Annotated in this window: 53 protein-coding genes and 1 pseudogene (2 of these 54 only partly in view); 22 read left to right on the plus strand and 32 right to left on the minus strand. The window is 69.3% G+C overall.

The genetic code is table 11. The features are described from left to right. The 13 genes from AC1HFH_RS14870 to AC1HFH_RS14930 form a co-directional block, all read right to left on the minus strand. Window positions 1–56, minus strand: the 5' end (the start) of a protein-coding gene (locus AC1HFH_RS14870) for an NADH-quinone oxidoreductase subunit M (protein ID WP_480247854.1). 1,552 nt of this gene lie to the left of the window's left edge; 56 of the gene's 1,608 nt are visible here — the first part of the coding sequence; the start codon lies at window positions 54–56; the stop codon falls past the left edge of the window. A 5-nt stretch (window positions 57–61) separates the two neighbouring features. Next, the gene (gene nuoL / locus AC1HFH_RS14875; protein WP_480243371.1) at window positions 62–1,948 is read right to left on the minus strand and encodes an NADH-quinone oxidoreductase subunit L; all 1,887 of its coding nucleotides are present in this window, start codon (window positions 1,946–1,948) and stop codon (window positions 62–64) included. Window position 1,949: 1 nt separating this feature from the next. Then, window positions 1,950–2,249, minus strand: coding sequence for an NADH-quinone oxidoreductase subunit NuoK (gene nuoK, locus AC1HFH_RS14880; RefSeq protein WP_480243372.1), 300 nt, complete (start codon window positions 2,247–2,249; stop codon window positions 1,950–1,952). Continuing rightward, a complete protein-coding gene (locus AC1HFH_RS14885) occupies window positions 2,246–3,055 on the minus strand; it encodes an NADH-quinone oxidoreductase subunit J (RefSeq protein WP_480243373.1) in 810 nt (269 codons plus the stop codon). Before AC1HFH_RS14885 ends, nuoK begins: the two co-directional genes overlap by 4 nt. Continuing rightward, on the minus strand, window positions 3,052–4,839 hold the full coding sequence (nuoH, locus tag AC1HFH_RS14890) for an NADH-quinone oxidoreductase subunit NuoH (RefSeq protein WP_480243374.1): 1,788 nt from the start codon (window positions 4,837–4,839) through the stop codon (window positions 3,052–3,054). Before nuoH ends, AC1HFH_RS14885 begins: the two co-directional genes overlap by 4 nt. Further along, window positions 4,832–7,333 (minus strand): NADH-quinone oxidoreductase subunit G, encoded by a 2,502-nt coding sequence (locus AC1HFH_RS14895; protein ID WP_480243375.1) that lies wholly within the window; start codon window positions 7,331–7,333, stop codon window positions 4,832–4,834. Before AC1HFH_RS14895 ends, nuoH begins: the two co-directional genes overlap by 8 nt. Beyond that, the gene (gene nuoF, locus AC1HFH_RS14900) at window positions 7,330–8,646 is read right to left on the minus strand and encodes an NADH-quinone oxidoreductase subunit NuoF (RefSeq protein WP_480243376.1); all 1,317 of its coding nucleotides are present in this window, start codon (window positions 8,644–8,646) and stop codon (window positions 7,330–7,332) included. Before nuoF ends, AC1HFH_RS14895 begins: the two co-directional genes overlap by 4 nt. 1 nt (window position 8,647) lies before the next feature. Next, complete coding sequence (gene nuoE / locus AC1HFH_RS14905; protein ID WP_480243377.1) at window positions 8,648–9,343, minus strand: NADH-quinone oxidoreductase subunit NuoE; 696 nt, start codon at window positions 9,341–9,343, stop codon at window positions 8,648–8,650. After that, window positions 9,340–10,650: an NADH-quinone oxidoreductase subunit D gene (locus tag AC1HFH_RS14910; RefSeq protein WP_480243378.1), complete on the minus strand. Its 1,311-nt coding sequence runs from the start codon at window positions 10,648–10,650 to the stop codon at window positions 9,340–9,342. Before AC1HFH_RS14910 ends, nuoE begins: the two co-directional genes overlap by 4 nt. Next, complete coding sequence (locus tag AC1HFH_RS14915; RefSeq protein WP_480243379.1) at window positions 10,650–11,408, minus strand: NADH-quinone oxidoreductase subunit C; 759 nt, start codon at window positions 11,406–11,408, stop codon at window positions 10,650–10,652. The genes AC1HFH_RS14910 and AC1HFH_RS14915 overlap by 1 nt, the downstream gene beginning before the upstream one ends. Beyond that, a complete protein-coding gene (locus AC1HFH_RS14920) occupies window positions 11,405–11,959 on the minus strand; it encodes a NuoB/complex I 20 kDa subunit family protein (protein WP_480247855.1) in 555 nt (184 codons plus the stop codon). The genes AC1HFH_RS14915 and AC1HFH_RS14920 overlap by 4 nt, the downstream gene beginning before the upstream one ends. A gap of 50 nt (window positions 11,960–12,009) precedes the next feature. Beyond that, on the minus strand, window positions 12,010–12,390 hold the full coding sequence (locus AC1HFH_RS14925) for an NADH-quinone oxidoreductase subunit A (protein ID WP_480243380.1): 381 nt from the start codon (window positions 12,388–12,390) through the stop codon (window positions 12,010–12,012). Window positions 12,391–12,799: 409 nt separating this feature from the next. Continuing rightward, window positions 12,800–13,246, minus strand: coding sequence for an Rv3143 family two-component system response regulator (locus AC1HFH_RS14930; protein ID WP_480247856.1), 447 nt, complete (start codon window positions 13,244–13,246; stop codon window positions 12,800–12,802). 672 nt (window positions 13,247–13,918) lie between these two features. Here AC1HFH_RS14930 and AC1HFH_RS14935 point away from each other — a divergent pair. The 3 genes from AC1HFH_RS14935 to AC1HFH_RS14945 all read left to right on the plus strand — a co-directional run bounded on the left by AC1HFH_RS14935 (window position 13,919) and on the right by AC1HFH_RS14945 (window position 17,096). Continuing rightward, window positions 13,919–14,908, plus strand: coding sequence for a fused (3R)-hydroxyacyl-ACP dehydratase subunits HadA/HadB (locus AC1HFH_RS14935; protein WP_480243381.1), 990 nt, complete (start codon window positions 13,919–13,921; stop codon window positions 14,906–14,908). A 114-nt stretch (window positions 14,909–15,022) separates the two neighbouring features. Beyond that, a complete protein-coding gene (locus tag AC1HFH_RS14940) occupies window positions 15,023–15,379 on the plus strand; it encodes a hypothetical protein (RefSeq protein ID WP_480243382.1) in 357 nt (118 codons plus the stop codon). Window positions 15,380–15,971: 592 nt separating this feature from the next. Then, entirely contained in the window at window positions 15,972–17,096 is a 1,125-nt protein-coding gene (locus AC1HFH_RS14945; protein ID WP_480243383.1) for an alkaline phosphatase family protein, read from the plus strand. Between the two features lie 5 nt (window positions 17,097–17,101). On the opposite strand, the gene AC1HFH_RS14950 is transcribed toward AC1HFH_RS14945, so the two are convergent. The 4 genes and pseudogenes from AC1HFH_RS14950 to AC1HFH_RS14965 all read right to left on the minus strand — a co-directional run. Next, the gene (locus AC1HFH_RS14950) at window positions 17,102–18,907 is read right to left on the minus strand and encodes an AMP-dependent synthetase/ligase (protein WP_480243384.1); all 1,806 of its coding nucleotides are present in this window, start codon (window positions 18,905–18,907) and stop codon (window positions 17,102–17,104) included. Beyond that, window positions 18,900–19,355, minus strand: coding sequence for a MarR family winged helix-turn-helix transcriptional regulator (locus tag AC1HFH_RS14955; protein WP_480243385.1), 456 nt, complete (start codon window positions 19,353–19,355; stop codon window positions 18,900–18,902). Before AC1HFH_RS14955 ends, AC1HFH_RS14950 begins: the two co-directional genes overlap by 8 nt. A gap of 56 nt (window positions 19,356–19,411) precedes the next feature. Beyond that, window positions 19,412–20,590, minus strand: coding sequence for a hypothetical protein (locus tag AC1HFH_RS14960; protein ID WP_480243386.1), 1,179 nt, complete (start codon window positions 20,588–20,590; stop codon window positions 19,412–19,414). Window positions 20,591–20,728: 138 nt separating this feature from the next. Then, window positions 20,729–21,469 (minus strand): annotated as a pseudogene (locus AC1HFH_RS14965) (3'(2'),5'-bisphosphate nucleotidase CysQ); the annotation flags it as partial. 76 nt (window positions 21,470–21,545) lie between these two features. On the opposite strand from AC1HFH_RS14965, the gene casG reads away from it, so the two are divergent. Continuing rightward, entirely contained in the window at window positions 21,546–23,225 is a 1,680-nt protein-coding gene (casG, locus tag AC1HFH_RS14970) for a steroid-24-oyl-CoA synthetase (protein WP_480243387.1), read from the plus strand. Between the two features lie 140 nt (window positions 23,226–23,365). On the opposite strand, the gene AC1HFH_RS14975 is transcribed toward casG, so the two are convergent. Beyond that, window positions 23,366–24,253: a tyrosine-protein phosphatase gene (locus AC1HFH_RS14975; protein WP_480243388.1), complete on the minus strand. Its 888-nt coding sequence runs from the start codon at window positions 24,251–24,253 to the stop codon at window positions 23,366–23,368. Window positions 24,254–24,461: 208 nt separating this feature from the next. Between AC1HFH_RS14975 and AC1HFH_RS14980 the strand changes: the two genes are divergently transcribed. Genes AC1HFH_RS14980 through AC1HFH_RS14990 form a run of 3 tightly spaced genes read left to right on the plus strand, consistent with a single transcriptional unit; the run spans window position 24,462 to window position 26,967 of the window. Then, on the plus strand, window positions 24,462–25,055 hold the full coding sequence (locus AC1HFH_RS14980; protein ID WP_480243389.1) for a TetR/AcrR family transcriptional regulator: 594 nt from the start codon (window positions 24,462–24,464) through the stop codon (window positions 25,053–25,055). Then, on the plus strand, window positions 25,052–26,224 hold the full coding sequence (locus AC1HFH_RS14985) for an NADH:flavin oxidoreductase (protein ID WP_480243390.1): 1,173 nt from the start codon (window positions 25,052–25,054) through the stop codon (window positions 26,222–26,224). The genes AC1HFH_RS14980 and AC1HFH_RS14985 overlap by 4 nt, the downstream gene beginning before the upstream one ends. After that, window positions 26,221–26,967 (plus strand): SDR family oxidoreductase, encoded by a 747-nt coding sequence (locus tag AC1HFH_RS14990; protein WP_480243391.1) that lies wholly within the window; start codon window positions 26,221–26,223, stop codon window positions 26,965–26,967. The genes AC1HFH_RS14985 and AC1HFH_RS14990 overlap by 4 nt, the downstream gene beginning before the upstream one ends. A gap of 423 nt (window positions 26,968–27,390) precedes the next feature. Here the strand turns inward: AC1HFH_RS14990 and AC1HFH_RS14995 are convergent, their stop codons facing one another. The 3 genes from AC1HFH_RS14995 to AC1HFH_RS15005 form a co-directional block, all read right to left on the minus strand. Next, entirely contained in the window at window positions 27,391–29,001 is a 1,611-nt protein-coding gene (locus tag AC1HFH_RS14995; RefSeq protein ID WP_480243392.1) for an FAD-binding protein, read from the minus strand. Window positions 29,002–29,110: 109 nt separating this feature from the next. Continuing rightward, a complete protein-coding gene (locus AC1HFH_RS15000) occupies window positions 29,111–30,487 on the minus strand; it encodes an ABC1 kinase family protein (protein ID WP_480243393.1) in 1,377 nt (458 codons plus the stop codon). A gap of 39 nt (window positions 30,488–30,526) precedes the next feature. Further along, on the minus strand, window positions 30,527–31,183 hold the full coding sequence (locus AC1HFH_RS15005) for a TetR/AcrR family transcriptional regulator (protein WP_480243394.1): 657 nt from the start codon (window positions 31,181–31,183) through the stop codon (window positions 30,527–30,529). 80 nt (window positions 31,184–31,263) lie between these two features. Here AC1HFH_RS15005 and AC1HFH_RS15010 point away from each other — a divergent pair, with 80 nt between their 5' ends. From AC1HFH_RS15010 to AC1HFH_RS15020, 3 genes are read left to right on the plus strand one after another with little or no spacing between them, the layout of a single operon-like run. Beyond that, entirely contained in the window at window positions 31,264–32,187 is a 924-nt protein-coding gene (locus tag AC1HFH_RS15010; protein ID WP_480243395.1) for a patatin-like phospholipase family protein, read from the plus strand. Continuing rightward, window positions 32,184–33,050, plus strand: a complete 867-nt coding sequence (locus AC1HFH_RS15015) for an SDR family oxidoreductase (RefSeq protein WP_480243396.1) — start codon at window positions 32,184–32,186, stop codon at window positions 33,048–33,050. Before AC1HFH_RS15010 ends, AC1HFH_RS15015 begins: the two co-directional genes overlap by 4 nt. Beyond that, the gene (locus AC1HFH_RS15020; RefSeq protein WP_480243397.1) at window positions 33,047–34,522 is read left to right on the plus strand and encodes a flavin-containing monooxygenase; all 1,476 of its coding nucleotides are present in this window, start codon (window positions 33,047–33,049) and stop codon (window positions 34,520–34,522) included. The genes AC1HFH_RS15015 and AC1HFH_RS15020 overlap by 4 nt, the downstream gene beginning before the upstream one ends. 6 nt (window positions 34,523–34,528) lie before the next feature. Here the strand turns inward: AC1HFH_RS15020 and AC1HFH_RS15025 are convergent, their stop codons facing one another. Beyond that, entirely contained in the window at window positions 34,529–35,290 is a 762-nt protein-coding gene (locus AC1HFH_RS15025; RefSeq protein ID WP_480243398.1) for an ankyrin repeat domain-containing protein, read from the minus strand. A 424-nt stretch (window positions 35,291–35,714) separates the two neighbouring features. Between AC1HFH_RS15025 and AC1HFH_RS15030 the strand changes: the two genes are divergently transcribed. Further along, window positions 35,715–36,764: a glucose 1-dehydrogenase gene (locus tag AC1HFH_RS15030; protein WP_480243399.1), complete on the plus strand. Its 1,050-nt coding sequence runs from the start codon at window positions 35,715–35,717 to the stop codon at window positions 36,762–36,764. A 29-nt stretch (window positions 36,765–36,793) separates the two neighbouring features. On the opposite strand, the gene AC1HFH_RS15035 is transcribed toward AC1HFH_RS15030, so the two are convergent. Next, window positions 36,794–37,537, minus strand: coding sequence for a DsbA family oxidoreductase (locus AC1HFH_RS15035; protein WP_480243400.1), 744 nt, complete (start codon window positions 37,535–37,537; stop codon window positions 36,794–36,796). 103 nt (window positions 37,538–37,640) lie between these two features. Between AC1HFH_RS15035 and AC1HFH_RS15040 the strand changes: the two genes are divergently transcribed. Both AC1HFH_RS15040 and AC1HFH_RS15045 read left to right on the plus strand, forming a co-directional pair. Further along, complete coding sequence (locus AC1HFH_RS15040) at window positions 37,641–38,408, plus strand: histidine phosphatase family protein (protein WP_480243401.1); 768 nt, start codon at window positions 37,641–37,643, stop codon at window positions 38,406–38,408. Between the two features lie 49 nt (window positions 38,409–38,457). After that, complete coding sequence (locus tag AC1HFH_RS15045; RefSeq protein ID WP_480243402.1) at window positions 38,458–39,726, plus strand: threonine/serine exporter family protein; 1,269 nt, start codon at window positions 38,458–38,460, stop codon at window positions 39,724–39,726. On the opposite strand, the gene AC1HFH_RS15050 is transcribed toward AC1HFH_RS15045, so the two are convergent. Then, on the minus strand, window positions 39,692–40,288 hold the full coding sequence (locus AC1HFH_RS15050; protein WP_480243403.1) for a TetR/AcrR family transcriptional regulator: 597 nt from the start codon (window positions 40,286–40,288) through the stop codon (window positions 39,692–39,694). The two genes, AC1HFH_RS15045 and AC1HFH_RS15050, sit on opposite strands and share 35 nt — an antisense overlap. A gap of 219 nt (window positions 40,289–40,507) precedes the next feature. On the opposite strand from AC1HFH_RS15050, the gene AC1HFH_RS15055 reads away from it, so the two are divergent. Together AC1HFH_RS15055 and AC1HFH_RS15060 are read left to right on the plus strand one after the other, a co-directional pair. After that, the gene (locus tag AC1HFH_RS15055) at window positions 40,508–41,116 is read left to right on the plus strand and encodes a TetR family transcriptional regulator (RefSeq protein WP_480243404.1); all 609 of its coding nucleotides are present in this window, start codon (window positions 40,508–40,510) and stop codon (window positions 41,114–41,116) included. 14 nt (window positions 41,117–41,130) lie between these two features. Next, window positions 41,131–41,790: an enoyl-CoA hydratase-related protein gene (locus tag AC1HFH_RS15060; protein ID WP_480247857.1), complete on the plus strand. Its 660-nt coding sequence runs from the start codon at window positions 41,131–41,133 to the stop codon at window positions 41,788–41,790. Between the two features lie 73 nt (window positions 41,791–41,863). Here the strand turns inward: AC1HFH_RS15060 and mshC are convergent, their stop codons facing one another. From mshC to AC1HFH_RS15085, 5 genes are read right to left on the minus strand one after another with little or no spacing between them, the layout of a single operon-like run. Next, window positions 41,864–43,111 (minus strand): cysteine--1-D-myo-inosityl 2-amino-2-deoxy-alpha-D-glucopyranoside ligase, encoded by a 1,248-nt coding sequence (mshC, locus tag AC1HFH_RS15065; protein ID WP_480243405.1) that lies wholly within the window; start codon window positions 43,109–43,111, stop codon window positions 41,864–41,866. A gap of 57 nt (window positions 43,112–43,168) precedes the next feature. Then, entirely contained in the window at window positions 43,169–43,978 is an 810-nt protein-coding gene (locus tag AC1HFH_RS15070; RefSeq protein WP_480243406.1) for an SCO1664 family protein, read from the minus strand. Continuing rightward, window positions 43,975–44,559: a DUF3090 domain-containing protein gene (locus AC1HFH_RS15075; protein ID WP_480243407.1), complete on the minus strand. Its 585-nt coding sequence runs from the start codon at window positions 44,557–44,559 to the stop codon at window positions 43,975–43,977. The genes AC1HFH_RS15070 and AC1HFH_RS15075 overlap by 4 nt, the downstream gene beginning before the upstream one ends. Before the next feature lie 15 nt (window positions 44,560–44,574). Further along, window positions 44,575–45,279, minus strand: coding sequence for a histidine phosphatase family protein (locus AC1HFH_RS15080; protein WP_480243408.1), 705 nt, complete (start codon window positions 45,277–45,279; stop codon window positions 44,575–44,577). Between the two features lie 34 nt (window positions 45,280–45,313). Then, entirely contained in the window at window positions 45,314–46,252 is a 939-nt protein-coding gene (locus AC1HFH_RS15085) for an undecaprenyl-diphosphate phosphatase (protein ID WP_480247858.1), read from the minus strand. 439 nt (window positions 46,253–46,691) lie between these two features. Between AC1HFH_RS15085 and AC1HFH_RS15090 the strand changes: the two genes are divergently transcribed. From AC1HFH_RS15090 to AC1HFH_RS15105, 4 genes are read left to right on the plus strand one after another with little or no spacing between them, the layout of a single operon-like run. Continuing rightward, window positions 46,692–47,669 carry an aldo/keto reductase gene (locus tag AC1HFH_RS15090; protein ID WP_480247859.1) on the plus strand — a complete coding sequence of 326 codons (978 nt, stop codon included), beginning with the start codon at window positions 46,692–46,694 and terminating at the stop codon, window positions 47,667–47,669. A 17-nt stretch (window positions 47,670–47,686) separates the two neighbouring features. Continuing rightward, window positions 47,687–48,709: a heme/hemin ABC transporter substrate-binding protein gene (locus AC1HFH_RS15095; protein ID WP_480243409.1), complete on the plus strand. Its 1,023-nt coding sequence runs from the start codon at window positions 47,687–47,689 to the stop codon at window positions 48,707–48,709. Between the two features lie 56 nt (window positions 48,710–48,765). Next, window positions 48,766–49,818 (plus strand): FecCD family ABC transporter permease, encoded by a 1,053-nt coding sequence (locus AC1HFH_RS15100; protein WP_480247860.1) that lies wholly within the window; start codon window positions 48,766–48,768, stop codon window positions 49,816–49,818. Further along, complete coding sequence (locus AC1HFH_RS15105; protein ID WP_480243410.1) at window positions 49,815–50,678, plus strand: heme ABC transporter ATP-binding protein; 864 nt, start codon at window positions 49,815–49,817, stop codon at window positions 50,676–50,678. Before AC1HFH_RS15100 ends, AC1HFH_RS15105 begins: the two co-directional genes overlap by 4 nt. A 4-nt stretch (window positions 50,679–50,682) precedes the next feature. On the opposite strand, the gene AC1HFH_RS15110 is transcribed toward AC1HFH_RS15105, so the two are convergent. The 3 genes from AC1HFH_RS15110 to AC1HFH_RS15120 are packed head-to-tail and all read right to left on the minus strand — an operon-like array spanning window position 50,683 to window position 53,703. Continuing rightward, window positions 50,683–52,779, minus strand: coding sequence for an MMPL family transporter (locus tag AC1HFH_RS15110; RefSeq protein ID WP_480243411.1), 2,097 nt, complete (start codon window positions 52,777–52,779; stop codon window positions 50,683–50,685). 9 nt (window positions 52,780–52,788) lie between these two features. After that, window positions 52,789–53,322 carry a WKL family lipoprotein gene (locus tag AC1HFH_RS15115; RefSeq protein ID WP_480243412.1) on the minus strand — a complete coding sequence of 178 codons (534 nt, stop codon included), beginning with the start codon at window positions 53,320–53,322 and terminating at the stop codon, window positions 52,789–52,791. 3 nt (window positions 53,323–53,325) lie between these two features. Further along, on the minus strand, window positions 53,326–53,703 hold the full coding sequence (locus tag AC1HFH_RS15120; RefSeq protein WP_480247861.1) for a hypothetical protein: 378 nt from the start codon (window positions 53,701–53,703) through the stop codon (window positions 53,326–53,328). A 205-nt stretch (window positions 53,704–53,908) separates the two neighbouring features. Between AC1HFH_RS15120 and AC1HFH_RS15125 the strand changes: the two genes are divergently transcribed. The 3 genes in view from AC1HFH_RS15125 to AC1HFH_RS15135 are tightly spaced (at most 8 nt apart) and all read left to right on the plus strand, a layout consistent with a single transcriptional unit that may run on beyond the window. Further along, window positions 53,909–54,916 carry a hypothetical protein gene (locus tag AC1HFH_RS15125; RefSeq protein ID WP_480243413.1) on the plus strand — a complete coding sequence of 336 codons (1,008 nt, stop codon included), beginning with the start codon at window positions 53,909–53,911 and terminating at the stop codon, window positions 54,914–54,916. 2 nt (window positions 54,917–54,918) lie between these two features. Continuing rightward, on the plus strand, window positions 54,919–55,158 hold the full coding sequence (locus tag AC1HFH_RS15130) for a DUF5703 family protein (RefSeq protein ID WP_480243414.1): 240 nt from the start codon (window positions 54,919–54,921) through the stop codon (window positions 55,156–55,158). 8 nt (window positions 55,159–55,166) lie between these two features. Beyond that, a protein-coding gene (locus AC1HFH_RS15135) for a quinone-dependent dihydroorotate dehydrogenase (protein WP_480243415.1) crosses the window boundary here: on the plus strand, window positions 55,167–55,690 show its 5' end (the start). The gene runs 556 nt beyond the window's last position; 524 of the gene's 1,080 nt are visible here — the first part of the coding sequence; the start codon lies at window positions 55,167–55,169; its stop codon lies off the right edge, out of view.

Consider the following 55,690-nt stretch of genomic DNA (forward strand, 5'->3'; position numbering starts at 1 on the left):
AGTATCAGCAGCGCGCCGATCGCCGGCGTCAGCCAGAGCGCAGTCAGCCAGGGCATTGCGGTCACCAGATCCTCACTGCCAGCAGGGCGGCGGCCACCACGGCCGCGCCGGCGAACATGGACAGGGCATAGGAGCGCACGAAACCGGTCTGCCACCGCCGCGCGCGGGCCGACAGACCACCGATCGCCGCTGCCGTGCCGTTCACCAGGCCGTCGATCCCGCGGTTGTCCAGGAACACCAGGATCCGGGTGAGATGACGGCCGGGCCGCATGAACACGGCCTCGTTGACCGCATCGCCGTACAGGTCACGGCGGGCGGCAGTGGTCAACGCACGCACCTGCTGCGGCGCGGTGTCCGGTACCGGGCGCTCGGCGTACCGGTAGTAGGCGGCGGCGACGCCGAAGGCGACGACCGACAACGCCAGTGCCGTCACCACGCCCGGCGACAGCATCGGCGTGCCGTGATGCGCACCCAGCACCGGTTCGAGCCAGTTCTGCAGCGACGACCCCCACACGAACACCGCGCCCGCACCGACCGAACCGATCGCCAGCAGGATCATCGGACCGGTCATGACCGGTGGCGCCTCGTGCGGATGCGCGTCGTCGCGCCAGCGGCGCGGCCCGAAGAACGTCATCAGCATCACGCGGGTCATATAGAACGCGGTCAGCCCGGCGCCGAGCAGCGTGACGGTACCGAGCAGTACACCGGTCACGCCACCCTGGCCGAACGCGGCCTCGATGATGCGGTCCTTGGAGAAGAATCCGGCGAACGGCGGCACCCCGATGATCGCGAGATACCCCAGCCCGAAGGTGACGTAGGTGATCGGCAGGACGGTGCGCAGGCCACCGTAGCGGCGCATATCCGTTTCGTCGTTCATCGCATGCATCACCGAACCCGCGCCCAGGAACAGGCCGGCCTTGAAGAAGCCGTGGGTCAGCAGATGCATGATCGCGACGGCGTACCCGGCCGGTCCGAGCCCGACGGCGAGCACCATGTAACCGATCTGGCTCATCGTGGACGCGGCGAGCGCCTTCTTGATGTCGTCCTTGGCGCAGCCGATGACGGCACCGAACAGCAGGGTGACCGCGCCGACGACGAGCACACCGGCGCGGGCGGCCGGCGCGAGATCGAAGATCGCGTTCGAGCGGGCGATCAGATACACCCCCGCGGTCACCATGGTGGCGGCGTGGATCAACGCCGACACCGGGGTGGGGCCCTCCATCGCGTCCCCGAGCCAGGACTGCAACGGCACCTGGGCCGATTTGCCGCACGCGGCGAGCAACAGCAGCAACCCGATCACGGTGAGCGTGGTCTCGCTCGCCAGCGGCGCGCCGGCGAACACGGCGCCGAAATCGAGGGTGCCGAAGGTGGCGAACATGACCATCATGGCGATCGCCAAGCCCATGTCACCGACCCGGTTCACCACGAACGCCTTCTTCGCCGCGGTCGCCGCCGACGGTTTCCGGAACCAGAAACCGATCAGCAGATACGACGCCAGGCCCACGCCCTCCCAGCCGAGGTACAGCACCAGATAGTTGCCGGCGAGCACCAGGACCAGCATGGCCGCGAGGAACAGGTTCAGATAGCCGAAGAACCGCCGCCGGCCCGGATCGTCGGCCATGTAGCCGATCGAATACACGTGGATCAACGACCCGACACCGGTGATCAGCAGCGCGAAACACATCGACAGCTGATCGAGTTGCAGATCGAAACCGACCTGCAGCTCGGCAACCGGCACCCAGCGGAACAGTTGCGTGGTCACCGCCCGGTCCGCGTCGGCACGGCCGAGCATCGCCACGAATGCGACCACGGCGACAGCGAACGAGGCGAGCGCAGCCGCACACCCCAGGTAATGACCCCAGCGGTCCGCGCGACGCCCGGACAGCAACAGCACGACGGCCCCGGCCAGCGGCAGGGCGGGCAGCAGCCACAACGATGCGGTGTCCATATCAGAACTTCAGCAGGTTGGCGTCGTCGACCGAGGTCGAACGGCGGGCACGGAAGATGGTCATGATGATCGCCAGGCCGACCACGACTTCCGCGGCGGCGACGACCATGGTGAAGAACGCGATCACCTGCCCGTCCAGGTTCTGGTGCAGCCGGGCGAAGGTGACGAACGCCAGGTTCACCGCATTCAACATCAGCTCGATGCACATGAACACGACGATGGCGTTGCGGCGCAACAACACCCCGGCCGCGCCGATGGTGAACAGCAGCGCGGACAGGAACAGATAGTTCTCGGGGTTCACCGCGTACCTTCCTCGTCGTGGGCGGTCCGGCCGGTGCCGACCGACGCGATGGCGGATTCGGTATGGGCGCGGGTGCGCCGATGCCGCAGGATGGTGCTCACCGACAGCTCCGCGAACGACCCGTCGGGCAGTATGGCGGGCGCATCGACCGCGTTGTGCCGCGCGTACACGCCGGGTGTCGGCAACGGCGTCGCCCGGGTACCGGTGCCCCGGAAACGGTCGCGGGACATCTCCCGCTGGCCACGCCGCGGCGTGAGGTGCTCCCGATGCGCCAGCAGCATGGCGCCGACGGTGGCGGTGATCAGCAACGCCCCGGTCAATTCGAACGCCCACACGTAGCGCAGGAAGATCAGCTCCGCCAGTTCGCCGATGACATCGCGGCCACCGAAGCCACCACCGGGGAAACGGACCCCGGCGTCCCGCAGACCCGCACCGATCCCGCCGATGAGCAGCAGCCCGAAACCGAGACCGGCCACCGCCGCCGCCACCCGCTGACCGCGCAGCGTCTCCCGCAACGATTCGGTGGCATCGACGCCCACCAGCATCAGCACGAACAGGAACAGCATCATCACCGCGCCGGTGTAGACCACGATCTGCACCACACCGAGGAACAGCGCGTCCTGGGCGATGTAGAACACCGCCAGCGCGATCATCGTCGCCGCCAGGCACAGCGCCGAATGCACCGCCTTGGCGGCGGTCACCATGCCCAGCGCACCGAGCACGGCCAGCGGGGCCAGCACCCAGAACAGCACCGCCTCACCGGTACCGGTCGAGGTGGCGGTTTCGGCCAGCAGCACGGAGGTCATCGCGTCGCTCCTTCCGTGCTGGGCTGCACCCGGCCCAGGTAGTAGTCGGCCTCGTCGGTACCGGGGGCCATGGCATGTGGCGGCGCCTGCATCCCGGGCTGCAACGGCGCTAGCAGCCGGTCCTTTTCGTAGATCAGATCGGCCCGGTTGTCGTCGGTCATCTCGTACTCGTTGGTCATCGTCAGCGCCCGGGTCGGGCAGGCCTCGATGCACAAACCGCAGCCGATACAGCGCAGGTAGTTGATCTGATACACCCGCCCGTACCGTTCACCGGGGGAGTAGCGGGCCTCCGCGGTGTTGTCGGCACCCTCGACGAAGATCGCGTCGGCCGGACAGGCCCAGGCACAGAGTTCGCAGCCGATGCACTTCTCCAGGCCGTCGGGATGCCGGTTGAGCTGATGGCGACCGTGGTAGCGCGGCGCCGTCGGCACCTTCTGCTCCGGATAGAACTCGGTGTTCGGCTTCTTGAACATGGTCGCCGCGGTGACCGCGAACCCGGCCAGCGGATCCAGCAGGCCGGGTTCGGCCAGCGGGCGGGGCGGAGCGTCCGGCAGCGGTGGTGTCGGGAACCCCAGATACACCGGTGGCCGCCCCGGGCCGGACGGTTCGGCTTCGGGCTCCGCCGGCGGCGGCGCGCCACCCGCACGCCCGGCCCGCAGGAACATGCCGATCATTGCCGCGGCCACCGCGATCCCGCCGCCCACCAGCAGCGGCGTCTGCCACGGATACCCCTCGATATCGAGGACCCGGGCAGTGGCGACGAACATCACCCACCCCAGCGACGCCGGAATCAACAGTTTCCAGCCCAGGTTCATGAACTGGTCGTAGCGCAACCGCGGCAGCGTGCCACGTAGCCAGATGAACACGAACAGGAACGTCCACACCTTCGCGGTGAACCACAGCAGCGGCCACCAGCCGCTGTTCGCACCTTCCCACAGGTTCACCGGCCACGGCGCCCGCCAGCCCCCCAGGAACAGGGTCGTGGCCAGCGCGGACACCGTCGCCATGTTGACGTACTCGGCCAGCATGAACATGGCGAACTTCAGCGACGAATACTCGGTGTGGAACCCGCCGACGAGTTCCCCCTCGGCTTCCGGCAGATCGAACGGTGCCCGGTTGGTCTCACCGACCATCGCCACGCAGTAGATGAGGAACGACGGCAACAGCAGGAACACATACCAGGTGCCGTCCTGGGCGGCGACGATGCCGGAGGTGGCCATCGACCCGGACAGCAGGAACACCGTGGCGAAGGTCAGCGCCATCGCGATCTCGTAGGAGATCACCTGGGCGGTGGACCGCAACCCACCCAGCAACGGGTAGGTCGACCCGGACGACCAGCCGGCCAGCACGATCCCGTACACACCGATCGACGTGATCGCGAGGATGTAGAGCACCGCCACCGGCATGTCCACCAGCTGCAGGGTGGTGGTCTGCCCGAAGATCGACACCTCGGGCCCGAACGGGATCACGGCGAACGCCAGGAACGCCGGAACAACCGAGATGATCGGTGCCAGAACGAAGATCGGCCGATCGACGATCGCCGGGACGATGTCTTCCTTCAACAGCATCTTGACGCCGTCGGCGATGGACTGCAGCGTACCTTTCGGCCCGACCCGGTTCGGGCCGACCCGCATCTGCATCCAGGCCACGACCTTGCGTTCGATATAGACACCGACCAGCGGTATCAGCATCAGGAAGACGAAGACGCCCAGTGCCTTCAGCACGACCAGCCACAGTGGGTCCTGGCCGAACACGGCGCCGGCGGCGAGCAACTGCTCAGACATGGCGGTGGTCCTCCGGTTCGGGAGTCGGCAGTTCGTCGGCGCGCCGCAACCGGACGACCGCGCCGGGCGACACCCGCAGCGTGTCGCCGACGGTGCTACCAGGCGAGTTCACCGGCAGCCAGACCACCCGATCGGGCAGATCGGTGATCCGCAACGGCAGGACGATCTCGCCGTGCTCGGTGCCGACCGACACCGGATCGCCGTCGCCGGCATCGATCTCGGCGGCGGTCGCCGCGGACAACCGCACCAGCGGCGGCCGGGCCAGCCCGGCCAGGTTCGGTTCCCCGTCCTGGCCCCGCCCCTGATCCAGCAGCATCCGCCAGCCCGCCAGCACCGCCTGCCCCGGCCCGGGCCGCGGCAACGGCTCACCCGCGACATTCGGCACCGGAATGGGGTCGCCGGTCCAGCTGCCGAGCCGATCCAGTTCGGCCCGGGCCGCCGCGGCGTCGGGCAGGCCGAGATCCACCCGCATCTCCGCCGCCAGCGCATGCAGCACCCGCAGGTCGGGTAGCGGCCGCGCCGTGCGACGGGTGCTGTCGGTCGGTGGGGCAGTGAACGGCCGCGGCCGTCCCTCCCAGTTGCGGAACGTCCCGGACTTCTCCATTGCCGAAGCCACCGGGAACACGACATCGGCGCGGTCGGTCACCGCACTGTGCCGCAGTTCCAGGCTCACCACGAACCGGGCGGCGTCCAACGCGGCCCGGGCGGCCACCGGATCCGGCAGGTCGGCCGGATCGACCCCACCGACCACCAGCGCCGCCGCCCCGGCCTGCGGCGACAGCATCGCCGTCAGGTCCCGGCCGACCCCCACCGGCAGCTCGGGGGTGTGCCACAGGTTGGCGACCTGACGGCGGGCCAGCGGGTCGACCACGGGCCGCCCGCCCGGCAGCAACCCGGGCAGCGCACCGGCCTCCAGAGCACCCCGTTCACCCGCCCGGCGCGGCACCCACGCCAACGTCGCGCCGGTCGAATCCGCCAGCCGCGCCGCGGCCGAGAGCGCCCCGGGGCTGCCGGCGAGCCGTTCGCCCGCCAGGATGACGGCGCCGGGAACGCGCAGCAGATCGGCGATCTCGTCCAGTTCCGAGGTGGCTGCCGCGAGCTCCCCGATCCCGTGCAACGCATCGAGCAGATGGGCCTCACTGCCGGGGACGGTGAACACGACGGTGCCCGACATCCGCTCCAGACCGCGGGAAGCGTACGGCGCCAGCGCGAACACCCGCACACCGTGCTTGCGGGCCGCCTTGCGCAGCCGCAGATACACGATCGGCGACTCCTCTTCCGGCTCGAATCCCGCAAGCAACACCACCGGGGCCCGCTCCAGGCTCGCGTAGTCGACGCCCATCGGCCGACCGGCGACCCGCGCCGCGAGGAATTCGGCCTCCTCCACCGAATGCACGCGGCTGCGGAAGTCGATGTCGTTGGTATCGAGGACGAGGCGCGCGAACTTCGCGTAGGCGTAGGCGTCTTCCTCGGTCACCCGGCCACCCACCAGCACCCCGGTGCTGCCCGGCGCCGAAGCCAGCCCCTCCGCCGCCGCCGCGAGCGCCTCGGACCAGGACGCCGGCGCCAGCACGCCGTCCCAGCCCCGCACCAACGGCGTGGTCAGCCGGTCCCGCTCGGTGGCGTAGGTGAACGCCCACCGACCCTTGTCGCAGTTCCATTCCTCGTTGACCTGCGGATCGTCGCCCGCCAGGCGGCGCAGCACCTTGCCACGGCGGTGATCGGTGCGCTGCGCGCACCCCGACGCGCAATGCTCACACACGCTGGGCGTCGACACCAGATCGAACGGACGCGCCCGGAATCGGTACGCGGTGCCGGTGAGCGCCCCGACCGGGCAGATCTGCACGGTATTGCCGGAGAAATAGGAATCCAGCGGTTCCGCCTGCGCGGTACCGACCTGCTGCAGCGCACCACGATCCATCAGATCGATGAACGGATCACCCGCGACCTGCTCGGAGAACCGGGTGCACCGGGCACACAGCACACACCGTTCCCGATCGAGCAACACCGCCGACGACAGCGGAATCGGTTTCGGATACGTCCGTTTCACACCATCGAAACGGGACTCCGCGCTCCCGGTCGACATCGCCTGGTTCTGCAGCGGGCATTCACCGCCCTTGTCGCACACCGGGCAGTCGAGCGGATGGTTGATCAGCAGCAACTCCATCACACCGCGCTGCGCCTTCTCCGCCACCGGTGAACTGAGCTGGGTATGCGCCACCATACCGTCCGTGACCGGAATCGTGCACGACGCCACCGGTTTACGCTGGCCGTCCACCTCCACCAGACACTGCCGGCAGGCGCCGACCGGATCGAGCAGCGGATGGTCGCAGAACCGGGGGATCTCGATGCCGACCAGCTCCGCAGCCCGGATCAGCAACGTGCCGGCGGGCACCTGCACCGCCGTGTCGTCGATGGTGACCGTCACCAGATCGGCCGGTGGCCGCGGCTCACCGGCACCGGAACCGGCCGCAGGAGCATTCGTCTGTTTCATCGGGTTCCTTCCCCTGCCGCCCACGCCGTACTGCGCGCCGGATCGAACGGGCAGGCACCACGGCGCAGATGCTCGAGGTACTCGTCACGGAAGTACTTCAACGAGGACACGATCGGGCTGGCCGCACCGTCGCCGAGCGCACAGAACGACTTGCCGTTGATGTTGTCGGCGATATCGAGCAGCTTGTCCAGATCGGCCTCGCTGCCCTCGCCGCGATCGAGCCGGCGCAACAGCTGGACCAACCAGTAGGTGCCCTCCCGGCAAGGCGTGCACTTACCGCACGATTCGTGCGCGTAGAACTCGGTCCAGCGGGTGACCGCCCGCACCACGCAGGTGGTGTCGTCGAAGATCTGCAACGCCTTGGTGCCCAACATCGACCCGGCCGCGGCCACCCCCTCGTAGTCCAGCGGCACATCGAGATGTTCGTCGGTCAAGATCGGCGTGGACGAACCGCCGGGAGTCCAGAACTTCAGCCGGTGCCCGGCACGCACCCCGCCGGCGTGGCCGAGCAGCTCACGCAGGGTGATCCCGAGCGGCGCCTCGTACTGTCCCGGCCGGGTCACATGCCCGGACAGCGAATACAGCGTGAAACCGGGTGACTTCTCGGTACCCGTGGACCGGAACCACTCGGTGCCGTGCCGCAGGATCGGACCGACGCTGGCGATCGACTCGACATTGTTCACCACGGTCGGACACGCATACAGGCCCGCGACCGCCGGGAACGGCGGCCGCAGCCGAGGCTGCCCGCGCCGCCCCTCGAGCGAGTCCAGCAGCGCGGTCTCCTCACCGCAGATATAGGCACCGGCACCTGCGTGCACGATCAGTTCCAGATCGAATCCGGAGCCCAGAATGTCGTGGCCGAGATACCCGGCCCGGTAGGCCTCGGCCACCGCGGCGTGCAGCCGCCGCAGCACCGGCACCACCTCACCACGGAGATAGATGAAGGCATGCGCGGCGCGAATCGCATATGCCGCGATCACCACCCCCTCCACCAGCGCATGCGGCGACGCCAGCATCAGCGGGATGTCCTTGCAGGTTCCCGGCTCCGACTCGTCGGCATTGACGACGAGGTAATGCGGTTTACCGGGCCCCTCGGCCGGCTGCGGGATGAAACTCCATTTCATCCCGGTGGGGAAGCCCGCGCCGCCACGGCCCCGTAGTCCGGCGTCCTTCACCGTCTGGATCACCTCGTCCGGCGGCATCCGCACGGCCCGGCGCAGCCCCTCGTAGCCGCCGGTGGCCAGATAGCTGTCCAGCGTCCAGGAACGCGGCCGGTCCCAGTCGGCGCTGAGTACCGGGGTGAGCGTGGTCATCTCAGTCCTCCTCCGCCGGACGATCCCGCCGCGCCGCGTCCAGCCCGGCGAGCGTCGGCGCACCCGGGGCGCTGTCGAGGACGCCGGGACGGTCATCGGGGAATCCGGCCAGCAGCCGGGCCGTTTCCCGGAAGCTGCACAGCGGGGCGCCGCGGCTGGGCTGCACCGTCTCCCCGGCCCGCAACGCATCCACCAGCGCCCGCGCCGATTCGGGAGTCTGATTGTCGAAGAACTCCCAATTGACCATCACCACGGGCGCGTAGTCGCAGGCCGCATTGCATTCGATGTGCTCGAGCGTGATCGCGCCGTCCGGGGTGGTCTCGCCCTGCTCGACACCGAGATACTCGCGTAGCGTGGCGTAGATCTCGTCGCCGCCGAGCACCGCGCACAGCGTGTTGGTGCACACCCCGACGTGATAGGTGCCGGTCGGCGTGCGCCGGAACATCGAATAGAACGTCGCGACGGCAGTCACCTCGGCACCGGTGAGCCCCAACTGCCCGGCACAGAACTCGATCCCGGTCGCGGTGACGTAGCCGTCCTCGGCCTGCACCAGATGCAGCAAGGGCAGCAACGCCGACCGCGGCTGCGGATAGCGGTCGATGATGTGCTTGGCATCCAGCTCGAGGCGCTCGCGCACCGCGGCCGGGTACGGCTCCGGCCGGGTACTCAGCTGCAACAGAACAGGTTCGGTACTCATCGGTCCACTCCGCCCATGACGGGATCGATACTGGCCACGGCAGCGATCACGTCGGCGACCATGCCGCCTTCGCACATCGCCGCCACCGCTTGCAGATTGGTGAACGAGGGGTCGCGATAGTGCACCCGGTACGGCCGGGTGCCACCGTCGCTGACCATGTGCACGCCGAGCTCACCGCGCGGCGATTCGACCGCCGAATACACCTGCCCGGCCGGCACCCGGATGCCTTCGGTGACCAGTTTGAAATGGTGGATCAGCGACTCCATCGACGAGCCCATGATCTTGCCGATGTGCTTCGGCGAGTTGCCCAGACCGTCCGGCCCGAGCGCTAGGTCGGCCGGCCAGGCGATCTTGCGGTCATCGATCATCACCGGCCCGGGCCGCAGCCGGTCCAGGCACTGTTCGACGATCTTGCACGACTCGTGCATCTCGGCGATGCGGATCAGATACCTGCCGTAGCAGTCGCAGCCGGTGGTGGTCGGGATATCGAACTCGTAGGTCTCGTACCCGCAGTACGGCTGCGCCTTGCGCAGATCGTGGGGGAGTCCGGTGGACCGCAGCACCGGTCCGGTGACGCCCAGCGCCATACAGCCGGTGAGATCGAGGTAGCCGATGTCCTGGGTGCGCTTCTTCCAGATCGGATTGGCGGTGAGCAGCTTCTCCACATCACGCAACCGGCCGGGCAGGATGTCGAGTAGCTCACGCACCTTGGTGACGCCGTCCTCGGGCAGATCCTGGGCGAGACCACCGGGCCGGATGTAGGCGTGGTTCATCCGCAGGCCGGTGATGGTCTCGAACACGTCCAGGATCAGCTCCCGTTCCCGGAAGCCGAACAGCATCGGTGTCAACGCACCCAGTTCCATCCCGCCGGTGGCCAGGGCCACCAGGTGTGAGGAGATGCGGTTGAGCTCCATCAACAGCACCCGGACGACGGTGGCGCGTTCCGGGATGTCGTCGGTGATGCCGAGCAGCTTCTCCACGCCCAGGCAGAAGGCGGTCTCGTTGAAGAAGGGCGACAGGTAGTCCATCCGGGTCACGAAGGTGACCCCCTGGATCCACGGCCGGAACTCCAGATTCTTCTCGATCCCGGTGTGCAGATAGCCGATTCCGCAGCGGGCCTCGGTGACCGTCTCACCTTCGATCTCCAGGATCAGCCGCAGCACGCCGTGTGTCGACGGGTGCTGCGGCCCCATGTTCACCACGATGCGTTCCTCACCGGCACCGTCGAGAGTGTCGGTGACGTCGGCCCAGTCCTGGCCGGCAACGGTGACGACCGGGTCGTCGCGATGGATGTCGGTGTCGGTCATCAGCTGTAGCTCCTGCGCTCGTCCGGCGGCGGGATCCGCGCGCCCTTGTACTCCACCGGGATGCCACCGAGCGGATAGTCCTTGCGCTGCGGATGCCCGGTCCAGTCGTCCGGCATGGTGATCCGGGTGAGCGACGGGTGCCCGTCGAAGAGGATCCCGAAGAAGTCGTAGGTCTCCCGCTCGTGCCAGTCGACGGTGGGGTAGACCTCGAACAGCGACGGGATGTGCGGATCTGCGTCCGGCACAGCCACTTCCAGCCGGATCCGCCGGTTGTGGGTGATCGACATCAGCGGATAGACCGCATGCAGCTCCCGTCCGGTGTCGTCGGGAAAATGCACGCCGCTGACCCCGAGGCACAGTTCGAAACGCAGCGCCGGATCGTCCCGCAGCACGGCGGCCACCGCCGGCAGATGTTCGCGGCGGATGTGCAGAGTGAGCTCGTCACGGAAGACCACGATCTGTTCGACCGCGGAACTCCACGACGTCCGGGCACCCGACAGGGCAGCCCGCAGAGTGCCGACGAATGCGTCGAACCAGCCGCCGTAGGGCGGAGTGCTGCCGCCCGGCATGGTGACGGGTTCGACCAGCCGGCCGTAGCCGGAGGTATCACCGGTTCCGGCGGCACCGAACATGCCGTGCCGGGAGCCGACCACCTCGGGAGCGGGCGGCGTGGACGCAGCGGACTCGCCGGCGGTGGGTTCACCGGTGGGCCCGCTGCCCGGTTCCGGTTCACCACGATCGGGGGTGTCGAAGGTCATCGCAGCAGTCCCTCCATCCGGATCGTCGGAGTGGCAGCCAGCGCAGCCTTTTCGGCGGCTCGGATCGCTTCCGACCGATCGACTCCCATGGGAGTTTCGGCGATCTTCTCGTGCAGCGTGAGGATGGCGTTCAGCAGCATCTCCGGCCGGGGCGGGCACCCGGGCAGGTAGATGTCCACCGGCACGACGTGATCGACGCCCTGCACGATCGCGTAGTTGTTGAACATGCCCCCGGAGGAAGCGCAGACCCCCATCGCGAGCACCCATTTCGGTTCGGTCATCTGGTCGTAGACCTGGCGCAGCACCGGGGCCATCTTCTGGCTCACCCGTCCGGCGACGATCATCAGATCGGCCTGGCGCGGCGAGGCTCGGAAGACCTCCATACCGAACCGGGCACTGTCGAATCTGCCACCGCCGGTGGCCATCATCTCGATGGCACAGCAGGCCAGACCGAACGTCGCCGGCCACAGCGAACCCTTACGCAGGTACCCGGCGAAATCCTCGACCGTGCTCAGCAGGAACCCGCTGGGCAGTTTCTCCTCGAGACCCATTGTCGACTTCTTCCACTCCACTTCGTGTTCGGACCGCGGCGCGCCGAAGGTCAGTCCCAGCTGAGCCCCCCGCGTCGCCACTCGTAGGCGTAGGCCACGGACACGTTGACGATGAACAGCGCCATGGCGGCGAGGCCGAACAGGCCGAGCGCATCGAAGTGGACGGCCCACGGGTAGAGGAACACGATCTCGATATCGAAGATGATGAACAGCATTGCGGTGAGGTAGTACTTCACCGGAAAACGTTGCCCGGTCGCGTTCCCCGGCCCGCCACCGATCGCATGCGGTGTCGGCTCGATCCCGCATTCGTAGGGTTCGAGCTTGGCGCGATTGTGCCGCTTCGGGCCGATGACGGCCGCGAGTACCACGGAGATCACAGCGAACGCCGCGGCGATGGTGCCGAGAACCAGCACGGGCACCCCGATATTCACGACTGCACTTCCCCTCCTGGTCGGAGCCGGTCGGGACCCGGGACCCCGACCGCGGACGGCAGCTGGCGCGAGGCGGGGCGGCAGTGCCCCCGGGGATCCGGCCGCCGGAATGCGCCGCGCCGGGCGGCGCAAACCTCGGCAGCACGAGATCGGCGGGTGTCATAGACTGCCCCGCACTCGTGTGAGCTACGGCACAGAGTACCGCCGGCAGGTGCCCGATCCGAGGGTTTCCGGGCCGCCGTTTGATCGAATTCGGTACCGCGATTCATGAGCAATCCGGTGGTAATACCATCCGTCGACGGAGCTCGGAAATCGACCTGCTACCAGTAGGAACAGCAAAAATCCCGGCCGTCCGGACTATCCGGCAGGCCGGGATGATGAGGCGCCGCCGGTTGCGGCGCCGTTCCGATCAGCGTAAAGCGGTCGCGATCGCCTCGGTGAGCCCGATCGGATCGATCGGATGGGACGCGACCGCCTCGGCACGCGACCAGCGGGCCAGCCACGCATCGTCGGGCCGGCCGGTCAGCACCACCAACGGCGGGCAGTCGTCGATCTCGTCCTTCAACTGTTTCGCGATACCCATACCGCCCGCAGGCGCGGATTCGCCGTCCAGAATGGCCAGATCGACCTCGCCGGCATCCATCCGTTCGATCACCACCGGCGCGGTGGCCACCTCGAGATAGTCCAGCTCGGGAAGGTCGGATCGGGGGCGGCGCCCCAGCGCCAGGATCACCTGACTCCGGGTATCGGCATCGTTGCTGTAGACCAGCACACGCAGCGGGGTGGAACCATTCGCATCGGCCACGCACGGATCGTACGCCCGGATGCCGCTGCGCGGTGGCAGGTTCCACGACATCGGAGGGTCGCCGGAGCAGGCCGCGCTCGCGTCCCACAGGTTACGCAGCAGTAGCCACACCTGCTCGAATTCCGGTTCGCCGCCGGACCCGATCCGTGCGACGCTCCACGCGTCCCCGGCGCGCAGCACTGCGGCCGTTGCCGACACCAGCAGGTCGCGATCACATTTCGACCGACGCCCATCCAGTGATCGTTCTCGTCGCACTGCTGGGCGCAGGCTCCGCCGCGCCGCATCGGGCGCCGTCTGTGGAACGCTCGCCGGGGAGCTCGCCCTGGGAATCAGCACCGCGGTGGTGGAAGACGACCCGCACACTTCGGACGGCCGCTCGGGCCACCCTCGGCCATCTACCTGCGATCCTCGCGCTCCTCGGCATCGCCGTGGCCGACTACGGCCTACGACCGGCGCTGGTCGATGCCGGCTGACAGCCGGGATCCACCTTTCGCCGGCCGCGACGTACCCGGCGGCCGTCCGCTGCCGCGGTGGCGGCGAATACCTGCCGAACTGTGATCGAGACCGACGGCAGCGGCGAGACGCCGGTGCAATTCACACCTGGACGGTGCCGGGCACCGCGGATAACCTGCGGAGACCCGTTTCGAGAATGAGGGCAGGTCGAAAGTGGCGGTTGGTACCGATGCACCCGATGTCGCATCGATGGTTGGGCACTACTACCGGATGGACGGTACATACGAAGTCGGACGGGAGAAGGTCCGCGAATACGCCAAAGCGGTCCAGGACTGGCATCCGGCCCACTGGTCGGAGGACGCCGCGGTAGCGTGCGGCTACCACGCATTGGTCGCCCCGCTCACTTTCGTCTCGATTCCGGCGATGACCGCCAATCGGAGACTGTTCGAAGAGGTCGTGGTCGGCTACGACATGTTTGTACAGACCGAGCAGGTGTTCGAACAGCATCGGCCGATCCTGGCGGGCGATCGTCTGGCAACCGATGTGGAGCTCTCGGCGGTCCGACGGGTCGCCGGTAAGGACCTGATCACCGTCACCAACACCTTCACCGACGACAGCGGGGAAGTGGTGCACGTAATGCATACGACGGTGGTCGGGGTGACCGGCGACGACGTGGATCCCGGGATCACCCGAGCCGTCGAGAACCTGATGGTGCACGGTGTCAAGATGCTGGGCCGCGACCGGGTGGCTGCGCTGTCCGCCGAAGAAGCGGCGGCGGCGCGGCGACCGGCAGGGGAGATGCGCCTGTCCACCCGAGGTCTCGACCGAGCCCCGCAGACGACCATGTCCTTCGACACGGTGGCCGTCGGTGACGAGATCCCGGCTCGCCGGGCCCGGATCACCCGCGGCGACCTCGTGAACTACGCCGGCGTATCCGGAGATTCGAACCCGATCCACTGGGACGATCGCGTGGCCCGCCTTGCCGGACTGCCCGACGTCATCGCGCACGGCATGCTCACCATGGGGCTCGGCGCCGGCTTCGTATCCGCCTGGTCCGGCGACCCCGGCGCCCTGACCCGATACCGTGTCCGGCTCTCCAATACCGCCGTCGTCGGCGCCGAGGACGGCGGCTGCATCGAGTACACGGGCCGCGTGAAATCCCTGGACGCGGCCGCTCGCTCCGCCGTTGTCGCCATCACCGCGAAATCCGCCGGTCGTAAGATCTTCGGCCTCGCCACCAGCGAGATCAGACTCCGCTGAACCCTCCGGGAGAGACATTCGGAGTTGTTCAGGAAACCGCGTGTAATCGATTCGGGCATGTTCGCCAGGAGTCGGCAGGCGTAAAGTTGTTGGCCCGAGGCAAAGGAGCTGACGATGTCCATACGCGCCAGACCAGCGATTATCCGGACTGCCGCGGTTGCTGTGGCCGTAGGCAGCGCCACGCTTTTCGGCATGGTCGGTCAAGCATCCGCCGACGTCGAACCCGGTGACTACACGTCGACGACGTTGTCGTCCGGCATCGTACTGCTGCAACGTGACGCGCGCGTCGAGGGCGGCGACCTGGTATTGATCGGGCGTTACCCGATTCATTCGACGCCTGACGGAGGATATGTGGATATTTTTCCCGGCCACCGAATCGTCATGATCAGCGACGGACAGGGCGGCTATCAGGGACCGGCGTTTCTGGGCGGACTGGAGGTCGGATCCATCACGCTGACACCCCGGGGCTGACTGATCGGACCCGAGAAGGGGAGGTGGCGGACGAGCCAGCTGAGCCCGTAGGCAGGCTAGGTTTACATAATGTACCTTATCGGCGTTTGAATCGGGCTGGTGGAGGCGGGCGGTCCGTGTCGGAGGCATGGTCCGAGCTCGGACATGAGCGGTTTCCACCGAACGGGTTCCGGCCATCGGAACGGCCGATGCGGACATTGCGCGAGGTTCGATACATGTTCACCCCCTGTGGCTGGATAAGTATTCATTTCAGCATTGCGTCACAGTGACGAATGATCGGCTACAGGATCCAGTATCTGAAACTTCGGCCGTATCGAATCTCGGATCCGCCCCGGGTGCCATGGCGGCCCGTCTGCCTGTCGCGCCGAGTTTGCGGTTGCTCGTCGGACCGAGGGCTGGAATTGACGGGTGGCGTGGTTGTCGATTGCAGATCGGTAAACTCGACTGCAAAACTTCCGCTCCCCTGCGCGGCTTGCCCACCCCTTTTGTCGTCACTGTGACGTTTCATTCGGGCAACGTCCACAGCCATAAACTTGGACGAATGACCAGAAACTCCCGCGAGCAATGCGTGTAACCGGCTAGGTTCCGTTCCATGTTCTCGAGAAACAGTCGATTCGCCGCACGAGTGCCCGGTCGCACCTCGATTCTTGCGGCCGCCGCGGTCGCCCTGGTGTCGCCGGTAGCCGCGGCGCCGGCCGGCGCCGCGCCCGGCGTAGACAAGGTGGTCGTCATCGGGATCGATGGAACACTGTGGGAAGAGGTGCTCGCCTCCGATGCGCCCGAGTTGCGTGCACTCGCGGCCGACGGGACATTGAGCCGGACGTCGATTGCGCCGCACGCCACCATGTCGTGCCCCTCGTGGGCGACCGCGATGACCGGGGTCTGGGACACGAAGCACGGCATCATCGACAACGGGGCGAGCTGTAACCCGGGCGTATTCGATGCCTATCCGACGATGTTCACCCGGATCGAACAGAACGCACCCCAGCGGCAGACCGTCTCCATCGGCACTTGGGAAACGATCGGGATGATCGCCGGGACCGGGAGTCCCGGTGCCGACCGCGTCGTGTCCACCCAGCTCGATCCCACCGGTGCCGGAGTCTGTGAGAGCGCAGCGGACGCCCGCGCAGCGGACCTGCTGGCAGCGGCGATCGACGCCGACGGCCCGGATCTGTCGTTCACTCACCTCGATCAGGTGGATATCGCCGGACACACCCTGCGTGGCATCTGGCCCCAGGCCTACCGGGACGCCATCACCCGGGTCGATGCATTGGTCGGCCGGATAGCCGATGCCGTCGACGCCCGGGCCGCCGCGCACCCGGACGAGCGGTGGACCGTGTTGGTGACAACCGATCACGGGCACCGGCCGGCGGGTGGCCACGGCGGTGGCAGCGACTACGAGAACGCAAGTTTCGTAATCGCCCGGGGTGCCGACTTCGAAGCGGGCCGGGAGTTCAACGGATACGCGCTCGCCGACATCGCCCCGACGGTGCTGGATCTGCTCGACATCCCGGCCTCACCCGTCTTCGATGGGCGCAGCATGAGGGCCGGGGGTTCCGGGGATCCGGCGACAGTGCCGCCCGCTACCCCGGTGGTCGATGCCGGGATCACCGGTTCGTCCTCGGGTTCGGCGTCGCTGGCGGCGGTGAACAACCCGCTGTGTGGCCTGGTCAGCGGCTCGGCAGGCACCGGTTCGGCCGGTTCGTCGGACCGCTGAATCGGTCAGCCGCGATACATGTCCTCGATTGCGTCGCCGAACCGTTCGGCGACGACATGGCGTTTGACCTTGAGTGTGGCGGTGAGTTCGCCGGATTCCTCGGTGAGGTCGCGGTCGAGGACGGTGAATTTCTTGATCGCTTCCGCGTGCGAGACGGTGCTGTTGGCGTCGTCGACGGCGCGCTGCACGTCGGCCAGCAAGGCCGGGTCGGCGCGCAGGTCGGCGACGGTCGCCTGGGCAGGCTTGCCCGCCTCGGTTTTCCAGGCCGCGAACGTCTCGGGGTCGATGGTGATGAGCGCGGTGATGAAGCTGCGACCGTCGCCGACGACGACGGCCTGGGAGATCAGGGTGTGTGAGCGGATCCGGTCCTCCATCGGGCCTGGTGAGACGTTCTTCCCGCCGGCGGTGACGAGCAGGTCCTTCTTACGGCCGGTGATGGACAGGAAGCCGGTGTCGTCGAGCGTGCCCAGGTCGCCGGTGCGCAGCCAACCGTCGCGGAGCGTGTCGGCGGTGGCTGCTGCGTTGTGCCAGTAGCCGGCGAAGACGACGTCGCCGGACAGTTCGATCTCGCCGTCCTCGGCGATCCGTACCGCGTTTCCGGCCAGGGGCTGCCCGACGGTGCCGATCCGCACCGCGCCGGGGACGTTGACGCAGTGTGCCGCGGTGGATTCGGTCATACCGTAGCCCTCGTAGATGGGTACGCCCGCGCCGCGGAAGAAGTGACCGAGACGGGGTGCCAAGGCGCCGCCGCCGGAGATGACGAATTCGCATTCGCCGCCCAGTGCTGCCCGCAGCGGGGTGTAGACGAGGCGGTCGCACAGGGCGTGCCGGGCGCGGAGCGCCATCCCCGGACGGTCCGTGAAACCGCCGGTGTGATCGGCCTGTTCGCTCCACCGGATGGCGGTCTGCTCGGCGAAGCGGAAGATCGCGCCCTTGATCCGGCCGCCGTCGCGGGCTTTCTTGTCGGCGCCGTCGCGTACCTTCTCGAAGACGCGTGGCACACCGAGGATGGTGTGCGGGCGGAAGCGTTGGAACTGTTCGGTGATGGTCTTGAAGTCGGACCAGTGTGCCTGCGTCATCCCGGCGTCGAGTGCGGTGAGCGATACCGCGCGAGCCAGGACGTGTGCGAGGGGCAGGAAGGTGAGCATGCGTTGGCCGGGACGGGCGACGTCGCCGATGCTGGCGTTGCGGATACCGCGTACTTCGGCGAGGAAGTTGCGGTGGGTGAGCATGCAGCCTTTCGGGCGGCCGGTGGTGCCCGAGGTGTAGACCAGGGAGGCGAGGCCGTCGGCGTGCAGTCCGTCGAGGCGTTCCTGTAGTGCCGGGTCGCCGATGGCGGCGCCATCGGCGGTCAGGGTGTGCTCGGCGTCGTCGTCGATGACCAGGGTGCGGCGGAGGGCATCCGGTGCATCGGCGACGAGTTCCTTGTGCCGCGCGGTTTCGACGATGGCGAGGGCTGCCTCGGAGTCCTGCAGGATCCACTGCACCTGGTCGGCGGAGGACGAATCGTAGACGGGGACGGTGACGGCGCCGGCGGCCCAGATGGCGAAGTCGAAGAGGGTCCATTCGAAGCGGGTCGCGGAGAGCAGGACCACCCGGTCGCCGGGGCGGATTCCGTTGGCGATCAGTCCCTTGGCGGTGGCAGAGACGAGGTCGGCGAATTGCTCGGCGGTGACGTCGAGCCAGCGGTTTCCGGTGGGCCGGGAGAACAGTACTCGCTGTGGTGTGCGGGCGGCCTGGTCGTAGACGGACCGGACGATGGTTTCGTCCTCGGCAATGGTGAAGGTGGTTGCTGCGGTGAACTCACGCATGCTCGTCTCCAGTGCTCGGGTCGGGGTTGCGGAAGCGCCGTAGCGCTGCGGCGAAATCGGTGATTTCCGCGGTGGTCCAGTCGGCGGTGCGCTCGCCGATCAGGGTGAGGTCGCGGGCAATGGCGGCGTCGAGTGCGTGCCGGCCCGCGGCGGTCAGGGTCAGTGGATATCCGGAATGCAGGCTGCCCTCCCCCGCAGCGACCCAGCCGCATTCGGTGAGGGTGCGTAGCTGCCGGGAGATGGTCGACCGGTGCACGCCGAAGGTATCGGCGAGTTCGGTGGCGCGGCAGCCCGGATGCCGGTCGATGTAGGACAGGGCCGACTGCTGGGTGAAGGTCGGCACGCCGTCGACGGTGGGACGGCCTGCGACGATCTCGCGGACGATGTGGGTGAGCCCGTCGTGGATGGCGACGTGTTCCGGGGACCACCGGCCCGACTGGTGTTGCATAGCGCAACTATAACCCTGGAGGCCCCGGACGATCATCCAGGGCGTGGATCAGCGCGTCAGCGGTGACCACCCGAGTGCTCGTGTGCACAGGTGTCGGTCCGACGTCCGGTGGTGGCCGCCTGTCCGGCTCCGTGACCTTCGAGGGCGGCGAACGGCCCGCACTCGTGCGGCGCGATCCACACGTGGACCATCGGATTGCCGGTTCCGGGGTTGATCGAGTTCGGTGGGCAGTTACCGTCGGCATCGAGCACACCGGCGACCTGGGGTCCGTTGTCGCCGGCCTTCCAGCAGAGGTTGTCGTGGACGTGCCACTGCATCAGCGGGCCGCCGTAGTCGACCAGTTCGGGGTCGTCGATCTTCTTACCCTTGGCGATGTACATCGCCGACACCAGGGTTCGTTCGGCGCCGTCGACCCGATAGACCAGGGACTCCGGGTAGGCGGCGTCGAGGAAGCGGTCGTCGCGGACGTAGCCGGTGTTGACGTAGTGCTCGAATCCGGTGGCCGAGTCGCCGATGGACCGGTAGCCGAGGGCACCGACGGTGGTGACGTCGGCGAATGCGGGTAGTTCCGCGAGGGTGTCGCGGATCAGGGCGGTGGCGCGTTGCTCCTGTTCGGGTGTGACGCCGGGGACGCCGGTCACGTCGATCGGGTCGGCGGGATCCCAGGGCCGCGGCCAGGCATTGCCGGTTCCCGCGTCGTGGTCGGCGTGTTCGTCGTTGCCGGTGTGACTGTGTTCGTCACCGGCAGCCTGAGTGTGTTCGTCACCGTGGCCGTGTACGTGTCCGGCCCCGCCGAGCATCGCGGCGACCGCGAACGTGCCGGCCAGGCCGGCGGCAGCGGCCGTTGTGGGGGTGGGTAGTCCTGCGTCGGGCCGGGCCAGTGCGACGGCGGCGCCTGCGATGGCGAGGATGCCGAGGGCGGCGCAGGTGGTGTCGAGCAGCTGTGGCGACTCTGCGGCGGTCAGACCTGCGGGCCAGGGCAGGCCGGCGAACCTGGTGTATCCCCAGACCGATACTGCGACGAGGTTGACCCCGATCACCGTGGCCGAGGTCGCCTTCCGAGTGCTCATCGCCGCGAGCAGACCTGCCCCGATCTGTGCTGCCGCGAGTACGACCATCAGCCGGGCGAGGGTGGCGTGCTCGGTGTGCAGGCCGGCCGCGAACAGGTGCAGTGCGCCGGCTCCCGCCGAGGCCGCGCCACCCAGCAGCAGGAGCGAATTGCGTCCAACGGACATGCTCTGTCTCCTTACGTCGCCGGGGACTCTACTGTGCCGACTCGAGGTCACGCCTGCGCGTTTCGTAAGGAACTCTGTGGTTCCCCGGTTGTGGTGGTTGCTCGGTTGTGGTGGTCCTCAGTCGTGCGGGCAGGTGGCGGTGGCGATTTCGCCCAGTAGCCGGTCGGCGAGTTCGGGGCGGCAGATCAGCAGGTCGGGCAGGTATGGGTGGGGTGCGTTGTAGGTGAGTGGAGTGCCGTCGATGCGGCTGGTGTGCAGTCCGGCGGCGCGGGCGACGCCGACCGGGGCGGCGGAGTCCCATTCCCACTGGCCGCCGGCATGCAGGTATGCGTCGGCTTCGCCGCGGAGGACGGCCATCGCTTTGGCGCCCGCCGACCCCATGCCGATCAACTCGGCCGACAGGGATCGGGCCACGCTGCCGGCGAATCGGGGCGGCCGGGAGGCGCTGACGAGGATGCGTAGCGGTGCCTCTGTGCGACCGGGAGCGGTGGCGGCGCGGCCGGTGACGTGAACCGTTCCGAGGGCGGGTTGGGCGACCGCGGCGGCGGTGATGCCGTAACCCGCTTCCCAGAGTGCGATGTGCACGGCCCAGTCGGTGCGGTCGCCGCTGCTGTACTCCTTGGTGCCGTCGAGTGGGTCGATGATCCAGACGCGGTCGGCGGACAGGCGGGCGGGGTTGTCGGCGGATTCTTCGGACAGCACTGCGTCGTCGGGTCGTTCGGCGGCGAGGCGGTCGAGCAGGTGGGTGTTGGCCTCGGTGTCGCCGAGCCGGCCGAGTTCTTTCGGGGTGCGGTCGGGGGCGGTGCGGGCGCGCAGATCGAGCAGGAGTGCGCCTGCCGATGCGGCGAGGTCGGCGGCGAGGTCGGTGTCGGTGGTCATCGGGCTCCTCGTTCGGGGTTCGGCGGCGTGCACTCGAGCCTAAACTGACACACGTTCCAATACGTGAGGGAGCGTGATGAGCGACAGCTTCGATGCCAGGCAATGTGCTGCCGACGCCGCAGCTCGGCTGACCGGGCCGGGCGGGGAATTCGAAACGAGGGTCGAGAACGTGCTCGGCGCCCCCATCCCGGTGCTGAAGAACCGGATGCGCTCGATGCACACTGCGCTCCGCGACTCCCGGCGGTTCGGTGACCGGGACTATCTCGTCTCCGACGAGGCGCGGTGGAGCTACGCCGGGCATCATGCGGCGGCCACGGCGCTGGCACGGGGTCTGCGGGATCGGTACGGGATCGGCGCCGGTGACCGGGTCGGCATCCTGGCTGCGAACCGTCCGGAGTGGATTCTTACCTTCTGGGCCTGTCAGTGCCTGGGCGCGATCCCGGTCGGGTACAACGCCTGGTGGGCGCCCCCGGAGGTGGCCTACGGGCTGGCGCATACGACACCGAAGTTGCTCGTCGCCGATGAGCAGCGGGACCGTGCGCTGCCGGTGCGGGACCTGCCCGTGCTGACGATGGAGTCCGGGATCCCGCAGCTGCTGGCCGAGTTCGCCGACGGTACGGTGCCCGACCCCGCAGTGGACGAGGACGATCCGGCGGTGATCCTGTACACGTCCGGCACCAGCGGCCGCCCGAAGGGGGTCGTGCATTCGCAGCGCAATCTGCTCGCCGTCATGGACTACCACCGTTTCACCGGCGCCGTGGCGGCCGAGGTGGCGCAGGCATCCGGCGCACCGGCGCCCGGCGTGCGTCGCTTCCTGCTCACCTCTCCCCTGTTCCATATCGCCAGCCTGCACAATCTGGCCCTGCCCCGGCTGGCATCCGGCGACACCGTGGTGATCCATCGGGGTGCGTTCGACCCGGAGCGGGTCGCGGCGACGATCGAACGGGAACGGATCACCAATTGGGGTGCGGTTCCGGCCATGGCGATGCGGCTGCTCGACTGCGACCTGGCCCGCTACGATCTGTCGTCGCTGACCGCGTTCTCCCTCAATGCCGCGCCGTCCTCGGCGAATCTGCACCGCGACCTGCGGCAGCGGTTGCCGATCGCGGGCGCCGCGCTGACCACCAGTTACGGGCTCACCGAATCCGGTACCGCAGCGACGGTGGCACTTCCCCAGGAGCTGGCAGAGCATCCCGACACCGTCGGCCGGCCGATCGTCGGTGTCGCCGTGCAGATCCGCGACCCGGACGGCGCCGTGCTGCCGGACGGACGGGAGGGCGAGATCTGCATCCGCTCCCCCTACGTGATGCTCGGGTATTGGAACGACGAGCCCGCGACCGCAGCGGCGATCACGCCGGATCGATGGTTGCGCACCGGAGATTTCGGCACCGTCGAGGACGGCCGGTTGCGGATGGCCGGCCGACGCTCGGATCTGATTCTCCGGGGCGGGGAGAACATCTACCCCGTCGAGGTCGAACAATGCCTGGACGAGCATCCCGGGGTGCGCGAATCGGCGGTACTGGCAATCGCGCACCCACAACTGGGTGAGGAGGTCGGTGCAGTGGTGGTGGTCGCCGAGCCGAAGAGCGTCACCGAAGCCGAACTACGGGACTTCGCCGCGGACCGGCTGGCGTATTTCAAGGTGCCGGCGCACTGGCGACTCACCACCGAGCCGCTGCCGCGCAACGCGACCGGCAAGGTGGTCCGCCGGGAGATCACCTGGGGTGCTCGTACGCCTGACGCGCAGCCCGAGTGATCGGATCGCCGTAGCGTCCGGGCCGATGAGCTGTGGCGTTGCTCCGTGCCCTGCGTTGTGGTTCGCCCCGGTGCAGACGATCCGCGTGGCCGAGGCGTCGGTGGGGTGCCGGCTGCGGGTAGCCGGCACCCCACCGAGGGTCAGTCGACGCGGTTCTTGCGGAGTTTCACCAGGGTCCAGGGGTCGATGCCGAGGCCGTCGGTGAGGAACGTGCCGAAGCTGCCGTAATCCTGCTCGAGCTGCTGGACCGCGGTGTCCAGATACTCGTTGCGGACCTCCTGGAGCGGGATGAGCAGATCGGGGTTCTCCATGTAGCCGGCCTGTTTCACCTGTTCGCGCAGTTTCGCGTCGGCGGCGGCGCGCAGTTCGTTGGAGCGCAGGTAGTCCTGCCGGGCGACCGATTCGGGGACGCCGACTGCGCGCAGCAGCACGTAGCTGAGGAAGCCGGTGCGGTCCTTACCGGAGGTGCAGTGGTAGAGCAGGGGCCCGTCGGTGGCGGCCAACTCCCGGATGGTCTCGCCGAATGCGGCACGGGATTCGGCGGTGAGGAAACTGGCGTAGACGCCGTGCATGATCTCCTCGGCGCCCCCGTTGCCGAGGACCTGCTCCTGCTGTTCGGGATCCTTGGACTGGATCACCTGCATCATCTGCTGGAACAGGCCGGTGTCGTCGATCGGGCGCGCTACCAGGGGGACCCCTTCGGGCAGTCGGTCCTCGCCGAGGAACTGCACTTCTCCCGGGGTGCGCAGGTCCACGACGGATTCCAGGTCGATGTCGGCGAGAGAGGCGACGTCGGCCTCGGTGAGGTCGCCGAGCGCGTCGGCGCGGATGGCCTTTCCGGATTCCACCGTGGCGCCGTCGTAGGTGCGGTATCCACCGAGGTCGCGGACGTTGACCGCGCCTTCCAGGCGGATGTGGCCGGCACCCGGCTCGGCGGTGGCGGGGTGCAGGGTCGTGGTCGTGGCGAGTGCGAAGGCGGTGAGTGCGGTGGCCAGCAGGGCGAGCGGGCGCTTGGTTAGGGCTGTCATGCGGAGCGACTGTAGGAGCCGTTCCGGCGGCCCGGCGACGATCTGGGTGTCATCTCGACCCAAACTTGTTGATCGGGATTCTTCCTTGACATTTCCCACACATTGCGCGATGCCGTCGCTTATCACCTGTTCGCAAGCTTGAAACCGACCGGACAGCTATTTTCAATCAATGATTGACTCACAACCTAGAACGTGTTCCACTCGGTGGATGGCGAAAACGCATGAGGACCTGTCGACCCGGCAGAAGCTGCTCGCGGTGGCCGAGCGGCTCCTGCTGGAGTCCGGATACGACGCGGTATCGGTCCGGGCGATCAATGCCGCGGCCGAGATGAACCCGGCCGCCGTGCATTACCACTTCGGCTCCAAGGAAGCCCTGGTGGCAGCCCTGCTCGAAGACCGGCTGGCCCCGCTGTGGCAGCGGCAGCTCGACGAGCTGGCCGAGCGGCGCCGGCACGGCCGGACGCCGACGCCCGCCGAGTTGGTGGACGCGGTGGTCGACCCCCTGGCCGAGCTCATCGCCGACCCGATCGGACAACTCCGGCTACATCTGCTCGCCCGCGTCGTGCTGAACCGGCACGAGATGCCGTGGACGGCGCGCTGGTTCACTCTCGAACCGTGGGATGCACTGTTGTGTGCCGCCCGGCCGGAACTCGATGCCACCGAGGCCGCCCACCGCTGGTGGCTGACCTTCAGCCTGATCCTGCAACACGTCGGTGACCCCTACGCGGCCACGCCCCGGCCGCCGCGGCTCCCGCTCGAGACCGTGAAAGCCTTCGCCGCTGCCGGTCTGGCGGCAGCATGAACAGCGCGATCTTCACCCCTGCGCGCCTGGGGCCGGTCGTCCTGCCGAACCGGATCATCAAAGCGGCCACCTTCGAGGGCCGCACCCCCGACGCCCTGGTCACCGACCGGTTGATCGACTTCCACCTCCGACATGCCCGCGGCGGTGTGGGAATGACGACGGTCGCCTACTGCGCGGTACTGCCCGGCGGTCGCACCGACCGGCACCAGATCTGGATGCGACCCGAGGCCGTGACCGGGTTGCGTCGCCTCACCGACGCGGTGCACGGCGCGGGTGCCGCAGTGTCGGCCCAGCTCGGCCATGCCGGGCCGGTGGCCAACGCGGCATCCAACCGGTTGCCCGCCCTGGCGCCGCATCGGATGCCCAGCCCGCTCGGGATGCGCATGATGCGGGCCGCCACCGAAACCGACCTCACCGAGGTGGTCGCGGCGCACGCGGACGCCGCCGCCCTGGCCGTCGAGTCCGGGTTCGATGCCGTGGAACTGCATTTCGGACACAACTATCTGATCAGTTCGTTCCTGAGTCCGCTGCTGAATCGACGGCGGGACCGCTACGGCGGATCCACCGGGAATCGGGCGCGGCTCGCCCGCGAGGTCGCGCAGGCGGTCCGGGATCGGGTCGGCGATCGGATCGCGATCACCGCGAAGCTGAGCATGGACGACGGCGTTCCCGGCGGCTACCGGCTCGCCGAAGCGATCCGCCTGGCCCGATGGCTCGAGACCGACGGCACCGTCGACGCGCTGGAGCTCACCGCCGGCAGTTCACTGCTCAACCCGATGTACATCTTCACCGGCGAGGCCCCGCGCACGGAGTTCGCCGCGACGTTTCCCCGGCCGATGCGCTGGGGCGTACGGGCCGGGAGCCGAGCCTTCCTCCGGGAGTATCCGTTCCGCGAGGCGTATCTGCTCGACCGGGCCCGGCAGGTGCGTGCCGAGGTGGGGTTGCCGTTGATCCTGCTGGGCGGGATCACCCGGCGCGACACCGTCGAACAGGCACTGGGCCAGGGATTCTCCTTCGTGGCCATGGCCCGCGCCCTGCTCCGGGATCCGGACCTGCCGCACCGGATGCGGACCGAATCGGCGGTGTCGCAGTGTATCCACTGCAACCGCTGCATGCCCACCATCTACACGAACACCCACTGTGTGCTCGCTCCTCAGGAGGAATCATGACCGTCGTAATCACCGGCGCCGCCTCAGGTATCGGCGCCGCTACGGCAGCGAGCCTGCGCACCGCCGGACACCAGGTGGTCGGCATCGACCTGCGCGATGCCGACATCGTCGCCGATCTGGCCGATCCGGCCGGCCGGGACACCGCCGTCGCCGAACTGCTGCGCCGCTGCGGCGGCGCCCTCGACGGTGCGGTGCTGTGCGCCGGACTGGGACCGCACTCCCCCGACCCCGATCGGGTCATCGAGGTGAACTATCACGCCACAGTGGCCGTACTCGATGCGCTGGCCCCGGCGTTGGGACGCGGTGAAAATGCGGCCGCAGTGGTCGTGTCCTCGCTCGCCGCGACACATGTGACGTGGGCGGACAACCCGATCGCCACCGGCACCGTGGCCGAAGCGCTCACGCAAGGCGGCGAATTCGCCGGTCAGCTGGCCTACGCCTGGTCGAAGAACGCGTTGACGGTGGCGGTGCGGCAGCGGGTTCCGGACTGGGCGGCCGCCGGGGTGCGGATCAACACCATCGCCCCGGGGCCGGTGGACACCCCGCTGCTGCAGGGCGTTCTCGGCGACGACCGCTACGGTGAGCTCGCCCGGCAGTTCAGTGGCACTCTCCGCACCGGCACCGCCGCCGAGATCGCCGACCTGATCGCCTTCCTGCTCGGCCCGCGGTCGGCCTACATCCAGGGCGCCCAGATCCTGATCGACGGCGGACTGGACGCCCGCACCCGACCGACCGTGTTCTGAACCTGCACCTGCGGCGAATACCCTTCTGCGGGCCGGGCTCGCTCTGCGTACCCGGCCGAAATCCGTGCGCACGCCGAGCAGGTCGTCCCCACGGACAGCGCATGCGCCGCTCCACCTCGTCCGTGATCGGGTCGTCCGGACCACCACTGTCCCGGACGCCCGCACCACAGGTTGCCGTCCTCGTCTACTGCAGCGTAGCGATCGGCCGGTGGTCAGGGCGACCACCGGCCGGTCCGCCTTCGGGACCGGATTGCGCTCGGCACAGAACGACCGCGGCGGGCGCATCCAGGTGATCACCGTGTATCGGCGCCACCCCTGCACCGCCCCGACCTTCTCGTGCCGATTCGGCAACTACCGGCACCCGCCCGGGCGGGACGGATGAGGCGTGCCATCCCGGCGACCGGGCACTGCCGGTCGGCGGTGTCAGGAACCGGCGACGGCGGTCCGGGCGCTGTGCGTGCCGGCGCGGCGGCCGGAGAAGACGCAGTCGGCCAGGGAGAGGCCGCTGACGTAGGAGTTGGAGCAGACGCCGACGGCGGTGCGGCCGGCGGCGTAGAGGCCCGGGATGGTGTTCCGGTCGGCATCGAGGACGGCGCCGGTGTCCTCGTCGACCTGGACGCCGCCGAGGGTGAGCATCGGGGTCGGATAGGCGAGGGCCTGCTGGACGGAGATGTCGAGCAGGGAGAACGGTCCCGTATGGATCGGGCGGCGGATGTCGGCGGGTTTGCCGAGCGGGTCCGGGCGGTCGTCGGTGATGGCCTGGTTGTGGGCATCGACGGTGCGGCGCAGGCCCGCGGGGTCGACGCCCGCGGCAGCGGCGACCTCTTCGATACTGTTGCCGGTGACGCGGCGGCCGCGCAGCAACTGTTCGGTCTGCAGGCGCTGGAACCACACGGCTTCCGAACGCAGCTGGGTGCGGGATTCGGTGAGCAGCGGGGCGTCGGTGAGTAGCCAGGCGCGGTGCCCTTCGGCGGCGACGATGGCGCTGCCGAGTGCCGCGCCGTAGCGGGATTCGTCGATCAGGCGCTCGCCGTGCACATCGACGGCGAGCGCACCGTAGAAGCCGCTGGGCGGTGCGATGAAACGCCAGGTGGAGATGTGGTCCATCTTGGCGAGGGCGGCGCCGGCCGATTCGGCCATCCGGATGCCGCTGCCGTCGTCGGCCGCGGTGCCGAGGGGCAGTCCGGCCCGGTACGGGTAGTCGGGTGCGTGCCGGCGCACCATTTCCCGGTTGGCGATGAAACCGCCGGTGGTGAGGATGACCGCGGAGCGGGCGCGGATCCGGAGCGGGGTGGCATAGCGCTGTTCGATGCGTTCGATCCGGCGCTGGACGGCGCGCCGCAGGCCCGGATGGTAGACGCCGGGTTTGGCCGAGATGCGCGCCAGCAGCGCGAATCTCCGCTGCACCCGCCGGGGTGCGGTGGCCAGGGTGGTGGCAACGATGCCGGTGACTCGGCCGTCGGTGATGATCAGTTCCTGCGCCCGGGTGGCGTGCTGGACGGTGACACCGTGTGCGGCGGCCGAGGCGGCCAGGGGCTGGAAGAACTTCTTACCGGAGACGCCGGGCCCGTGTGCGCGATGGCCACGCTGTGCCGGGGTGGCGAGCGCGCGGAACTCGCCGGCCATTTCGCTGCCGGAGAAGTACAGGTAGTGGTCGTTGCTGGGGTAGGACGTCTTGTACGGGCACACCGACGGATCGAACGGCACGCCGTGCTGTTTCAGCCAGTCGACGCTCGCCGCGGATTCGGTGCAGAACCGGCGCAGTGTCGGGTCGCCGACCGCGTCGCCGACTTCGGCCTGCAGGTAGGCGTACATGGCATCGACATCGTCGTCGACACCTGCGGCGCGCTGCACCGAGGTGCCGCCGCCTGCGTAGTAGATGCCGCCGGACAGTGCCGTGGCGCCGCCGCCGTGGAACCGGTCGATCGCCAGGACGTCGGCTCCGGCCTCCCGGGCGGCGAGTGCGGCCGCCACGCCGGCGCCGCCGTAGCCGACGACCACCACATCGGCTGTGCGGTCCCAGTTCTGCGTCATCGTTTCCGACCCACCTTTCCTCGACAACAGGCCTCCGGCCGACATCCACCGAACTATAACGCGTTCTAGTTTCTGTCACAGGGCCGTCGGCCCGCCGGGCCCGGCGAGATCAGCTGCGGGACTCCCGCCACGCCGCGATCTCGCGACCGACCGGGGTCGTGGGCGGCTCGTCGTAGAGCCATTCCCGGGCGATGCGATGCCAGTTGGCGGTAGGCTCCAACCGGCCCAGCAAGGCGTAGGTGAACAGATCGGCGCGGCGGGAGAACAGATGCTCGGGCGGCAGCAGCTGCTGGCGGGCACCGTGCAGATCACCGCCCGGCCGGGGATCCACCGCGAGGACGAACGCGCTGGTGGCCAGCTCCGAGGTGATCGTCACCTCCTCGTCGTGCAGATGCCACCCGGACACCGCCCACACATACGCCAGCAGCTCCTCCGGTGTCACACCGGTGGCCGGATCGATGATGTCGCGGGCCAGCCAGGCGTCGTAGATGTCCTGGGCCCGGTTGTCGGCGGCGGCGAGCATGATCCCGCGTTCCAGATCGACGTGTTCGGGCGCCATGAAGTTGTAGAGCCCGAAATCGACGAAGGCCAGCCGCCCGTCCGGCGCCAGCAGCAGGTTTCCGGGGTGCGGGTCGCCGCAGAACTCCCGGTCGGTGAACAGGGTGGTGACATAGAAGCGGTAGATCAGCTCGCCGAGCCGGTTGCGGTCGGTGGCGGGCAGCTCGCGCAGATGATCGAACGGGCGGCCGTCGACGAACTCGGTGACCAGGACGTTGTGGCCGCACAGGTCGCCGATGCTGTCCGGCACGGTGATGTACGGGTGGTCGCGGTATCGAGCCGCCACCCGATGCTGGTTGCGCGCCTCGCGTTCGTAGTCCAGTTCGGAACCGAGATTGCGGGTCAGCTCCTCGAGGACCGCGGAGTCGGCAGCGCTCGGTAACAGCGCCTGCCAGAGCTTGCTGACCATGCGCAGATTGACCATATCGGCTTCGACGGCCCGATCCACGCCCGGATACTTCACCTTCACCGCGACGTCCCGGCCGTCGCGCAGGGTGGCGCGATAGACCTGGCCGATCGAGGCCGCCGCGACCGGTGTCTCGTCGAAGTCGGCGAACGTCCGCGCAACGGGCCCGAGTTCGGTCTCGATCACCCGCCGCATATCGGCGAAGTCCACCGTCGGTGCGTGGTCGCACAGTTCGGCGAGTTTGGTCCGGAACACCTCACGATGCGATTCCGGGATCAGGCCCACATCGAGCACCGACAGGATCTGGCCCAGCTTCATCGCCGAACCCTTCATTCCGCCGAGGACCGTGACGATCTTCTGCGCGGTATCGAGGGTGGATTTCTCCGCCAGCGCCCGCCGGGCGTCCTCGGTGCGACCCCGCATCGACAGCCGGGTCCCGACGCCGCGCATGGCCTGGCCGGCGACGAGCCGCCCTATCTGGGTGCCGCGAGCGATTCGCCCGCCGGGTACCGGACCGGACACGATGTGCACCTCCGTGGAACGGGTACGCCTGTCGAGCGGTCAGTGTTCCACACCGTGCGAGTGCTGGTCGCCGGTTCGGTCCGCGCCGGATTCGGGCAGTCCGGTGAGGATGCGCAGGGTGTCGATCAGCCCGTCGACCGGGATGGCCGGGTCGATCGCCCGGAAGACGCCGAGTCCGACGCCGAGCGCCAGGGCGATGGTGGCCACTTCGCGGGCCGGTAGCTGCAGCTCGGCGCCGTCGACGAATTCCGCGGTCGCGGTCAGCATGCCGAGCATGCTGTCCAGGCGGGCGGCGAGGTCGGCGCGCAAGTGCTCGTCGGTGAGCGCGTGCACGGCGAACTCCGCTTCCAGGGTGGTCCAGGCGGGATCGCCGATCACCTCCTGTGCCCATTTCTGCAGACCCGCGAAGCGGTCACCGCCGTCGGCGCCCGCCCCGGCCGGGCCGGCCTCGGCGGCGGTGACGGCGCGCGCGACCTCGTCGAACCGTTCCGCGCGGACCTGGTCGAGCACCTCCGCGCACAGCTCGTCCTTGTTCCGGAAGTTCGAGTACACCGCCCCTTTGGAGTAGCCCGCGGCATCGGCGACGTTGCCGAGCGTGGTCGAGTGATAGCCGTGCGCGAAGAACGCCTCCCGAGCGGTGGCGATCAACTGTTCACGGGTCCGGGCCTGGGTTTCGGCTCGCGTGGGTCGGGCCATGCAGGCATCCTATCCGCCGTTGACGTACTCATGGAATCCGGATACCGTCGGTATCTCAGTTCGAGGACAAGGAGGTCCCGGTGGTGAAGCGCGCATTGGCGCTCGGCTGCGGCGGTACGGTCGGCGGCGCCTGGCAGATCGGTGCACTGCATGCGGTGCACCAGGCTCTGGGGTGGGATCCACGCCTCGCCGACATCCTGATCGGCACCTCGGCCGGGGCCACCGCGGCAACCATGCTCGCCGCCGGCGTCGGCACCGACGAGATGGTGGCCGCCCAACAGGGAACCGGCGCCGCCCGGGCATCGGTCCGGCGATTCTGCACGACACCACCGGCCGCGCTGCCCGCGGTGCCCGCCGGGTTGCCGTCACCACGGCTGACCTGTCACGGACTGCGCGATCGCGCACCGCTACCGGCCCTGGCCGGGCTCGCCCCCGCCGGCGGTTCGGACCCCGGCTTCCTCGACGCACTCGTCGACGACCTGGTGCCGGACCGGCGCTGGGCGCCGCATTCGGACACCTGGATCGTCGCCGTCGACACCCACACCGGACACCGCCGCGCCTTCGGCCGCGCCGGCGACACCCGAATCCCGATCCGGACCGCGGTACGTGCCTCCTGGGCGGTGCCGGGCTGGTATCCCCCGGTCACCGCCGAGGGGCGCCGCTATCTCGACGGTGGCGTGGCCTCGACGGCCTCCGTGGATCTGCTGGTCGGCGCCGACGTCGACGAAGTGATCGTGATCGCGCCGATGGCCTCGGTCGCCCGGGTCCCCGGACCGGGCGGTCTGTTCGAAGCCGGGCTGCGTATCCCGATGACCCGCACACTCGACCGCGAGGTCGCCGCCGTGGAAGCCGCCGGGATCCGGGTCCTGCGCATCCACCCCGGATCGGCCGAACTGGCCGCGATGGGACCCAACTTCATGGACCCGCGGCGCCGCCTCGCCGGCCTGGGCGCCGCCCTCGACCACGTACCGAACCGGCTCGACCGGGAGGAGACCCACCGATGAGCTATCCCCGCATCGACCTCGACGACGCCGTCGTCGTCGTGACCGGCGCCGCGCGCGGCATCGGCCGCGCCACCGCCGAACTGTTCGCCGCCCGCGGCGCCCGGGTCTGCCTGGGCGACCTGGACGGCGACGTCGTGGCCGAGACCGCCGCCACCATCGGACCGCGCGCCCGCAGTCACGAACTGGACGTGACCGACCGGGCCTCGTTCGCCGCATTCCTCGACGACGCCCGCACCGCGCACGGCCGCATCGACATCCTGGTCAACAATGCGGGCATCATGCCGCTCGGCGGATTCGTCGAAGAGGCCGACGCGACCAGCCGCGCCACCCTGGACGTCAATGTCTGGGGCCCGATGCTGGGCATGCGACTGGTGCTACCGCAGATGCTCGACCGCGGCCGTGGACATATCGTCAACATCGCCTCGATGGCCGGCAAACTCGTGGTACCCGGGATGGCCGTCTACAACGCCAGCAAGTTCGCCGCCGTCGGCCTGTCCGCCGCGGTCCGGGAGGAATACCGCGATACCGGCGTCAGCGTCAGCACCGTACTGCCGAGCGCCGTGCGGACCAGGCTGTCGTCCGGTGTCCCACTGGGACACGGCATGCCCACCGTCGACCCCGAAGACATTGCCCAAGCCGTTGTCGGCAGTGTCCGCAGCCGCCGCGCCGAGATCCCGGTGCCGGGATACCTGGCCGGCTGGGACCTGCTCGATGCCGCGGTCCCGGAAGCCGTGATGCGGCTCGGCCGCCGGCTCGTCGGCGACCGCCGCGCCCTCACCGCCGTCGACCACCGGGTCCGTGGCGGCTACGAAGCGGCCGTCGAATCCCAGGCCCGCCCCCGCACCGAAGGAGCCGGCGAATGACCGCCCGTGACCCCGAAGTGGTGATCATCGGCGCCGGAATCGCCGGCATCGCCACCGCAGTGACCCTGCAGCGGGCCGGATTCGGCCGGGTCACGATCCTGGAGAAGGGCGCCGACGTCGGCGGCGTCTGGCACTGGAACCGCTACCCCGGCCTGACCTGCGATGTCCCCTCGCAGCTGTACCAGTTCTCGTTCGCGCCGAAACCCGACTGGTCCCGGGTGTTCGCGCCGGGAACCGAGATCCAGCAGTATCTCCGGTCGGTCGTCGACCGGTTCGGGCTGGACCGGCAGCTGCGGTTGAACACCGAAGTGGTGTCCGCACAGTTCCACGGCACCCGATGGCACCTCGAGACCGCAGACGGCGACCACCTCGAGGCCGACTTCCTGCTCGCCGCCACCGGCGTACTGCACCACCCGTTCGTACCGGACATCCCGGGCCTCGACCGCTTCGACGGTCCGGTCGTGCACACCGCACGCTGGGACGACTCGGTGGCTACCGCGGGCAAGCGGATCGCTGTCGTCGGCACCGGATCCACCGGTGTCCAAGTGGTCTCGGCGCTGCAACCGGAGGCCGCATCGATCACCCATTTCGTCCGGAGTCCGCAGTGGGTGATGTGGGCACCGATGGGGCTGCCGCAGCCCGCGGCACTGGGTGCACTGTTGCGTCGACTGCCGCCGCTGCAGCATGCGCTGTACGACGGGATGCTGCGCGGATCGGCGATCCTGGCCGATATCGCCACCCGGCCGAGCTGGCGACGCCGACTGGTGCAGGAGTATGCACGCTGGAGCCTGCGGGCCCAAGTCCCCGAATCGGGTCTGCGGCAGGAACTGACCCCGGACTACGAGCCGCTGTGCAAACGGCAGGTGCTGTCCGGCACCTACTACCGCGCCATCCGCGCCCGCAATGCCGAACTGGTCGGCGACGCCGTCGAAGCGGTCACCGACCGCGGAATCAGGACCGCCGACGGACGCCTGCACGAACTCGACCTCATCGTCCTGGCCACCGGGTTCCGGGCACACAACTACATGCGCCCGATGAATCTGCGCGGCCGCGACGGGGTCACCATCGACCAGGCCTGGGCGAAGGGGCCGCGTGCCTACCGGATGACCGCGGTGCCCGGCTTCCCGAACTTCTTCACGGTCCTGGGCCCGAACTCCCCGACCGGGTCGATCTCGCTGCAGTACTCCGCCGAACTGACCGCCCGCTACGTGGCGCAGTGGCTGGAACGGTTCCGGGCCGGCGAGTTCGACACCGTGGAGGTGACCGAGGAGGCCACCGAACGGTTCAACGACGGTGTTGCCGAGGCCCTCGGCCCCACCGTGTGGAACACCGGCTGCAACTCCTGGTACTTCACCGACCAGGGCACGGTCGACCTGTGGCCCTACGACCGCCGCACGATGACCGATATGCTCACCGACCCCGACGTCGCCGACTTCCACCTGACCCGGGTGCCCGCCCGTTCGACCGGCTGAGGCCGTTCAGCCGGCCAGGATCGCGGCGATGGTGCCGAATCCGCGCTGCACGGCGTGGTCCCGGGCCGTGCGCCCCTGGGCGTCCCGGATCGAGGTATCGGCACCGTGGGCGACCAGTACCCGGACGATGTCCTGGTACACGGCGCTGCCGTCGCCGTAGTGGACCGCCTCCAGCAGCGCCGTCCAGCCCGGGGTGTTGATCCGGTCGATATCGATCTCGGTGCGGTCGAGCACGGCCCGCACATAGTCGAGATGCCCCCGTTCCGCGGCCGGGTGCAGCGCGGTTCCGCCGAACCGGTTGGGCAAGGCAGGATCCGGGCCGGCCGGCAACAACAGCTCCATCATCGCGACCGAACCGGTGACCCCGGTGTTCACCCAGGGGCTCTCGCCGCGGTCGTCGCGGGCATCCGGATCGGCGCCGTATTCCATCAGCACCCGGGCCACCTCGACTTCGTCGGCGAGGACCGCGAGCAGCAGCGGTGTGCGGCCCCGCGCGTCCCGGGTGTCCACCTGTGCGCCCTGCCGTAGCGCCGACCGGGCGGCGGCCGGGTCCCCGGCCGGCACCGCCGTCAGTAGGGCGTTGTTCAGCGCTGCCTGCGGCACCGGATCCGCAGCTGCCGCCGGGGTGGTGGTTTCGGGTGTGCCGGCCGCCACCGGAACCGGGGCGGATGGGACACCGGCCGCGGACCGCTCCGGACCGGGACCGGCACTGCAGGCCGCGGTGAGCAGGACTCCGGCGGCCAGGGCGCCCCAGCGGATGATGTGCATGTGCTCCTCCAGAAGTCCGAGGGTGCGGTACGGCGGTTCCGTCCAGCACCGAGGATTCCCGGCTACGCCGGGCGTGGCGTCGTGGGATCGGCTGGGATGCGCGGGCGGATCGGCCGATGCCCGTATCGTCCGATCGGCCGATCCGCGCCGGACCCGGTTCCGCTACCGAGGTACGGACGCGGTGTTCGGGGTCCACCCGCTTCGGCCGCGACGGGGCCGGTGGACCGGATCGGCGACGGATCGGTTGCGGAGTGTTCGCGATCCGACAGAGGTCGGCCGTCCCGCACCGTTTCGGGCGTAGATTCATCCCCGGTGTTCCGCCGTCCGGCCCGATACGCGACCGAATCGCCCGACCCGGACACCAGCGGTGGGACAGCACAACGAGGTATCCGAACAGCCCGAACCGGGTGGAAAGGGATCCGATATGCGTGCGTTGACCGTAGCTCCGGGACGACCGGGATCATTGAGTGTCACCGACGTCCCCGATCCGACCCCCGGGGACGGGGAACTGCTCGTCGACGGGGTGTCGCTGGGAATCTGCGGCACCGACCGGGAGATCGCCGACGGGACCTACGGCTGGGCGCCGCCCGGTCACGACCGTCTGGTCCTCGGCCACGAGTCCCTCGGCCGGGTCCGCACCGCGCCCGGCGGCAGCGGTTTCGACGCGGGTGACCTCGTCGTCGGTATCGTGCGGCGGCCCGACCCGGTTCCCTGCGGCGCCTGCGCGCACGGCGAGTTCGACATGTGCCGTAACGGGCGCTATGTGGAGCGGGGGATCAAGGAGATCGACGGCTACGGGTCCACCGTGTGGGTGGTCCGCGCGGACTACACGGTGAAACTCGATCCGGCACTGGCGCAGGTCGGTGTCCTGATGGAACCCACCACGGTGGTGGCCAAGGCCTGGGATCAGATCGGCAAGATCAGCCGGCGCGCCTGGTACGACCCGAAGACGCTGCTCGTCACCGGGGCCGGGCCGATCGGGCTGCTGGCCGCGCTGCTCGGCGCCCAGCAGGGCCTCGACGTGCATGTGCTCGATCGCACCACCGAAGGCCCCAAACCCGGGCTGGTCGCCGATCTCGGGGCGACGTACCACACCGGTGCCGCCGCCGACGTCGCCGAACGGATCTCACCCGATGTGGTGATCGAGGCGACCGGCGCACCGGCCCTGGCCATGCAGGTGATGGAGATCGACAACCCCGGCGTGATCGTCTGCCTCACCGGCGTGTCCACCCCGGGTAAGGACACCGAGGTCGATGTCGGCTCATTGAACCGGAACATCGTGCTCGACAATGCGGTCGTCTTCGGTTCGGTCAACGCCAACCGCAACCACTACGAGCAGGCCGCCGCCGCGCTCGCCGCGGCCGACGAAAGCTGGCTGGCCCGGCTGATCACCCGCCGGTTGCCGCTGGAACGGGCGGCCGAGGCGTTCGATCCCGGTGACCACCGCGATATCAAGGTGGTCATCGACCTCTGATCACCACGACCGCTGATCAGTGCAGCGGGTCAGGTCGCCGAGCCGTCACCGGTATCGGCAGCCGCCGGAACGGCACAACCGTCCGGACCGCACGAATCGGTCGTGGTGCCGATCTCCGACAGCACCGGCCGGTCGTCCCACGCCCGTTGCAGTGCGTCGGCGAAAACCTCCGGCGGCTGCGCACCGGACACGCCGTAGGTGCCGTCGAAGACGAAGAACGGCACACCGCGCACACCCAGCCGCGCCGCCTCCAGCTCGTCCTGGCGGACCCGATCGGCATAGGCCTCGGGGTCCGCGAGCACCGCACCGACCCGATCGGCGTCCAGCCCGGCCGATACGGCGACCTCGGTCAACCGGGCCGAGTCGCCGAACAGCGGCCGTTCGTCGGCGAAGTTCGCGGCGTACAGGGCATCGATCAAGGCGTCCTGAACGCCCTGTTCGCGGGCCAGGTGCAGCAGCCGGTGCATATCGAAACTGCTGCCGCAGTCGCGGCCACTCGTGCGATAGGACAGGCCGAGGGCCTCGGCTTCCGCACCCAGCCGACGTTCGTTCGCGGCGGCCTGTTCGGTGCTGATGCCGTACTTCGCGGCGATCCGCGGTACGACCGCGATGCTGGTGTCGGCAGGTGCATCCGGGTCGAGTTCGAACGACCGGTGCACGACCTCCACCTGGTCGCGATGCGCGAACTCGCCGAGCGCCTGCTCGAAGCGTGCCTTGCCCAGATAGCAGAACGGACAGTTGATGTCGGTCCAGATCTCTACCCTGGAGGTCAAAGATGTCTCCTCGTGTTCGATATCGCTGCTTCGGTGAAGTGGAACGCGAGCAGAACGGCCGGTATTCCGGTGGTGGCGTGGATCGAGTGAGTGCGGGGCGGGGATGCAACCGGAACAGCTGCAAGGGCAGGGCTGGGTGCAGCCCGCAGACGGTCTGGCCGTGCCGCGGACGCCCACCGGGTTGTGGGGTGTGCGACACGGGCAGAGCGCCGCGAACGTATGGTTCGCCGATCCCGCGACCCGGCAGCGGCCGATGCGGGGCACCGACGCCGCGGTGGAACTGACCCGGCTGGGCCGGGAGCAGGCCGTGCAGCTGGGCGGCTGGCTGGCCGGCCTGTCCGGAACCCAGCGGCCCGGATTGGTGGTGTGCTCGCCGTACCTGCGCGCCCGCTCCACCTGGGCGTTGATGGCCGACGCCGCAGCGGCCGCCGCGCCGGGTGGGCGTTTCGCGCCGGTGCCGACCGTGGTGGACGAGCGGCTGCGGGACCGCGAGATGGGGGTCTTCGAGCTCTACCCGCATCGGGCGATCCGGCGGCGAGCACCCGACGAAGCCGCCCGCCGGGAGCGGCTGGGGAACTGGCTGTACCGGCCACCCGGCGGCGAATCGCTCGCCGATGTCGCGCTGCGGGTGCGGGCGCTGCTGGCCGAACTGGATGTGGTCGCCGCCGACCGGCAGATCTTGTTGCTCACCCACGACGCCGTGCTGCTGGCGGTGCGCTACGTCCTCGACGGGATCGGTGCACCGATCCCGGAGACGGTGCCGGTGCCCAACGCCTCGGTGTCCCAGTGGCGCCGGGACGGCCCCCGGCTCCGGCTGCGGGTGTGGGGCGACGAAACCCACCTGGCGGCGCCGCCGGACACGGCGCACTAGACCGCTCGCCTCCCGCCGCTGCCGCTGCGGCGGCGATAGATTGGCCCGCATGCCGGACCACCACGAGCTGCCGCGACAGGACGCCCGGGCCGGCCTCGATGTGCTGACCCGGCTCGGCCGCTCGATGCTCGAATCCGGATACGCCACCGAAGCCGTCCTGCACGAAATGGAACGTGCCGCCCGGTCCCTCGGCCTGCACGAGGTCACCGTCGTCGGCATCGGACGGGTGGTGATCGTCGAATACGTCGGTCCCGACGGCGAGGTGCTGTCGAAGATCGCCGAAGCGGCCACCCTGGACGCCTTCGACTGCGACCGGATGAAACGGTTGAAGAACGCCGTCGGCACCATCGGCTCGGACGGCGCCGCGGCCGCCGACGCCCGCCTGATCGCCGCCGACCGGGGGCCGCAACCGTTCCCGTGGTGGTCCGTCCCGGCCGGTGGAGTACTGCTGGCGTTCTGCATCTGTTTGCAGATCGGCGGTTCGGCCCCCACCGCCGCTTTGGCGGCCCTGACTTTTCTCGCGGTCAACCTCACCGGACGCCGGCTCGGCACCCTCGACGTGCCGAAGTTCTTCGCGGTCGCCGTGCAATCCGCGCTGGCCGGGGCGCTCGGCGGGACCACGCACCTCGCGGCGGGCATGCCGCTGCCGCAGACGGCGGCCCTGGTGGCGACCGTGTGGGTGTTGATTCTGCCGTTGCCGCAGCTCATCTCGATGTCCATCGATATGGTCAACTCGGACAGCCTCACCGCGTGGGCGCGGGCACTCGGCGTAGTGCTGATCATCAGCGGGATCGCCCTAGGCGCGGTGCTCGTGCTGGCCCTGTCCTGGCGGTTCGACATCGAGGAACCCCTCGATGCGACACTGCCGGCTCTGCCGATCTGGCTCGGCATCCTGTTCGCGGTACTCGGCGCGGTCGGGAATGCGTTGCTCAATGTCGGCGGCCGGGATCTGCTGCTGCCCGCGGCCGGCGTCGGCCTGGTGACCGCTTCGGCCAACCAGGCATTGCTGCACCTCGGGAATCTGCCCGCCGGATGGTCGGCGCCGCTGGCCGCAGTGCTGCTGGGATTCGTCGCCGCCGCCTCCTCACAATGGTTGCGGCTCCCGGCGTCGGCCCTGGCGCTGGTCGGCATCACCGGGGCGCTGCTGCCCGGTCTGACCGTGGCACAAGGACTGATGCTGTCGGTGTATGCGCAGTCCGGCGTGGAATACTTCGCGCAGGCGATCGGGATCTGTCTCGGCCTGGGGATCGGGGCCAGCCTCGGCGTCTATCTGTGGGTGCGGCTCACTCGGCAGTCGTGGCTGCCGTCGCCGGACTGAGCACCGGCTCACTGTCGGTGTAGGAGTGGATCAACCGGGAGTACTGCACCAGCAACTGCTCGAGTTCCGGCCCGTCGCCGGCGGCGGTCATCTGCTGGTACCCGATCAGCATGGCGATGCCGAGATCGGTGATCACCGCGGCGGTCCCGTCGTCGCCGACCGCGCCGGCGATCACCCGGTGCACGGTCCGGCGGCGCGATTCGTCTACTCGCTTCAGGCTGACATGCACCGATTCGTCATTGGCCGCCCACGCCCGCAATGCGGCCTCGGCCCGGTGCGGAAGCCCCGAGGCGAGGGCGGACACGGTACGGACGTCGGCGTCGGGATCGCCCCGGCCCACATCGAGTGCGCGCAACTGCAGCAATTGCCCGTTCTCCCAATGCTCGAGCAGGCTGTCGACGAAGCCCTGCCAGCTGCCGAAGTGGTGGTAGAACGAACCGCTGGTGACACCTAGTCCGCGGCACAGCACGCCGATGTTGAGGCCGCGGAAGCCGTAATCGGCCAACACCTCGAATGCGGTGTCGAAGTACTGCTCCTTGGTGACCACTCGGGACATCGCCATGCCGTTTCTGTTCGTGCGGGGTAGTACGGAGGTCCGAACAGTACCCCATCACTTCGGCGCCCGGCATCACCGTAACGAAGTCTATGCTGTGGCCGGGCCGAACTCCGGCGATTGCAGCGACTCCACGAAACATCAAGCACCCGAACAGAATCGGACATATCTCACTTCGGCGACAGATACCCTCTAGTAGCAGAGCAATCGCTCTGTTACTGTGCGGTCATGCCTCGCCCACGGATCCACGACCCGGACACCGCACTCGACGCCGCCGAGCGCATCGCAGTACGTGATGGCCTGCCCGCGGTCACCATCCGGGCCGTCGCTGCCGCGACCGGTATGTCGAACGGCGCCCTGTACCACAGCTTCCACTCCCGTCCGGAACTCCTGGCACAGACATGGTTACGCGCCGCCCGTCGCTTTCTGACCCTGCAGGCCGAGCAGATCGACACAGCGACCGGCGGGGCCGTCGACGCCACGATCGCGGCCGCCGAGACCCCGGCGCTGCTGGCGCAGAACCACCCGGCATCAGCGCGACTACTCCTGCTCCTCGATCGGGATCAGGTGCTCGCCGGACAACTGCCCGACACGATCCGCGCCGAGGTCGCCGACGTCGAACAGGCCCTGCGCGACTGCATGATCCGGCTGGCCCGCGCCCTGTGGGGACGCGGCGACCGCGCCGGTGTGCAGACCGTGACCACCTGCCTCGTCGACCTGCCCACCGCGCTACTGCTCCGGCCGGACCGGCTCACCGACCCCCTCGCCCGCACCCAACTGCGCGCCGCGGCCCGCGCCGTACTCGACCTCGGCCCCCACCCGGCCGGAACCCGATGACCCCCGAAAGGACCATCATGCCCACCCTCGAATACCACGACAAGATCGCCGTTCTCGACCTCGGCGACGGCGAGAACCGCTTCTCCCCCGGGTTCCTCACCGAGATCTCCGGCCACCTCGACACCGTCGTCGCCGACCGGGCAGCCGCCCTCGTCACCACCGCCACCGGCAAGTTCTATTCCAACGGCCTCGATCTGGACTGGCTGGCAGCCAATGGCGACCGGGCCCAGTGGTATGTCGAACAGGTACACGCCCTCTTCGCCCGGACACTGATCCTGCCGATGCCGACCGTGGCCGCCATCGGCGGACATGCCTTCGGCGCCGGCGCCATGCTCGCCATGGCGCACGACTACCGGGTGATGCGCGCCGATCGTGGCTTCTTCTGCTTCCCCGAAGCCGATATCCGCATCCCGTTCACCAACGGCATGGCCGCGCTGATCCAGGGCAAACTCACCCCGAAGAACGCGATCGCCACCATGACCACCGGGCGGCGCTTCGGCGGTACCGACGCCGAAGCGCACGAACTCGTCGACACCACCGCACCCGAGGGAGCAGTGCTCACCACCGCCCTCGAACTCGCCGCACCGGTGAGCGGCAAGGACCCCGACACCCTCGGTGCGATCAAGGCCGTCATGTTCGCCGACATCCTCGCCGCCCTCCGCAACCACGGCTGACGTCGACCGGCGCCGCACTGCTCCGGCGCATCCGGACCACCGGCCCCGGCCGAACCGTTCCGGCGCAGTGCGGTCAGGCCGCTGCCGTCGACACCCCGAGCAGTGCGTCGACGGCAGTGGAGATCAGCCGAGGGGCTTCGGGATCCGGACCGCCGTATGCCAGGGCATCGTGCACCCAGTTGTCCACCGCAGCCAGGGCCTTCGGGGTGTCCAGGTCGTCGGCGAGATGCTGTCGCAGCCGGGCCACGGTGTCATCGGCCGCCGGACCGGACGGCAGGGCGGCGGCCTCCCGCCAGCGGGCCAGCCGGTCCGCCGCGGTGGTCAGTACCTCGTCGGTCCACATCCGGTCGGTGCGATAGTGGCCGGCGAACAAACCCAGCCGGATCGCCGACGGGTCGGTACCGGCACGGCGCAGCTTCGAGACGAACACCAGATTGCCCCGCGACTTCGACATCTTCTCGCCGTCCAGCCCGATCAGGCCGGCATGCACATAGTGCCGGGCGAACCGGCGCGAACCCGTCAGCGCCTCCGCATGTGCCGCCGAGTACTCGTGGTGCGGATAGATCAGATCGCTGCCGCCGCCCTGCACGTCGAACTCGGTGCCGATCCGGTTCAGTGCGATCGCCGCGCACTCGATATGCCAGCCCGGCCGACCCGCGCCGAACGGCGACGGCCAGGACGGTTCACCCGGGCGGGCCGCCCGCCACAGCAGGGCATCGAGCGGGTCACGCTTACCGGGCCGATCCGGGTCACCGCCGCGTTCGGCGAACAACCGGGCCATCGTCTCCCGGTCGTAGCCGGACTCGTACCCGAACTGCTCGGTGGCGTCGGTACGGAAGTACACGTCCGGGAACTCTGCGTCGTCGACGGTGTACGCGGCACCCGCGGCGAGAAGTTTGCCGACCAGTTCCACGACCTCGTCGATCGACTCGACGGCACCGATGTAATCCCGCGGCGGCAGCACCCGCAGCGCCGTCATGTCCTCCCGGTACAGGTCGATCTCGGAGCTGCCGAGGTCCCGCCAGTCCACCCCGTCGCGGTCGGCCCGTTCGAACAGCGGATCGTCGACGTCGGTGATGTTCTGCACATAGTGGACATCGTGTCCGGCGGCCCGCCACAGCCGGTTGACCAGGTCGAAAGTGAGGTAGGTGGCCGCATGCCCGAGATGGGTGGCGTCGTAGGGGGTGATCCCGCAGACGTACATGGTGGCGGTGCGGCCCGGTGTGACCGGGCGGACGACACCGTCGGCGGTGTCGTACAACCGCAGCGGCGGCCCCGCTCCGGGGACGGTCGGCAGGACGGGATCGGACCAGGACTGCATGATTCGAGCGTAAACGGGTGCTTCACATGCGCGGAGCCCGCCCCGTGCGTGCCCGGCTCAGAACGCCGGCCACGGGATCGGACGGGCCGTCGCCGGCACCGGCATCACGGGGTCGTCGAGCAGTCGTCTCGCGCGCGTCCCGAGCGCCTCGATCTCGGCGTCGGTGACATGCTCGGCCAGCAGATCACCGACCGGTCCCGCCAACCCCTCGGCGAACGTGGTGATGTCGGCGAGCAGGTCCGAACCCACCGGCTGGCCCGCCCAGCCCCACAGGACGGTGCGCAGTTTCGGTTCGGCGTGCAGGCAGATTCCGTGATCGACGCCGTAGACGTGGCCGTCTCGGCCCTCCAGGGCGTGCCCGCCCTTGCGGTCCGCGTTGTTCAGCAGCACATCGAGCACCGCCATCCGCTGCAGGCGCGGATCGTCGGCATGGATCAGCGACACCTCGTTGCCGGTGTCGTCCTGGGCCCGCAGAATCTCCCGGAAACCGTCGGGAACCGCACCCACCGGGCACAGGTCCACCAGATCCAGCCGGTGCCGGCCCTCGGCGTGGTTGTCCACCGCCTCCACCCAGCGCTGCACCATGCCGGCACCGAACGGTCCCTCCCGCAGCACCGTCTCCGGAATCACACCCCAGCCGAGTTGCTCGGACACCAGATACGAAGCCACCTCGCGGCCCGCCAGGGTGCCGTCCGGGAAGTCCCACAGTGGCCGCTCACCGCGCACCGGCTTGTACACCACCCGCAGTGGCGCACCAGACGGGTCGGGAGCGGCGATCTCGCAGACCAGCGTCACATTGCTGGCGACCCCGATCCGGCCGATGACCTCCAGTTCGCCGGTGTGCAGGGCGTCGCCGGTCACCCTCATTCCTCCAGTTCGGTGGCGCCGAACAGCTCGCCGCGCTTGTAGCCGTTGGTGCGGACACACATGTGCCCACGCGCCGACAGCGGTTCCCCGCACAGCGGGCACGGCGGGCGACCGGCCGCGATCACCTTCGCCGACCGCAACGCGAACTCGCGCGCCTGCTCCGGCGTGAGGAACACCCGGACCGCGTCCGGCCCCTCCTCGGTGTCGTCGAGCACCACCGACTCGTCGACCTCGGTCTCGGTGATCGCCAGCAACTCCACCACCACCGCGCCGGCGTCGGCATCCCAGCCCAGGCCCATGGTGCCCACCCGGAACTCGGCATCGATCGGCGTCAGCAGCGGGTCGACGTCGCGGACATTGTCCGGTTGCGGCGGCACATCCGCCCCGAATCGGCGGGCGACCTCGTCCAGCAACAGCCCCATCCGGTCGGCGAGCACCTTGACCTGCTGTTTCTCCAGCAGCACGCTCACCACTCGCGGTTCCTGCACGGCCTGCAGGTAGAACGAACGATCGCCCGGCTCACCGACGGTGCCGGCGACGAAACGATCGGGGGTGCGGAATACATGAATTGCGCGTGACACATGCACCTCCTGCTGTTACTGGACGCCGTCCACAGTTCCATTATCGCCATCCGACTTCGCGTTCACCTCGCCGCCGGGGGCGGGTGCCGCGACCGCGGCCAGCGCCGACAGATCTGTGCCGGTGTCGTTGATCCGCCACACCGACGGGGCCGTGGCCCCGTAGCGGATAACGCTGATCGAGGCGGGTTCCACCGCGATCCGCTGGAACCCGTCCAGATGCAGGCCGAGCGCATCGGCGAGCACGGATTTGATCACATCGCCGTGCGCGCATGCCAGCCACAGCACGTCCCGCCCGGCCGCGGCGGTGAGCCGCCGCTCGATCTCGCGGACCCCGGCCACCGCGCGCTGCTGCACCTGCGCCAGCCCCTCGCCGTTGGGGAACACCGCGCCCGAAGCATGCCGCTGCACCACCTGCCACAACGGTTCGGTGACCAGTTCGGCCAGCGGCCGGCCCGTCCAGTCGCCGTAGTCGACCTCGATGAGCCGATCGTCGTAGTCCGGGGTCAGGCCGAGTTTGTCCGCCAACGGCTCGATCGTGCTGCGGCATCGCTGCAGCGGTGAGCTCGCGATGTGCTCGATCGGCAGCGGCGCCAGTCGGTCGGCGACCGCCGCCGCCTGTTCGCTGCCGTATTCGGTCAGATCGACGCCGGGGCTGCGGCCCGCCAGGGTACGTGCGGTATTCGACGCAGACATGCCGTGCCGGAGCAGGATCACCGTCATGAGTTTCAGCCTAACCGGGTGTGGCGGTGGCTGTTCAGGTCGCCGAAATCGTGCCGGTCGCCAGCAGGCCCATCACCGCGAGACCGACGATCATCCGGTACCCGACGAACCAGTACATGGAGTGGTTTCCGACGAACTTCAACAGCCACGCCACCGAGGCGTAACCCACCACGAACGACACCACGGTGGCGACCAGCAACTGCGCACCGGATGCGTTCAATCCCTCGCCGGCCGGTTCGAACGCGTCCGGCAGACTGAACAGGCCCGACGCCGTCACCGCCGGGATGGCCAGCAGGAAGGAGAACCGGACCGCGGCCTCCCGCTCCAGGCCCAGGAACAGGCCCGCAGACGAGGTGGCGCCGGACCGCGACACGCCCGGAATCAGCGCGAGACACTGGGCGAATCCCATCACCAGGCCGTCGCGGGTGGTCAGCTGCGTCATCGGGCGGGTCTTCGGCCCGAAATACTCGGCCGCCGCAATCACCAGCGAGAATGCCACCAGCACGAACGACACCAGCCACAGATTGCGGGCGCTGGTGCGGATCTCGTCCTTGAACAGCAGCCCCAGCACGCCGATCGGAATCGTGGCGATGATCACATACCAGCCGATTCGGTAATCGAGCTCGCGTTGTGGATCCGCAGGCACCGCGCCCCCGGCCGGTGGCCGGCCCCCGCTGTACACCGGCAGCTTCGTGGTCACCTGATCGCTGATCGGCACCTGCCGGCCGAACCGGGCCCGCAGCCGCGCCGCCGACTCGGCGAACCACACCCGCACGATCCGGAAGATATCCTTCGCGAAGAAGACCAGGACCGCCGCCTCGGTGCCCAGCTGGGTGACGGCGGTGAACGACGCTCCGGCATCGGCGCCGAAGAACAACTCCGACACGATGCGCATATGTCCGGACGAGGAGATCGGCAGAAACTCCGTGACCCCCTGAACGAGCCCCAACACCAGGGCCTCGATCCAGGTCATCGACTCGCCCACACATCCTCCTGTGTTGAATGGCCGACCTCCGGTCGGCGTGCGGATCGGGCCCTATTAACCCCTCGAATCGACCCTCGAGACTCGCGCCTTCGGCGCATGCGCTTCGAGGGCCGATTCGAGGGGCGGGCCCGATCGTCGCTCGTAAGACTCGCTCCCGACGGGGTTGCGGTGGCCGGACACGTTACGTCGGCTCTCGAACGTGTTCCGCGAGGGGCAGCGCCCGGGGGTGCGAGTGGTGATGCCTTCTTTCCTGAAACAGGACGATACGGGCTGGGCAACACGGATGCCAATTGCCCACGTGTGGGCTGTGACCGGGGTTCCCCGTGCGGGCACGGGTGTCCGCCGGACCGAGTCGAGCCGGTCGTTGCCGGGTTCGGGCGCCGAACCCAACTAAGCTGTGCGCCGTGACGAAAGCGCGGGCGTGGTGATGGAACAGCGGACGGTCGGTGGCAGCGGGCTGCGGGTATCCCGGATCGGGCTGGCCACGCATACCTGGGGCACCCGGACCGACGCGGACGAAGCAGCGGCGCAGCTCACCGCGTTCGCCGAGGCCGGGGGCACACTCGTGGACACCGCACCGGTGTACGGCGGCGGCGCCGCTCAGCACACCCTCGCCCAGCTGCTCGGCGATCTGGTGTCCCGTGACGATCTGGTGCTCAGCGGCAGCGCGGGCGTGATACCGCACCCGCCGGCCGCCGCCACCGACGACACGGTGCCGACGCCGCCGCCGGCCGGGCCGGTCGTCGACTGTTCTCGGCGGACCTTGCTTCGGCAGCTCGACCGCACCCTGCTGGAACTGGGCACCGACCACCTCGACGTCTGGAATGTCGCCGCCTGGGACCCGCACACACCGGCGAGCGAAATCGCCGACACGCTGGCGGCCGCCGTCCGGGCCGGCAAGACCCGCTACGCCGGCGTGCGCGGGTTCACCGCCTGGCAACTGGCCGGACTCGCCGCCATCGCACCGGTGCATGCCGCCCACACGCCCTATTCACTGCTGGCCCGCGGCGCCGAACGGGACCTGGTGCCCGCCGCCCGGCACCACGGGGTCGGAGTGATCGCCTCCGCGCCGCTGGCCGGCGGCATCCTCACCGGCAAGTACCGCGACGGTGTTCCGGCCGATTCGCGGGGTGCGGATTCCGATGCGGCCACCGAGATCCGGCACCACCTGGACGACGACCGCACCACCCGGGTGGTCGAGGCACTCGTCACCGCCGCCGACGGACTGGGCACTTCACCGCTGGCGGTGGCGCTCGCCTGGATCCGGGACCGACCCGGCGTCGCGAGCCTGGTGGTCGGCGCCCGGGACATGGGTCAGCTCACCGGCGTGCTGGCGGCGGAGACGCTGGAACTCCCGGCGGCGATCGGGGCAGCCCTGGACGACGTGAGCGCCCGCACCGAGTGATGGTTAGGCTCGCCTATATGACCTCTGTTCGGGAACGGCCGGTACGGGCGCTGTTGACAGCCCTGCTGGCGGCACTGTTGCTGACCGGATCGGTGGCATGCATCGGCGGCAATACTGCATCGAGTGCCATGACGGCCGGTCCGGCCACCGCGGAACTGCCCGACCTCGACCCGGTCCCGGTCGGCCCGGAGCCCGAGCCTCGGCTGCCCGTGACCGTGTCTTCCTTCGACGGGACCGAGGTCACGGTCACCGACTCCACGCGGATCATCGCGGCCGACCGATACGGCACCCTCGCCCAGATCGTCTGGGCTCTGGGCATGGGCGATCGGCTGGTCGGGCGCAGTACCTCCGCCACCTTTCCCGCGGTCGCCGACCTGCCGAACGTGACCGGTGGCAACGGTAGCCTCAATGTCGAGTCCATCCTGGCGCTGCGCCCGACGGTCTTCCTCACCGACACCACCAGTGCCTCCCCGGCCGTGCGGGAACAACTGCGCGCCGCCGGCCTCACCGTCGTCTACTTCGACCCCGAACGCCGGATGGACGGCGTGCTCCCGCAGATCGAAGCCGTCGCCGCGGCGCTCGGCGTCCCCGACGCCGGACAGGCGCTCGCCGAACGCACCGACGGCGAGATCCGGGCCGCCCGTGCCGCCGTTCCGGACCGGCCGGCTCCCCGGATCGCCTTTCTCTACCTGCGCAGCACCGCGATCACCATGATGGCGGGGCCCGGCTCCGGCGCCGACGCGCTCATCGAGGCGATCGGCGGGGTCGACGCAGGGACCGCCGCCGGGCTCACCGAACCGTTCACCGCGATCACCAGTGAGGCGATGATCGGTGCGGCACCCGACGTCCTGCTGGTGATGTCGGACGGGCTGGAATCGGTCGGCGGCGTCGACGGCCTGCTGCAGATCCCCGGCATCGCCCAGACTCCGGCCGGCCGGCAACGCCGCGTGGTCGACATGTCCGATGCCGTCGTGCTGAGCTTCGGCCCCAACACCGGCCGGGTCATCACCGCGCTGGCCGACACCGTCTACGCGTCGTGAGCGAGCGAACCGATGCCGCACCACCGCCGGTGATCACCGACAGCACACCCGACCCGATGCCGAAATCGGCCGGGCGGCGCTCCCGGATCACCCTCGTCTTCGGGCTGTCCGTGGCCGCACTGCTGGTGCTCGCGATGCTCTCGGCAACCCTCGGCCAGGTGCCGACCACCCCCGCCGAGGTCTTCGGCAGCATCACCCACCGGATCGGCCTGGATCTCGGGCCGATGCCGGCGCACCCCGCCGGGGACGTGACCCTGTGGCAGGTGCGGTTTCCGCGGGTCCTGCTCGCCGTCCTGGTGGGCGCTGCCCTGGCCACCGCCGGCGCCCTGCTGCAGGGCGTGTTCGCCAATCCACTCGCCGAACCCGGCGTCATCGGGGTGTCGGCGGGTGCGGCCGTCGGCGCCGGGACCGTCATCGTGATCGGCGGCGCGTTCGTCGCGGCCTGGTCGGTGGCCGCCGCCGCCTTCGTCGCCGGGCTGGCCACCACCGCGCTGGTCTACCTGCTGTCCCGTTCCGGCGGCCGCACCGAAGTGGTGACGTTGATCCTCACCGGCGTCGCCATCAACGCCTTCGCCGGTGGCCTGATCGCCCTACTGTTGTTCATCGCTTCCCCCGCCGCCCGCGATCAGCTGGTGTTCTGGCAGTTGGGCAGCCTCAACGGCGCCACCTGGGATGCGGTCACGGTCGTCGCCGTGCTCACCGGGGCCGGGCTGGCCGCCGCGATTCTGATCGCCCGCCGGCTGGATCTGCTGGCCCTGGGCGAATCGTCGGCCCGGCACCTCGGCGTGGACGTCGAACGGCTGCGCCGCAACACGATCGTCGTCGTTGCAGTACTCGCCACCGCCGGTGTCGCATTCACCGGCATCATCCTGTTCATCGGCCTGATCGTGCCGCATCTGGTGCGGATGCTGGTCGGCCCAGGGCACCGGGTGCTGATCCCGCTCAGCGCGGTCGTCGGCGCCGTGGTCCTGCTGGTGGCCGACGTCGCCGCCCGCACGCTGGTCGACAACGCCGATCTGCCGCTGGGGATGCTCACCTCGCTCATCGGCGGCCCGTTCTTCTTCTGGCTGCTGCGCCGGACCAGGGCTCGATCGGGAGGCTGGGCATGACGAAGGGGTCGGGCGTGATCGGGCTCGCCGGCCTGTTCGGCCACGAGGAACAGGTGCCGGAACCGCCGCAGCGCGGCACCGTGACGCTGCGCGCCCGCGGCATCACCGTGACCCGCCGCGGCCCGCACGGCCCGCGGCGGGTTCTCGACGATATCGGCTTCGAAGTCGCCGCCGGGCAGATCGTGGCGCTGGTCGGCCCGAACGGCGCCGGAAAATCGACGCTGCTGGCGGTACTGGCCGGCGAGCTCGCCCCGGATGCGGGCACCGTGAAACTCGAAGGGCACGCCCTGGACCACTGGTCGCCGGTGGAGATGGCCCGGCGCCGGGCCGTGCTGCCGCAATCGCATACCGTCGGATTCCCGTTCACCGTGCGCGACGTGGTGGCGATGGGGCGCGCACCGTGGCTGCGCACACCGGCCCGCGACCGCGACGCCGAACTCGTGACGGCCGCGCTGGCCGCCACCGATGTCACCCACCTGGCGGAACGCACCTTTCCGTCGCTGTCCGGCGGCGAACGCGCCCGGGTGGCGCTGGCCCGAGTGCTGGCCCAGGACACGGCGACATTGCTGCTCGACGAACCGACCGCGGCGCTGGACCTCGGCCACCAGGAGTCGGTGCTCCAGTTGGCCGCGCAACGGGCCGCCGCCGGCAGCGCCGTCGTGGTGGTGGTCCACGACCTCGGGGTGGCCGCCGCCTACGCCGACCGGGTGGCCGTACTCGACGACGGCCGCGTCGCCGCCGAGGGGCCACCGCGTGCCGTGCTCACCACCGAACTCCTCACCCGGGTCTACCGGCATCCGGTGGACGTGTTCGACCATCCGGTGACCGGGGCGCAACTGGTACTGCCGCAGCGGAACTGAACCGTCAGCGCCAGATGATCTTCAGGACCGCGGGGGTGAGCACCATCCGGATCACGGTGGCGTCGATGATCAGGGCCACGATCATCCCGTAGGCGATGTACTTCATCAGCACCAGATCGGAGAAGCCGAATGCGCCGGTGACCACGATCAGAATCGCTGCCGCCGACGTGATCACGCTGCCGGTGTGCGCCACGCCGTAGCGGATCGCTTCCGGGGCGTCGGCGCCGTCTGCGCGCGCCTCCGCGATCCGGGACAGCAGGAACACCTCGTAGTCGGTGGACAGTCCGAACACCACGGTGACGATCAACGCGACCACCGCGAACATCAGCGGGCCCGGTGTGAATCGGAACAGGTCCGCGCCGTGGCCCTGCACGAAGATCCAGGTGAGCACGCCCAGTGTCGACACCAGGCTGAGACCGCTCATCAGCACGGCCTTCACGGCGAGCACCACCGAGCGGAAGGCCACGACCATCATCGCCAGGGCCGCCGCGACGAGGAGCGCCACCAGTAGCGGCAGCCCCCGCAGCAGCCCGTTGATGCTGTCTCGTTCCAGGGCCGGGATTCCGGCGACCATGACCTGCACCCCCGGTGGTTCGGGCAGGGCGCGCAACTGTTCGATCACCCGGTCCGCGTCGCGTTTCTCGGCGAGGCCGGCGCTCAGCACATTGAGGTCGTCCTTGGTGGGCGCGGCCGGTTCGAACCGGCCGATGAGGCCCGGGACCTGGTTCGCGGCATAACGGATCTCGCCCAGCTGCTGGGGATCCGCGCCGACGATCACCAATTTGAGGGGTTCGGTGCGGAACATCGGGAAGAGCCGGTCGAAGTCCTCCTGCGCCACGCGGGCCGGATTGTCCGCGGACAGATACTTCTCACTGATGCCGCCGAATTCGATGTACCGCATCGGAACGGCCAGCGCGAGCAGGGCCAGCACGATCGGGACGGCGACCGCCCAGGGCCGCCGCATCGACCACGACGCCAGCCGTGAGAAGAATCCGGCGTCGATCTGTTCCGGCGTCTTGCTGCGGGAGAAGCGTCGCCAGCCCAGGAAATCGATCCGATGACCGACGATGCTCAGCGCCGCGGGCAATGCGGTGACCGACAACAGCGCGGCCAGCAGGACCGCACTGATTCCGCCGTAGGGCACCGACCGCAGCACGCCGTTGGGGAAGATGAACAGCGCGGCCAGGCTCAGCGCGATGATCGCCGCCGAGAACAGGACGGTCCGCCCGGCGGTGGCGACCGTACGGGCGCAGGCCTCTTCGAGGTCGCGTCCGGCGGCCAGTTCCTCCCGGAACCTGGTGACGGTGAACAGTCCGTAGTCGATGGCGAGCCCCAGACTGACCAGGGTCATCACCGCGCTGGCGAAGACATTGACCTCGATGTGGTCGGTCAGCAGCCGCATGATGCCGGTGGTTCCGAGGATCGTCATACCGCCGATGAGCACCGGCAACAGAGCGCCGACCACACCGCCGAATACGAAGTACAGCAGCACGGCGACCAGCGGCATCGCGATCAGCTCGGCCCGCCGGATGTCGTGCTGCATCCCGATGTTGATGCCCTCGACGATCGGCTGCAGGCCCGCCAGCTGCACGGTGGTTCCGCCCGGCCCGGCGCCCGGCCCGCCGGCGCCGAGATGCTCCTTGATCGCCAGATAGTTCTCCACGGTGGCGGTGCCGCCACCACCTTCCAGGCCGACACTGGCGAATGCGTGCGTACGGGATGCGTCTGCGGCCTGCGCCGAAAACGGGCTGTCCCAGTAGCTGTCGATCTTGTGGATGCGGTCGGGGAACCGTTCGTCCAGGTCGGCCAGTGCGCCGGTGACCGCTGCCCGGATCGGCGGGTCGTCGACGGTGCTGCCGGGCGGAACCGTGTAGATCAGGATCAGGTCGCTGTCGGTGTCCCGGCCGAAGGTGGCGTCGGCGAGTTCCGAGGCGGCCACCGATTCGCTGCTCTCGTCGAACCAGCCTTCCTGGGTGTAACGACCGCCCAGATCCCGGCCGAACCAGGCCGAGAGCAGCACCAGGAAGAGGAACACGCCCAGCACCGGAAAACGATGGCGATGGACGAAGCGGCCCCACCGCAGGCCGTAGGTGTCACGCATAGAGCTGGGTCAGCCGCACGCCGGAGTGTGATAGTCGGCGGACCGCAGGATCCCGCACAGATCGGTGCGGGAGATCTTCCAGGTGCCGTCGATGGCGACGAAATGCACCACCGTGGTGCGCACGTTCTCCCCCGATCCGTCCTTGTCCAGCCGCATCGTGGCGGTCAAGGTGCCGTCGCGATTGTCGAACACCGGGTCGACGACCCCGTACACCGCATGCGGGTTGTCCCGGAGCGCCTCGTACATGTCCGGGATGGCGTCGACGAAATCCGCGCCGTCCTCGATCAGGGCGGTTCGTTCGCTGTCCGGCAGTGCCGGATCCAGCGCCCGCTTGATCTGGGCGTCCAGGTCCGCAGCGGACGGGATCGGCGGATTGGCCAGCGTCGACGACGCCGCGACCGACGACGACCAGGAGGACTGGGCGGCCGATCGAGCGGCGGCGACATCGGCCTCGTCGGCGCCCGGGCTGCAGCCGGTACTCCCGATCAGGGCCGTCAGGCAGGCGGCGGCCCCGAAGGCCCGGGCGGCAAATGTGTACGACATCACTTACTGAATACCATCACCGGTCGTGGGGCGGTCCCAGGCGGCGCCGATCCGGCCGAGCAGGCTCCAGACCGACGAGGCGGCGCCGTCGGCGCCGGTCGGTACGGCGTGCGGCACCAGGTCGCGGACGAAGGCGATGATGCTGCGTTCGTCGTCGAGGTCGATCTCGGTCACCGTCGACCGGGTCCATGCGACCACATCGTCGGGGCCGGGAACCTGCTCACCCAGGTCGGCCCGGTAGATCTCCAGGTCGAGCACACCTGCGACGGTCCGGAAGGCGAACAACCGGCCGTCCCCGGTGTCGCCGAAGCCGTGTGCGTAGGGCCCGACCGTGACGTCGTCGACACGGAACCCGCCGGCCGCACGCGGCGCGGCCGGCATCGGCACCGTCGGCTGCCCGGGCGATTCCCGAGCGCTTCTCTCCGTACTCAGCTGCTCGCCCCTTCACCTCGTCGCGGACATGTCAACAGTATCGCCCGGCACCGACGGAATCGCCGAGCCGCCACCCCGGCGCAATCGGCATGTCACCCGTCATGGTCAGATGGTGATCACGTGGTCGCTACTGGTGAGTTGAGGAGTTCGGTGCATGCGCGCTCGTGATTGGTCCGCCGCCGCGCTGGCCGGGGTGGCGGCCCTGGTGACGCTCACCGGATGCGGTTCCGACTCCGGCCGCCCGGATGTGCCGACCCGTCCGGCAGCGACCGCCGCGGTCGCGCCGGAGCCGTCCGAGGCGCCGGCGGGTGATCTCGTGATCGAGGATCTGGCGGTGCGTGCGCTGCAGGCCGAGCCGGAAACCGGCACCCTCGGCGCCCTGGCTGCGGACTCCGGGGTGCTGTGGCTCATCGACCCGGACGATGGCGCGGCACGATCGGTCGAACTGCCGGCGCCCGGTAACGCCGTGTCCCCCGGGGCGCCGGGAGAGCTGCTCGTCGCTGCGCCGGACCGGGTGCTCCGGGTGAAGGTGGCCGACGGCGCGGTCACCGAGGTTCCGGTCGACGGAGATGTGCAGAGTGTGCAACTGAGCAGCAGCGGCACCTTCCTCGCCGGATTCGCCGACGGCGCGGTACGGGAGCTCACCGCCGACGGCACCGTGCAGCGCACCGTGACCGGCCTCGTTTCCGCCGATGTCGTGGCCGTCGCCGGTTCCGAGGTGACGGTCCTGGATCGCCGCCAGACCACGATCACCGAGGTCGGGACGGAACGGCTCGGACTCGCCCTGCGCACCGGGGACGGCGCCACCAACGCCGTCGCCGACCCGCACGGCCGGATCCTCGTGACCGACACCGCCGGCGGTGAGCTGCTGGTGTACGGCACCGATCCACTCGTCCTGCGTCAGCGCTTCCCGGTAGGATCTTCTCCTTACGCCCTCGCCTACGATCCGCGCTCGGACACGGTTTGGGTGACGCGCACCGAGCGCAACGACGTCGTCGGCTACACGCTCTCGACCGGAATCCCGGTCGAGGTCGGGCGGTACGCGACCGTGCGCCAACCCGATTCGGTGACGGTGGATCCACGTACCGGCGACCTGTACGTCGGCTCCGCCACCGGTGCCGGGGTGCAGCGGATCGGTGCGGTGGACAGAGGAGGGCAGTGACGGTGGCAGCACGTTCGACCATCCCGGCGCATTGGGAAACCAGCGATGACGACTACGAATACGTGCCCTTGCGGTTGCCCGCGGACGTCACGCGGGTGACCGCCTCGATGCGGCTCGCCATCCAGGCCGAATTCGGCGGCTGGGAGCTGTCCCGGGTGCGCGCCTACACCGACGGAAGCCGTCGGGTGCTGCTTCGCCGCCGTAAGACCGCCGCTCTACCCGTGCCCGATCCCGGAGTGTGAATCACCGTATGTACCGGCTCTTGTTACGCCTGATGTTCCTGCTTCCGCCGGAGCGGATCCATCACCTCGCCTTCGCCGCGATGCGGGCGGCCGCCTGGTTCCCGCCGACCCGGTGGCTGCTGCGGACCGTGCTGCGGGTCGACGATCCGATCCTGCGCACGACGGCGTTCGGGGTCGAATTCCCCGCACCGCTCGGGCTGGCGGCCGGCTTCGACAAGAACGCCGACGGCGCCGACGCCTGGGGCCCGATGGGATTCGGTTTCGCCGAGATCGGCACGGTCACGGCGCAGGCGCAGCCGGGCAACCCGGCGCCGCGCATGTTCCGGTTGCCCGCCGATCACGCCCTCGTCAACCGGATGGGTTTCAACAACCACGGGGCGGCCGCGGCGGCGGCCCGGCTGCACGGCAGCGCGCCGACCGTGCCGATCGGGGCCAATATCGGCAAGACCAAGGTGGTCTCCGGCGCCGATGCGGCCGCGGATTACGCCACCAGTGCCCGGCTGCTCGGCCCGCTGGCCGACTTCGTCGTCGT

The sequence above is a fragment of the Nocardia sp. KT25-26 genome (assembly GCF_056627695.1).

What these genes read in the sequence shown, in the direction of transcription:
- nuoL (WP_480243371.1), bottom strand. Translation starts at nt 1,948, where the DNA reads ATGGACACCGCATCGTTGTGGCTGCTGCCCGCCCTGCCGCTGGCCGGG.
- AC1HFH_RS14885 (WP_480243373.1), bottom strand. Translation starts at nt 3,055, where the DNA reads ATGACCTCCGTGCTGCTGGCCGAAACCGCCACCTCGACCGGTACCGGT.
- nuoH (WP_480243374.1), bottom strand. Translation starts at nt 4,839, where the DNA reads ATGTCTGAGCAGTTGCTCGCCGCCGGCGCCGTGTTCGGCCAGGACCCA.
- AC1HFH_RS14895 (WP_480243375.1), bottom strand. Translation starts at nt 7,333, where the DNA reads ATGAAACAGACGAATGCTCCTGCGGCCGGTTCCGGTGCCGGTGAGCCG.
- nuoF (WP_480243376.1), bottom strand. Translation starts at nt 8,646, where the DNA reads ATGACCACGCTCACCCCGGTACTCAGCGCCGACTGGGACCGGCCGCGT.
- nuoE (WP_480243377.1), bottom strand. Translation starts at nt 9,343, where the DNA reads ATGAGTACCGAACCTGTTCTGTTGCAGCTGAGTACCCGGCCGGAGCCG.
- AC1HFH_RS14910 (WP_480243378.1), bottom strand. Translation starts at nt 10,650, where the DNA reads ATGACCGACACCGACATCCATCGCGACGACCCGGTCGTCACCGTTGCC.
- AC1HFH_RS14915 (WP_480243379.1), bottom strand. Translation starts at nt 11,408, where the DNA reads ATGACCTTCGACACCCCCGATCGTGGTGAACCGGAACCGGGCAGCGGG.
- AC1HFH_RS14920 (WP_480247855.1), bottom strand. Translation starts at nt 11,959, where the DNA reads ATGGGTCTCGAGGAGAAACTGCCCAGCGGGTTCCTGCTGAGCACGGTC.
- AC1HFH_RS14930 (WP_480247856.1), bottom strand. Translation starts at nt 13,246, where the DNA reads ATGTCGTGGAACCTGCCACCGCGCAGCGGCATCCGGGCGTACGATCCG.
- AC1HFH_RS14935 (WP_480243381.1), top strand. Translation starts at nt 13,919, where the DNA reads ATGGACGGTACATACGAAGTCGGACGGGAGAAGGTCCGCGAATACGCC.
- AC1HFH_RS14940 (WP_480243382.1), top strand. Translation starts at nt 15,023, where the DNA reads ATGTCCATACGCGCCAGACCAGCGATTATCCGGACTGCCGCGGTTGCT.
- AC1HFH_RS14945 (WP_480243383.1), top strand. Translation starts at nt 15,972, where the DNA reads ATGTTCTCGAGAAACAGTCGATTCGCCGCACGAGTGCCCGGTCGCACC.
- AC1HFH_RS14950 (WP_480243384.1), bottom strand. Translation starts at nt 18,907, where the DNA reads ATGCGTGAGTTCACCGCAGCAACCACCTTCACCATTGCCGAGGACGAA.
- AC1HFH_RS14955 (WP_480243385.1), bottom strand. Translation starts at nt 19,355, where the DNA reads ATGCAACACCAGTCGGGCCGGTGGTCCCCGGAACACGTCGCCATCCAC.
- AC1HFH_RS14960 (WP_480243386.1), bottom strand. Translation starts at nt 20,590, where the DNA reads ATGTCCGTTGGACGCAATTCGCTCCTGCTGCTGGGTGGCGCGGCCTCG.
- casG (WP_480243387.1), top strand. Translation starts at nt 21,546, where the DNA reads ATGAGCGACAGCTTCGATGCCAGGCAATGTGCTGCCGACGCCGCAGCT.
- AC1HFH_RS14975 (WP_480243388.1), bottom strand. Translation starts at nt 24,253, where the DNA reads ATGACAGCCCTAACCAAGCGCCCGCTCGCCCTGCTGGCCACCGCACTC.
- AC1HFH_RS14980 (WP_480243389.1), top strand. Translation starts at nt 24,462, where the DNA reads ATGGCGAAAACGCATGAGGACCTGTCGACCCGGCAGAAGCTGCTCGCG.
- AC1HFH_RS14985 (WP_480243390.1), top strand. Translation starts at nt 25,052, where the DNA reads ATGAACAGCGCGATCTTCACCCCTGCGCGCCTGGGGCCGGTCGTCCTG.
- AC1HFH_RS14990 (WP_480243391.1), top strand. Translation starts at nt 26,221, where the DNA reads ATGACCGTCGTAATCACCGGCGCCGCCTCAGGTATCGGCGCCGCTACG.
- AC1HFH_RS14995 (WP_480243392.1), bottom strand. Translation starts at nt 29,001, where the DNA reads ATGACGCAGAACTGGGACCGCACAGCCGATGTGGTGGTCGTCGGCTAC.
- AC1HFH_RS15005 (WP_480243394.1), bottom strand. Translation starts at nt 31,183, where the DNA reads ATGGCCCGACCCACGCGAGCCGAAACCCAGGCCCGGACCCGTGAACAG.
- AC1HFH_RS15015 (WP_480243396.1), top strand. Translation starts at nt 32,184, where the DNA reads ATGAGCTATCCCCGCATCGACCTCGACGACGCCGTCGTCGTCGTGACC.
- AC1HFH_RS15020 (WP_480243397.1), top strand. Translation starts at nt 33,047, where the DNA reads ATGACCGCCCGTGACCCCGAAGTGGTGATCATCGGCGCCGGAATCGCC.
- AC1HFH_RS15025 (WP_480243398.1), bottom strand. Translation starts at nt 35,290, where the DNA reads ATGCACATCATCCGCTGGGGCGCCCTGGCCGCCGGAGTCCTGCTCACC.
- AC1HFH_RS15030 (WP_480243399.1), top strand. Translation starts at nt 35,715, where the DNA reads ATGCGTGCGTTGACCGTAGCTCCGGGACGACCGGGATCATTGAGTGTC.
- AC1HFH_RS15040 (WP_480243401.1), top strand. Translation starts at nt 37,641, where the DNA reads ATGCAACCGGAACAGCTGCAAGGGCAGGGCTGGGTGCAGCCCGCAGAC.
- AC1HFH_RS15045 (WP_480243402.1), top strand. Translation starts at nt 38,458, where the DNA reads ATGCCGGACCACCACGAGCTGCCGCGACAGGACGCCCGGGCCGGCCTC.
- AC1HFH_RS15050 (WP_480243403.1), bottom strand. Translation starts at nt 40,288, where the DNA reads ATGGCGATGTCCCGAGTGGTCACCAAGGAGCAGTACTTCGACACCGCA.
- AC1HFH_RS15055 (WP_480243404.1), top strand. Translation starts at nt 40,508, where the DNA reads ATGCCTCGCCCACGGATCCACGACCCGGACACCGCACTCGACGCCGCC.
- mshC (WP_480243405.1), bottom strand. Translation starts at nt 43,111, where the DNA reads ATGCAGTCCTGGTCCGATCCCGTCCTGCCGACCGTCCCCGGAGCGGGG.
- AC1HFH_RS15070 (WP_480243406.1), bottom strand. Translation starts at nt 43,978, where the DNA reads ATGAGGGTGACCGGCGACGCCCTGCACACCGGCGAACTGGAGGTCATC.
- AC1HFH_RS15080 (WP_480243408.1), bottom strand. Translation starts at nt 45,279, where the DNA reads ATGACGGTGATCCTGCTCCGGCACGGCATGTCTGCGTCGAATACCGCA.
- AC1HFH_RS15085 (WP_480247858.1), bottom strand. Translation starts at nt 46,252, where the DNA reads ATGACCTGGATCGAGGCCCTGGTGTTGGGGCTCGTTCAGGGGGTCACG.
- AC1HFH_RS15090 (WP_480247859.1), top strand. Translation starts at nt 46,692, where the DNA reads ATGGAACAGCGGACGGTCGGTGGCAGCGGGCTGCGGGTATCCCGGATC.
- AC1HFH_RS15095 (WP_480243409.1), top strand. Translation starts at nt 47,687, where the DNA reads ATGACCTCTGTTCGGGAACGGCCGGTACGGGCGCTGTTGACAGCCCTG.
- AC1HFH_RS15100 (WP_480247860.1), top strand. Translation starts at nt 48,766, where the DNA reads ATGCCGAAATCGGCCGGGCGGCGCTCCCGGATCACCCTCGTCTTCGGG.
- AC1HFH_RS15105 (WP_480243410.1), top strand. Translation starts at nt 49,815, where the DNA reads ATGACGAAGGGGTCGGGCGTGATCGGGCTCGCCGGCCTGTTCGGCCAC.
- AC1HFH_RS15110 (WP_480243411.1), bottom strand. Translation starts at nt 52,779, where the DNA reads ATGCGTGACACCTACGGCCTGCGGTGGGGCCGCTTCGTCCATCGCCAT.
- AC1HFH_RS15115 (WP_480243412.1), bottom strand. Translation starts at nt 53,322, where the DNA reads ATGTCGTACACATTTGCCGCCCGGGCCTTCGGGGCCGCCGCCTGCCTG.
- AC1HFH_RS15120 (WP_480247861.1), bottom strand. Translation starts at nt 53,703, where the DNA reads ATGCCGGCCGCGCCGCGTGCGGCCGGCGGGTTCCGTGTCGACGACGTC.
- AC1HFH_RS15125 (WP_480243413.1), top strand. Translation starts at nt 53,909, where the DNA reads ATGCGCGCTCGTGATTGGTCCGCCGCCGCGCTGGCCGGGGTGGCGGCC.